This window comes from Goodfellowiella coeruleoviolacea, from assembly GCF_024171785.1.
GTDB lineage: Bacteria > Actinomycetota > Actinomycetes > Mycobacteriales > Pseudonocardiaceae > Goodfellowiella > Goodfellowiella coeruleoviolacea.
In genome coordinates this window covers 57,672-113,097 of sequence record NZ_JAMTCK010000020.1, presented here as the reverse complement: position 1 = coordinate 113,097, position 55,426 = coordinate 57,672, and the positions used below count along the sequence as shown (strand labels likewise).

Sequence of the window (55,426 nt, the reverse complement as noted above, 5' to 3'; positions counted from 1 at the left end):
GTCGGCACCGTTGTGCGGGACACCTCGCCGGTGGCGCTCGCCTACCAGCCGGCGGCTCCGGCCCGCACCTGGAGCGAGCAGCACGGAGCATCGGCCACCGATCGTGTGATGTCGAGCGGTCTGGAGCCGGCCGACGCCGAGATCGCTGAGCGGCTGTCCCTCGCGCCGGGCACCCAGGTCGTGCACCGGATCAGGCACCAGTCGGTGGGGTCCGGCGTCGTGCAGATCCACGACCAGTGGATTCCGGGAACCATCGCGGAAGCCATCAGGACCACCGGCGGCGGTGATGTCGCGAACGCGGCGAGCGAGCTGTCGTCCGACCTGTTCACGTTGCTGGCGCGGGCTGGCCACGCGCCGAGGGAAACGACCGAGACGATCAGCACGCGCATCGCCGACCCGGACGAGCGGGACATCATGGCACTGCCACCCGAGGTGCCCGTGCTGGTCACGGTGCGGGTCACCCGTGACGCTGCCGGGAACCCGGTTGAGACCAGCACGTTCGTCGGCGCCGGCGACCGGTTGAGCCAGAGCTTCACCGTCCAGCTCGACTACTGAAGCGCTGCGGTTCCCGGACGGCGGCCCCGCGCTGACCGCGCGGGTGGCGGGTTGACGACAATGCTGGTTGCGAGGCTGGCGGCGGCCGAGCCGCCAGCACCACGGACGGCACTGAGGAGCACGCCACTCATGAAGACCACCGCTCTCGGCGCGACCGGCTTACAGGTTTCGCGGATCGCCTACGGCACCTGGCAGCTGGGCGGCGGCTGGGGGTCGTTCGACGAGAACGCCGCCATCGACGCGATCCGGCACGCGCGGGATCTGGGCATCAACTTCTTCGACACCGCACAGGCCTACGGCTTCGGCGCGTCCGAGCGCATCCTGGGTCGCGCGCTGCGCAAGGAGATCACCGGCGACCGGGACAGCGTGGTGATCGCCACCAAGGGCGGGGTGCGGCCCAACGGCGGCGGCCGGGACGCGTCCGCGGCCTTCCTGCACCAGGGCGTGGAGGAGAGCCTGCGCGCCCTGGACGTCGACACCATCGACCTGTACCAGGTGCACTGGCCGGACGCGAAGGTGCCGGCCGAGGAGACCGCCACCGCGTTGCAGGAACTGGTGGACGCCGGCAAGATCCGGCACGTCGGTGTGTCCAACTACGACGTGGCGCAGATGGGCGCGTTCGCCGAGATCCGTCCGGTGGAGACGCTGCAACCGCCCTACCACCTGTTCCGCCGGGGCATCGAGGCCGAGATCCTGCCCTACACCCGGGCGCACAACATCGGCGTGCTCGCCTACAGCCCGCTGGCCAGCGGTCTGCTCACCGGCCACTTCGACGAGAACAGCACGTTCGAGGCGGACGACTGGCGCAGCCGCTCCAGCGCGTTCACCGGGGACGCGCTGCGCCGCAACCTGGCCGTGGTGCGGCGGCTGGCGGAGTTCGCCGAGCAGCGCGGCATCACCGTCAGCCAGCTGGCGATCGCCTGGGTGCTGGCCCAGCCCGGCGTGCACGTGGCCATCGTGGGTGCCCGCAGCAGCGCCAACATCGCGGCCAGCGCCGCCGCCGCGGACGTGCAGCTGACCGCCGAGGACCTGGCCCGCATCGACGAACTCACCGCGGACGCCGTGCCGATCCTCGGCGCCTCCCCGGAGGGCGTGGCCTGATCCGCGTGCGCGCGGCGGCCCCCGTCCACTTCGGACAGGGGCCGCCGGTGTGCCGTCACCTCAGCCGGCGCGTCAGCTGCGCAGCACCTCCAGCTCACTGAGCTGGCCGGCCGGCCAGCCGGTGTTGGCGGTGAAGGTCAACCGCACGTACCGGGGGCTGGTGGCGCCGAAGGACACCGACGCGGTGTTGCCGGTGGCCGGGTCGAAGGTGTAGCCGCGCGCGGCCACGATGGTCGAGTAGCCGCCGCCGTCGGTGCTGCCGGCGATGGTCACCGTCTGGGTGCGGGTGCCCCAGGACGAGGACGGCGGCAGCTTCAGGGTGATCTTGTTGACGCTGGTGGGCTCGCCCAGGTCGACGGTGAGCGTCTGCGGGAACGCGTTGTTCGTGCTCTCCCAGTAGGTGTCGGCGTTGCCGTCCACCGCGTTGCCCGGCGGGTAGCCGCCCTGCGAGCCGCTGGCGGTGACCGGCCGGCCCTTGGCCGCGTTGCTGCCCGTGCCGGGCTGGGTCGGCGGGCCCGAGTTGGGCGGCGGCCAGCTGGTGCAGTCGGTCCAGGTGGGCGTCAGCCCGGAGTTGCCGCTGCCGGTGAACACCATCGGCGCGCGGTCGGTCGGGAAGGGACAGTTGTAGGTGCCGACCACGCCGACCCTGGTCGCGGTCACGTTGTTGAGCGTGACCGTGCCGGTGGTCTGCGCCTGCACGGCGAACGTGCCGGTGCCCTCGATGCTGGCGCCGTTGACGGTCACGCCCTGCATGGGCTTGCCGGTGCCGCCGCCGTCGATGAACTGGATCGCCTCGTAGGGGCTGTCCACCGCGCGGAAGTTGGTCACCGTGATGCTGACCCCGCTGAACGCGGAGTCCCGCCCGTCGAACCACAGCGCGCCAACGCCGAACTTCCAGTTGGGGTCCAGCGCGCCGGCCCGCAGGGTCACGTTGTTGTCCAGCTTGACCGTCCCGGACAGCGGGGTGGCGTTGAACCGGTTGGCCACGTGGATGCCGCCGCCCAGCGCGTTGGTGTCCCGCACCAGGTTGCCGCTCACCGTGTTGTTGGTGCCGCCGTAGACGGCGATGCCGTTGGCCAGCGTCGAGGACACCACGGTGTTGTTCAGGATGGAGTTGCCGACGTTGGGGGAGCCGTTTGACCACAGCGCCAGCGCGTCGTCACCGGTGTTGCGCAGGTAGTTGTTGCGGATCACCGAGTCGCGCACGTTGCCGTCGAAGTTGATGCCGTCGGCCAGCACGTCCAGGATGCGGTTGTTCTCGACCACCAGGTTGCTGGTGGCGCCGTTCATCAGCCACAGCCCGCACTTGGTGTTCTGGATCCACAGGCCGGACACCACCGAGTTGGCGCCGAACGAGCCGTGGTAGGCGTTGTCCGGGCTGCCGTCGTTGCGCTCGGTCACGTCCCCGAACACCGCGAAGTCGTGCAGCCTGATGTTGCCGGTCACGCCGCTGTTCTGGAACACGTTGTTGCCGTGCAGCACCGTGTACCACTGGCCGGCGCCGCGCACGGTGACCTGGTCCAGTTGCAGCGAGGTGGGGATCTCGAACCGGCCCGGCGGCACCCACACCTCGCGGGACTGCGCCCGGGCCGCGCTGATGGCCTGGCGGAACGCGTTGCTGTCGTCGCCGCCGTCGTCGGGGGTGGCGCCGAAGTCGGTCACCGACACCGAGTTCGCCGGCCGGGTGCCGGCCGCGCCGACCTGCTCGAAGTCGGCGAGGTCGATGGTGTAGGGCGTGGCGGTGTCGCCGGAGTCCACCTGCAGCCGCACCCGGTCGCCGACACCGAGGTCGCGGCCGAGCAGCAGCCGGACGTCGCTGTAGAAGTTGTGCGTCTTGGCGCCGGTGATCCACGGCGTGTCGATGTAGCTGTGCCGCGAGGTCAGGGTGAGCCGGCTGGCCAGCCTGGTCCCGTTGACGTACACCGACAGCGTGCCGCTGCGCCCGTCCGGGACGCTGTAGTGCACGTTGATCGAGTTGGCCGGCGCGGCCAGGGTGAACTCGACGTGCTGGCCCGGCGCGGACAGCTGCACGGCCTGCCGGCCGGACGCCTCCGAGGCCAGGCTGGCCTGGGTGAAGTCCGGGCCGATGGCCGAGCCGGTGTGGCTGGCGCACTCGGCCTCGTAGGTGCGGAACGGCACGGTCGCGCCGCCGCTGACCGAGGTGGGGCACGCGGCGGCACTGGGACCGCCAGCCGCCTGACCGGTGGCCTGCTCGGCCGCGAGGGCCGTGGGGGCCGTGGGGCTGGCGAGGGCGAGCGCGGTGACGGCCGCGGCCGCGGTGGCCACCGCGGCGCGGGCGCCGGACCGGCGCGGTGGTGGTGGTTGTGTGCCGGTGCGGCGAGCGCGGATGGGGATCACGGGGACACCCACCTTTCTGGATTCGGTTGGCTGGCGGCGGATCGGGCTCCGTGGGGGATCGGGCTCCGTGGGGGATCGGGTTCGGTGGGGGAGCGGGCTCGGTGGCCACCCGGGTCGAGGGCGGCCGGGCCGAGTCGGGGATGTCCGGGCCGGGGATGTCCGGCACCGACACCCGCGGCCTGGACGTCCACAGTGGACGCGTGCGGTCGCGGGTGTCGGTGCGCGGGTGGCTCGACCGTCCGCAGTGGCCGGACGGGGTCAGCTGGCCTGACCGTCCACAGTGGTGTGCAGCCACGCGGTGGTGTTGGCCGGCAGCGCCCCGGCCACCAGCGGCGAGCTGGCCAGCAGCAGCCGCTGGCCGGCCGGCAACGGCACCGGCCGGTCGGAGAAGTTGACCAGGCAGGCGAAACCGGGGTCGCGGGTGAACGCCAGCACCCCGTCCGGCTGGTCCAGCCAGCGCAGCCGCCCGGTGCGCAGCGCGGGCTCGGTGCGGCGCAGCCGCAGCCCCGCCCGGTACAGCGCGAGCACCGAGTCCGGGTCCTGCTGCTGGGCCGCCACGGTGTACCCGGCCCACTCGGCCGGCTGCGGCAGCCACGGTGACCGGGTGGCCCCCTCCGGGCTGAACCCGAACGGCGGGGCAGTGCCCGACCAGGGCATGGGCACCCGGCAGCCGTCCCGGCCGGGGTCGGCACCCCGGGTGCGCGCCCACACCGGGTCCTGGCGCAGCTCGTCGGGGATGTCCTCGATCTCCCACAGCCCGAGTTCCTCGCCCTGGTACACGTACAGCCCGCCGGGCAGGGCCATGGCCAGCAGCGCCGCCGCCCTGGCCCGCCGGGTGCCCAGGTCGCGGTCCACCGGGGTGCCGTGCCGGCGGTCGGCGAAGGTGAAGCCGGTGTCGCCGGCGCGCCCGTAGCGGGTCACCGGCCGGGTCACGTCGTGGTTGGACAGCACCCACGCGGCCGGCGCGCCCACGGCCTCGTGCTCCCGCAGGGTCTTGTCGATCACCGCGCGGAACCGGTCCCCGTCCCACGGGCAGACCAGGAAGTCGAAGTTGAACGCCGAGTGCAGCTCGTCCTGGCGCAGGTAGCGGGTGGTGCGCCGGAGGTCGGGCAGCCACATCTCGCCGACCAGCACCCGGTCACCCGGGTAGCTGTCGGTGATCTTGCGCCAGGACCGGTAGATCTCGTGCAGCCCCTCCTGGTCGGAGTAGGGCAGGTCGGTCTCGTCCACCGGGTCGGGCACGTCGGGCAGGGCCGGGTCCTTGACCAGCCCGTCGGCCACGTCGATGCGCAGCCCGTCCACGCCCCGGTCCAGCCAGAACCGCAGCACGTCCTCGAACTCCGCGCGCACGTCCGGGTTGTCCCAGTTCAGGTCGGGCTGTTCCGCGCTGTACAGGTGCAGGTACCACTCGCCGGGGCTGCCGTCCGGCTCGGTCACCCGGGTCCAGGCCGGCCCGCCGAACCGGGACTGCCAGTTGTTCGGCGGCCGCTCGCCGTCCGGGCCGCGGCCGGGGCGGAACCAGAACCGCGACCGCTCGGGCGAGCCCGGCCCGGCGGCCAGTGCCGAGGTGAACCACGGGTGCTGGTGCGAACAGTGGTTGGGCACGATGTCCACGATCACCCGCAGGCCCAGCGCGTGGGCCGCGCCGATCAGCTGCTCGGCCTCGGCGCGGGTGCCGAAGCGCGGGTCGATGTCGCGGTAGTCGGCCACGTCGTAGCCGCCGTCGGCCTGCGGCGAGGGGTACCAGGGGGTGAACCAGACCGCGTCCACCCCCAGCTCGGCCAGGTGCGGCAGGCGGGCGCGGATGCCGGCCAGGTCGCCCTCGCCGTCGCCGTTGCCGTCGGCGAAACTGCGCGGATACACCTGGTAGATGGCGGCGGTGCGCCACCACGGCGTGGACGGGCCCTCGGAGGTGCTCACGGGTGTCCCTTCGGTCGGGGAGTCGGCGGGGATCAGCGCTCGTCGGGGGAGGGATCGTCGGGGAGGGATCGTCGGGGGAGCCGGCGTGGTCAGCCCTTGAGGCTGCCGGCGGCCAGGCCGGCCAGGATGTGCCGCTGGGCCACCACGAACAGCGCGATCATCGGCACGCTGGCCAGCACCATGCCGGCCACCAGCAGGTTGAGCGGCATGTCGATGGCCACCCGCTGGAGCAGCACGCTCAGCGTCTGCCTGGCCGGGTCGGGCAGCACCAGCAGCGGCCAGATGAAGTCCTTCCACGCGGCCACCACCGTGAAGATCGACACCACCGCCAGGATCGGCCGGGACATCGGCAGGATGATCCGCACCAGCACGCGCACGGTGCTGGCCCCGTCGATGCGCGCCGCCTCGACCAGCTCGGCCGGGATCTGGTCGAAGAACCGCTTGAGCAGGTAGATGTTCATGGCGTTGGCCGCGGCCGGCAGCCAGATCGCGGCCGGCGAGTTGAGCAGGTTGACGTGCACCAGCGGCACGTCGGTGACGGTGAGGTAGGTCGGCACCAGCAGCGCCGAGGCCGGCAGCATCAGCGTCAGCAGCATCAGGCCGAGCACCGCGTTGCCGAACACCGGGCGCAGCTTGGACAGCGCGAACGCGGCCGGGATCTGCACGGCCAGCTGCACCGCCCACGCGCCGCCGGCCACCACCAGCGTGTTGAGGAAGTAGCCGGCCAGGTCCATCTGGTCCCAGGCCTGCGCGTAGGACTCCGGGTGCCACTCGTCGGGCAGCAGCGTCGGTGGCACCCTGGCCAGCTCGCTGGGTGACTTCATCGCCCCGGTCACCGCCCAGTACAGCGGGAACAGGAACGCCAGGGTGAAGCCGACCAGCGCGAGCGCGAACACCGACCAGTAGGTGATCCGGCCGCGCCGGGTGCGCAGCTGCGCCGGTGACACGATGGTGCGCGCGGATGCCTCCGTCATGGGACGGACCTCCCTAGTCGGTCGACTTGGTGAGCCGGACGTAGCACGCGGAGAACACGCCGAGCGCGACGAACAGCAGCAGGCTCATCGCACTGGCCATGCCGAAGTCGTTGTAGACGAACGCGTACCGGTAGAGCAGCAGCAACACCGTGACGGTCGAGTCGTCCGGGCCGCCGCCGGTCATCACGTACGGCTCGGTGAACACCTGCATGGTCGCCACCACCTGCAACAGCAGCAGCACCAGCAGCACGAACCTGGTCTGCGGCACGGTCACGTGCCACAGCCGCCGCCACACGCCGGCGCCGTCCAGTTCGGCCGCCTCGTAGAGGTCACCCGGGATGGTCTGCAGCGCGGCCAGGTAGATCAGCGTGGTGCTGCCCATGTTCGCCCAGGTGGACACCAGCACCAGGGACAGCATGGCCGTGCTCGACGAGTCCAGCCACTGCCCGCCGGGCAGGCCGACCGCGCCCAGCACGCCATTGAACAGGCCCGGGCCCGGGTCGTAGAACCACTTCCACAGCAGCGCGGTGACCACCGGCGGCAGCATCACCGGCAGGTAGATCACCAGCCGGAAGTACGCGCGGGCGTGCCGCAGCTCGTTGAGCAGCACGGCCACCGCGAACGGCACGGCGAAGCCCAGCAGCAGGGCCAGCGCGGTGAACAGCAGGGTGTTGCGCCAGGCCACGCCGAACAGCGGGTCGTCGAAGAGCCGGACGAAGTTGTCCAGCCCCACCCAGGTGGCCGCGTTGACGAAGTCGACCTGCTGGAAGCTGAGCAGCAGCCCGCGCACGATCGGGTACCAGGAGAACAGCGCGAACACCACCAGCGCCGCGCACAGCAGCCCGTAGGCGGTCAGGTTCTCGGTGATCCGCCGCCGCAGCCGGGCCCGGCGGCGCAACCGGGCGCTGTCCACGGCGGCGGCTCCGGCCGGGCCCCCGGCGGGGTCGGGCACCGGGGCGCCGCCGGTCGTCGGGCGCACCCCGGTGTGCGCCAGCAGCTCACCTGATCTGGGCGAGGGCATTGTTGACCTTCGACTCGGCCTCGGTCAGCAGGGTGGTGATGTCCGCGCCCTGGTCGGTGAGCACGGCCTGCATCAGGCTGTCCAGCGCCGCGTAGACCTGCTGGGCGTTGGGCGGCTCGATGCTGCCCTTGACGGTGGTCGCGCTGGCCAGGTAGGGCGCGTAGTTCTGCGCCGGCACGTTGGCGTAGCTGGCCTTGACCCGCTCCTGCTGCTCGCGCACGGCGCCCTGCCAGATGTCCGGGGTGGGCTGGGCCGGCAGGCCGACCGGCTGGCCGCCGTCGGCGAACCGCTTGACGAACGAGTCGAACCGGTCCGGGTTGAGGTACTTCCACTGGAGGTAGGTCAGGCCCGCCTTGATCTTCGCCGGACTGGCCTTGGGGTTGATCATGTAGCCCTCGCCGCCGAGCAGCGTGCCCTTGCCGCCGGGCAGCCCGGCCAGGCCGTAGTCGGCGTAGTTGCCGCCGAACTGCTTGACCAGCACCGGCACGTTGTCCGGCGCGGCCAGGTACATGCCCAGCTGGCCGGCGCCCATCATCCGCTGCACGTCGGCCGCTTCCAGCAGCTGCTTGCTGCCCATGGAGTTGTCGTCCCAGCGCATCTGGCGCAGGTAGGTCAGGGCGGCGCGGCCCTTGTCGTTGTTGAAGTCGGCCTTCCAGGTCTCGCCGTCCCTGCGGGCGATCTGCCCGCCGAGCGAGTACATCCAGCTGGTGAAGTGCCAGCCGCCCTGGTTGTTCTTGCTGTAGTCGGCGTAGCCGACCACGCCGCCGCCCAGGTCGCTGATCTTCTTGGCCGCCGCGCGGACCTCCTCCCAGGTGGTGGGCGGGTGGTCCGGGTCGAGGCCGGCGCGCTGGAACAGCGGTCTGCTGTAGAGCAGGCCCATCGAGTAGTTCGCGGTGGGCAGGCCGTAGAGCTTGCCGTTGGCGTCGCGGAAGTTGTCCAGCAGCGCGGGCTGGATGTCGGTGACGTGCGGCAGGTCCTTGACCGCGTCGGTGATGTCCGCCGCCTGGCGGCGCGCGATGATCTGGGCCGGGTCGGTGAAGTAGACGTAGTAGACGTCCTCCAGCTGGCCGCCGGCGAGCTTGGCCGAGAACACCTTGGGATCCATGAATCCCTCGTGCGGCTCGACGTCGATGTCCGGGTGGGTGCGCTCGAACTCGGCGATGTCCTCGTCGAAGATCCTGCGCTCGAACTCCTGGGTCTGCGGCGGCTGGCCGTTGACCGTGATCCTGATCTTCCCGTCGGCGGTCTGGTCACCGGAGCTGCCGGTGCCGCAGGCCACCGTCGCGGTGGCGAGGCCCGCCACCGCGAGAGCGGCGATCCGTCGGGTCCACACAGTCTTCATCTGACCGCCTCTTCTCGCGCTCGCGACGCTGGGGCACGTGACGGCGGTCACGATAAGTTCGCCGGGCCGCTACCGCAAGAGTCCGACGAAAAATTGGAAATTGTGAACAGTCATTCGGGCGACTGGCGGCAGCGGTCAGCCGGTCCCGGTCGCGGGTGTCGCCGGGGCCCGCGTGGTCGAGCCGCGCACCACCAGTTCGGGCGCGAACAGCAGTTCCTCCACCGCCACCTGGCCGCCGTTGACCTGCTTGACCAGCAGTTCCACCACGGCCCGGCCCATCGCCTCGATGGGCTGGCGGACCGTGGTCAGCGGCGGGTCGACCGAGCGCATCAGCGCCGAGTCGTCGTAGCCGACCACGGACACGTCCCCGGGCACGGTCAGCCCCTGCCGGCGCACCGCCCGGATCGCGCCCAGCGCCAGCGGGTCGCTCGCGCACAGGATCGCGGTGACCCCGCGGGGCAGCAGCCGGGTGGCCGCGGCCTGGCCGCCCTCGATGGAGAACAGCCCGTGCTCGACCAGGTCGGCGGGCAGCCCGGTGCCGGCCAGCAGCGACCGGAACGCGGCCTGCTTGCGCTGCGACGGCACGTGGTCGGTGGGCCCGAGCAGCAGCCCGATCCGCTCGTGCCCCAGGGCCCGCAGGTGGCCGAGGCCCTGCTCGACGGCCAGCGCGTCATCGCAGGAGACCTGGGGAAAGCGCAGGTGGTCCACTGCCGCGTTGATCAGCACGGTGGGCAGGTTGCGCTCCAGCAGCCGCTGGTAGTGCGCGTGCCCGGCATCGCCCTGGGCGTAGGCGCCGCCGGCGAACACCACCCCGGACACCTGCTGCTGCAACAGCAGGTCGACGTAGTCGGCCTCGGACACCCCGCCGGGCGCGCGGGTGCACAGCACCGGGGTGAACCCCTCCCGGGCGAGGGCGTTGCCCAGGATCTCGGCCAGCGCGGGGAATATCGGGTTCTGCAGCTCCGGCAGCACCAGGCCGACCAGCCGGTTGCGCTCGCCGCGCAGCTGGGTCGGCCGCTCGTAGCCCAGCACGTCCAACGCGGTCAGCACGGCCGTGCGGGTGCTCTCCGAGACGCCGGGCCGGCCGTTGAGCACCCGGCTCACCGTGGCTTCGCTGACCCCGACCTTCTGGGCAACTTCAGCAAGACGACGTGTCATGACCGCAATTATGGGATGGTCTGGCGCAAGCCATTGGAAGAACTTCCAGCAGACGGTCATGATCACGACAACCGGCGGACAGCCGCGACCCCTCGACGAGAAATCCCCAAAAAAATTCCGCGCGGCGATGTCGAGAACGCGTCACCGGCTCCGTCCCCGAGCCGACCGTGACCACAATGGGTCGCACCAGCACCGAGGAGAACCACGATGGCCAAGTACCTGCTGCTCAAGCACTACCGCGGCGCTCCGGCTCCGGTCAACAACGTGCCCATGGACCAGTGGACGCCGGAGGAGGTCTCGGCCCACATGCAGTACATGCACGACTTCGCCGCCCGGCTGGAGGAAACCGGCGAGTTCGTCGAGGGGCAGGCGCTCGCCCCCGAGGGCACGTTCGTCCGGTACGACGGCGAGGGCCGCCCGCCGATCACCGACGGCCCGTTCGCCGAGACCAAGGACCTCATCGCCGGCTGGATGGTGATCGACGTCGACAGCTACGAGCGCGCCGTCGAACTGGCCGGGGAACTGTCGGCCGCCCCCGGCGCGGGCGGCAAGCCGATCCACGAGTGGCTGGAGGTGCGCCCGTTCCTGGCCGCGCCGCCCACCATCACGGAGTGACCCCTCCCGTGAACGAGGCCCTGCTCCGCAGCCTCACGCCGAGCGTGCTCGGGATCCTCGTCCGCCGCGGAGCTGACTTCGCGGCGGCCGAGGACGCCGTGCAGGACGCGCTGGTCCAGGCGATCAACGCCTGGCCGGCCGACCCGCCACGCGACCCGAAGGGCTGGCTGGTCACCGTGGCCTGGCACCGGTTCCTCGACGCGGCCAGGGCGGACGCCGCCCGCCGCCGGCGCGAGGACCTCGCCGGCGAGGAACCGGCACCCGGGCCGGCGCCCGCCGTGGACGACACGCTCCAGCTCTACTTCCTGTGCGCCCACCCCTCGCTGACGCCGGCGTCCGCGGTCGCGCTCACCCTGCGCGCCGTCGGCGGCCTGACCACCCGCCAGATCGCCCAGGCCTACCTGGTGCCCGAGGCGACGATGGCGCAGCGCATCAGCCGGGCCAAGCGCACCGTCGCCGGCGTGCGGTTCGACCAGCCCGGCGACGTCGCCACCGTGCTGCGCGTCCTCTACCTGGTCTTCAACGAGGGCTACTCCGGGGACGTCGACCTCGCCGCCGAGGCCATCCGGCTCACCCGGCAGCTCGCCGCCGCCATCGACCACCCCGAGGTGGCCGGGCTGCTCGCCCTCATGCTGCTCCACCACGCCAGGCGCGCCGCCCGGATCGCACCCGACGGCACCCTGGTGCCGCTCGCCGAGCAGGACCGGGGCCGGTGGGACACCGCGCTGATCGCCGAGGGCATCGGGATCCTGCAAGCGGCCCTGGCCCGCGACCGACTGGGGGAGTTCCAGGCCCAGGCGGCCATCGCGGCACTGCACGCCGACGCGCGCACCGCCGAGGAAACCGACTGGGTGCAGATCGTCGAGTGGTACGACGAACTCGCACGCCTGACCGACAGCCCGATCGTCCGACTCAACCGCGCGGTGGCCGTCGGCGAGGCCGACGGACCGCGCGCCGGCCTGGCGGCACTCGCGGCACTGGACAGCTCGCTGCCCCGCTACACCGCGGTGGCCGCCTACCTCCACGAGCGCGCCGGCGACCTGGCGACGGCGGCCCGGCTGTACGCCGAGGCCGCCCACCAGGCACCCAACCTCGCCGAGCGCGGCCACCTGACGCGCCAGGCCGCCCGGCTCAACGCCCTCGGCCCGCCCCGCTGACGCGCCCGGCCGGGGTGACCTCCGGGGCCGCGCCGGTCAGCCGCGCCCGGTTGCGGAACGTGCGGCGGTAGGCGGTGGGCGCGGTGTGCAGTGCCCGGGTGAAGTGGTGCCGGTAGGTGGCCGCGGTGTCGAAGCCCACGGCCGCGGCGATCTCCTCGATCGGCGTGTCCGTGGACTCCAGCAGCGCCAGGCTGGCCTGCACGCGCTGGCTGATCAGCCAGCGGCTGGGCGTGGTGCCGGTGGCGCGGGTGAAGTGCCGCAGGTAGGAGCGCTCCGACAGGGCCGCCCGCCGGGCCAGCTCCGGCACGGTGATCGGCGTGTTCAGGTGTTCGAGCGCCCACGCCATGCTGCGCGCGATCCGGTCGTCGCCGGGGCAGGCGGCCACCGGGCTGGCGATGTACTGCGCCTGCCCGCCGTCCCGGTGCGGCGGCACCACCATGTTGCGGGCCACCCGGTTGGCCACCTCCGCGCCGAAGTCCTTGCGCACCAGGTGCAGGCACAGGTCCAGCCCGGCCGCGCACCCGGCGCTGGTCAGCACGTCGCCGTCGTCCACGTACAGCGGGTTGGGGTCGACCCGCACGCGCGGGTGGCGGCGCTGCAACTCGGCGGCGTAGCGCCAGTGCGTGGTGGCCGGCCGGTCGTCCAGCAGGCCGGCCGCGGCCAGCGCGAACGCCCCCGAGCAGATGGACACCACGCGGGCGCCCCGCTCGTGGGCCCGGCGCAGTGCCGTCACCAGCTCGCGGGACGGTGGCACGGCCACGTCCTTGACGCTCGGGATCACCACGGTGTCGGCGCTGGCGAGCGTGTCCAGCCCGTAGCGGGTGTGCAGGGTGGCGCCGCCGGTGACCCGCACCGGCCGGGCCTGCTCCGCGCAGATCGTCAGCCGGTACCAGGGTCGCTCGCTGTCCGGCCAGAGCAGCCCGAACACCTCGGTGACGATGCCCATCTCGAACGCGGTCATGCCGTCGTAGGCGAGCACGGACACGGTCCGCCGCGAATCATCGGCCATGTGGCGGATTCTTGACGAACATCGTCGTTCACGCCACTGGCTCGTGATCCGGTGATCACCGAACCTTGACCCATGACCACACGGTTTCCCCTGTTCCGGGCCGTGCTGAGCAGTGTGGCGCGGGTGCTCGGCGACCTCGGCCACGGCGTGCACGCCGGGCACGCCATCCGGCACGGCCTGCCCGTGCCCGCCCGGCGGAGCCGGCGGTGACCCGCGCGCTGACCGCGGCCGGACTGGCCACCATCGGCGTGGCCTACGGGTTCGCCCGCTACCCGCTCGGGCTGTACCTGCCCGAGGTGCGCGCCGAGTTCGGGCTGTCCGTGGGGCAGGCCGGCGCCCTGTCCAGCGCCAGCTACCTCAGCTGCCTGGCCGCGCTGCTCGCGGTCGGTCCGCTGCTGGACCGGTTCGGGCCGCGCTGCCTGGTGCTCGCCTCCGGTGTGCTGGCGGCGGTGGGCATCGCGCTGGTCGCGTGCGCCGGCACGGTGCTCTGGCTGGTCACCGGAACGGTCCTGGCCGGCGCCAGCTCCGGGCTGGCCTGGCCGGCCTGCTCGGCCGTGGTGGACGCGGTGGTGCCGGCGCGCCGCGTCGAGCGGGTCATGGCGGTGATCCCCAACGGCACCGCGCTCGCCGTGCTGGTCGCCGGGCCGGTGGCGCTGCTGGTGCACGGGCCGGCCTGGCGGTGGGCCTGGTGGCTGTTCGCCGCGGCCGCCCTGGGTGTGGTGCTGTGGAACGCCCGGCTGCTGCCCCGGTCGCGCGGCCAGCGCGCCAGCGGCCGGCCAGGGCGGTGGCTGCGGTGCGCCCCGGCCGTCCCGCTGTTGGCGACCGCCCTGCTCTACGGCGTGTGCGGCGCGGTGTACTGGCTGTTCGCCGTGCCGGCGGTGGCCGAAGCGACCGGCGGCTCGACCGGCGCCCCGGCGCTGTTCTGGACGGTGCTGGGCGCGGCGGGCGTGCTGGGCACGGCAACCGGTTGGCTGATCGCCCGCCTGGGTCTGCGCCGCACGCACACCGTGCTGATCGCGGCGTTCGCCGTGGCCGCCGCCCTGCTCGGGCTCGCCCCGGCCAGCCTGCCGGCGGTCCTGGTGTCGGCCGCGCTGTACGGGGTGACCTTCATGGCCATCTCCGGGCTGCTCGCGGTGTGGAGCTACCGGGTGTTCCCCGCGCACCCGGCCGCGGCCCTGAGCGCGGTGCTGATCTGCATGGGCGTGGGCACCATCCTGGGGCCGTCCGCGCTCGGCTGGATCGCCGACCGCCACGGCCTGGCCGTCGCACTGCTGCTGGTCGCCGGTCTCGCCACGGCCACCCTGGCACTGCGCCCCGGCCGGGCCCACGACACCGAGCGCGCCGCACCGGGAGCCGGACCCCGTCCGGTGACGTCGGCTACCCGCACGACGTGATCACCCACAACGACCAGGCCGGTTGCCCGGAAAGCCCAGTGCGGCCGGCTGAACGGGCAGAACTCCTCCTGGAGACAACCCAGGAGGAACCGGGGCCGTTTGTTCACGTGCACGGGAACTACATTCGTGAGAATTCGGGAGAACACGTGAACGCGTTCCGGAAGACATTGACCGCCGCCGCGCTGACCAGCGCCGCTCTCCTCGCCGTCGCGGGTACGTCCGCGGCCGCTGCCACCGGAGCGCGGTCGGCGAACGCTGACGTCGCGTGGTGCACCAGCGCGGATCTGGACATCAACGCGCACGACGCCCACTCGCCGAACCAGGACACCAAGCTGTTCTGGATCACGATCGCCGCCAGGGACGGCGTGACCTGCAGGATTGGCGGTGCCCTCAGCAACGTGCGGTTCCTCAGCGCCAAGGGCAACAACCTCAACATCAGCGTCGCCGGTGGTCAGAGCGATGACGATGTCGAAATCTTGCTCGACGGTGGTATCCACGAGGCGGCGGTCTACGTGGGCACGCCGGTCGGGGGCCCGAGGTTGGCCCCCGCCTCGATGTCCTTCACCCTGCCGGGCGAGAACGGGCCGGGCGACACGATGCAGATCGCGTGGCCGTCCAACGTCGGCGGGTACGTGGTGATGAGCGCCATCCAGTACCCGGCCGGCTGACAACCCACCGGCTGACCTCCCGCGGCGGGTTCCGCGCGCTCCGGCGTCCGTAACCCACCGCGGGATGTCTGTGCGCCGCGGAAACCGCCGCACACGCTCCACAGTGGACAGCCCCCGGTAGAACTACCGGGGGCTGCTGCGTGGCAGTGGCCAGCCCTCAACCGGCCGCCCGCCGACGAGGGACGTGCTGAGGTTCGGAACCCCAAGCGTCGGGCGACACGCCGGGAGGTTCCGAACCGGGGCGTGGCGTGCCGTCCCGGGTTCTGGGATCATGCCGCTTGGTGCTCTGAGTGATCAGCACGTTGTCCCTGATCGCCCACGGCGGCCACCACCTCATCGGCCAACCGAGGTGTGTCCCGAGGGGAAACGCAACGATCTTGACCGCTCCTAGCGTCACCTCTGTACCTCGGAGGTGGCGCTTTCTCATTGGGCGTCGAGCGTGCACACCAGAACGCGTTTCGCCCGCCACCCGACCAGTTCGCACGGGAGGTGGTCGTGGTCGACGCACTCTTCGCCGGTGCCGCCGCTGGCCTGGCCCTGATCGGTCTGGGCCTGCTCGCCCAGATCATTCACGACGTCCGGACCGCCCCGCCTCGCCGCACACCCACACCAGCCCCGTCCCCCGACCGGTCGGCCGCGCTGTCTTCCCCGGCTGGGCGTGCCCGACCCGTGGCAGGGTCGGGTGCCCTCCTCGACCCCGGCCCTGCCACGACCCACCCGGAACCGGAGGCGGCACGGTGATCACCAGCACCAGCCGGCGGTTCCTGAGGTGGCGGACCGGAGCCACCGTCCACAGTGGGCTGTTCCTGCGGCAGGGTTGTGTGGTCAGGCCGGGGACACCCGCCTGGTCGGTTGGCCGGTGCCCGCCCAGTCCACTTCGGACAGGTCGGCCACCACGAGGTCGGCCGAGGCCAGCGCGCTGGCCGGCTGGGTGGTGGTGAGTGCCACGCAGAACGCGCCGGCGGCCTTGGCGGCGGCCACCCCGGCCGGCGCGTCCTCGAACACCACGGTGCGCCCGGGCGCGACACCCAGGGCGCGGCAGCCGGCCAGATAGCCCTCGGGGTCGGGCTTGCCGGCCGTCACGTCCTCGGCGGTGATCACCACGTCGAACAGCGGGCGCAGCCCGAGGGTGTCCAGTTCGGCGTGGGCGTAGTCCCTGGTGCCGGAGGTGACCACACCGATCGGCACGCCCCGCTCGTGCAGCGAGCGCACCAGCTCCACCGCACCGGCCACCGGCTCGGCCGGCGCGGTGGCGTAGGACAGGGCCTCGGTGAACAGTTCGGCCACGGTGTGGCCTGGGCCGAAGCGGTGCAGGTTCTCGGCGAGCACCACCTTGCCCGGCCGGCCGGCGAAGGAGGCCACCAGCCCGGGCTCGTGCGGCACGCCGTGCACGTCGAACAGCCGCTGCCACGCGGCCTGGCTGCGCGGCTCGGTGTCCACCAGCGTGCCGTCCAGATCGAACAGCGCCGCCTCGAACACGGCCGCCTCGGATGTGGTGGGCGCTGACGGGGATGGCTCGACCATGTCGGGTTGTCCTCTCACGGTTCGGTCACGCCTCGGGTGGCCCGACGCGCGGCGCCGGCCGAGACCAGGGCGAGCACGGCGAACGCGGCCAGCACCACGCCCAGGGCACCGGCCGGGCCCAGTCGGGGAAGTCCTTGCAGGGCAAGGTATCCCGTCCCGGCGACGGCCACCCCCAGCGCGCCGCTGAGCTGCGCGTTGGTGTTGATCACGCCGGACAGGTCGGCGGCGTGGCCGGTCGGCGGCGCCGAGGTGATCGTGCGGATCAGCGAGTTCGCGCTGATGCCCAGGCCGAACCCGCCGATGCCGAGCAGCGCGAACAACCCCAGCCCGGTCCGGCCCCCGGCCAGCAGCCAGACCAGCACCGACGCGTAGCCGACGGCCAGCACGACACAGCCGACCATCGGGAGGACCGGTCGGTGGCGGGCCGGCACCCGGGGCAGCAGTTGGCCGGCGACGCCGAACGCGGTCACCCAGACCACCAGCGCCAGCCCCGAGTGGGCCGGGCTGACGCCCATGCCCTGCTGGAGGTAGAGCGCGAGCACGAACAGCAGGGCGAAGTAGGTCGACGTGGTCAGGCCGTGCGCGAGCAGGCCGTGGCGCACCGCGCCGACCCGCAGCAGCGCCGGCGCCACCAGCGGGCGCCCGCCCCGGGCCGCCACCCGCCGCTCCACCAGCGCGAACCAGGCGAACGCCGGGCCGCTCGCGGCCAGGCACAGCCACGTCCACGCCGGCCAGCCCTGCCCCTGGCCCAGGGTCAGCGGCAGCACCAGCAGCAGGACCGCCGTGGACAGGGTGGCCACCCCGGCGAGGTCGTTCTGGCCTCGGGTGCGGGCCGGGTCGGCCGGCAGCAGCCGGCGCGCCGCCACCAGCAGGGCCACCCCGAGCGGAACGTTGATCAGGAACACCGACCGCCACCCGGACCCGAACAGGTTCGCCGAGATCAGCACGCCGCCGAGGACCTGGCCGGCCACCGCGCCACCGGACAGCGCGAGCGCGTAGTGGGCTAGCGCGCGGGTCCGGTCCTGGCCGGTGAAGTGCGTCTGGATGCCGCTGAGCACCTGCGGCACCATCAGCGCCGCGGCGGCGCCCTGCGCGAACCTGGCCGCCACCAGGCTGCCGACACCGGGGGCCAGGCCGCAGGCCAGCGACGCCGCGGTGAAACCGAGCAGGCCGAGCAGGAAGATCCGGCGGTGGCCGTGGGTCGAGCCCAGCCGCGCGCCGGTGACCAGCAGCACCGCGTAGGCGACGGTGTAGCCGGAGACGACCAGCGCCACCTGGCCCTCGGCCGCGTCGAAGCCGGCGCGGATGGCCGGGGCGGCCACGTTGGCGATCGCGGTGTCCACGTTGGCGATGAACTGACCGGCCAGCAGCACGGCCAGCAGCCAGCTCCGGTTCGCTGGTGCCGGCCGCGACGCCGTGGTGTCGGCGCCGGTGGCGTGGCCGGTGGCTGAGGTGGTCATGCCCCGGATCATGGCGACCGGCGCTGGCCCGTGCTGGCGGCTTTCGGCCCTGGTGATCCCGAAGCCGCTGGCCCGGGTTGGCGCGATCAGCGCCGACCGCGCGGCGCGGCCCGGCGCAGCAGGTGGCGCATGGTGGCGCGGTGCACCGGCAGCGCGAGGAACCACAGCGGGCGGGCCGGCCACCTGTCGAAGCGCACGAACGTGGTCCACCGCACCCGGGCGTCCCGCAGTTCGACGACGTTGCGCGCGGTCATCAGCCGGGACCGGGCATCCAACACGACCGCGTGCCTGGTCGCGGTGGTCACCGCCCAGCCGAGCACGTGCGTTGACGCGCCCGGCGGGCCCAGGCGCAGGCCCAGGCCGAACCGCCACCCGGCCCGCAGGAAACCGCGCACGGGTGGCGGGGCCTGCTCCCAGACGGCGCGCGCCCACTGCTCGGGTGAGCGGGTGTCGCCGGCCGGCGGGGTGAACTCGACCGTGCCGGCGAAGTCGGACCGGGGCAGCGCGCCGGGCGCGGTCGTCGGCTCGGTGGCGCTGCGCTGAACCCGCACGGACACCCCTCGCTCGCGTTGGTGGACACCGATCCTGCGACGCCGACCGTACGAGCGTAGTAGACACGTGTCAACTAAGCTGTCAGGATGCCCCCTCGCCGCCGGCTCGACCCCGCCCAGCGCCGCGCCCAACTCCTGGACGTCGCCGCCGAGGAGTTCGCCGCCAAGCCGTACGACGACGTGCAGATGGAGCGGATCGCCGCGCGCGCCGGCATCTCCCGAGCACTGCTCTACCGCCACTTCCCCGGCAAGCGCGACCTGTTCGCGGCCGTGTACCGGCAGGCGGCCGACCGGTTGCTCGCCCGGACCGAACTGGACCCCGCCGCCCCGGTGGTCGAGCAGATCGCCGCCGGCCTGGAGGCCCACCTCGACTACTTCCTGGCCAACCGCAACACGATCCTGGCGGCCAACCGCGTCCTGGCCGGTGATCCGGTGATCCAGGCCGTCATCACCGACGAGCTGGCCGTGCTGCGGCAGCGGCTGGTGGACGCCTTCGGCCTGACCAGCCACGCGCGGGAGCTGGCGTCCGCCGCGGTCGCGGGGTGGCTGCTGTTCGTCCGCGTGCTGTGCGTGGAATGGCTGGCGAGTGAGTCCTTCTCCCGCACCGAGTTGCGCGAGGTCTGCCTGCGCACGCTGCTGGGCGCGCTCGACGCGGTGACCGACCTCGCCCCGCCGCAGCCCTGACCACGGGCCACGCCCACGCCCGCCGCCGCGGAAAACTCGGTGTTGCCGGGTGACTCGTCCCGGCACAGTGGACGACGTGCGGAACGTGCTCGCGACCCTCAAACGCCGGCACCACCGGCAGGACTGGCACCCGATCACGCACGGGCACTCCGGTGCCGGTGTGTGGCGGCTGGGCGGCGACCCGGGCCACTACGTGAAGATCGCGCCGCGCTCGGTATCCCCGGACAGCGGGTTCGACCTGGTCGCCGAGGCCGACCGGACGGTGTGGCTGGGCGGCCAGGGCATTCCCACCGCCGAGGTGGTCGAGGTCGGGGCGGACGACACCGCCGCCTGGCTGGTCACCACGGCCGTGCCCGGACGGTCCGCCGCCGAGCCGTGGCCGGCCGAGCAGCGCGCCGACGTGGTGGACGCCCTCGCCGACATCGCCAGGGCGCTGCACGCGCTGCCGGTCGCCGACTGCCCGTTCGACCGAGGGCTGGCGGTGACCGTGCCGCACGCCAGACAGGCCGCGGCCGCCGGTCTGGTGGACCTGGCCGATCTGGACGTCGAGCGCCAGGGTTGGAGCGTGTCCCGGCTGCTGGCCGAACTGGACGCCACCCGCCCGGCGGTCGAGGAACCCGTGGTCTGCCACGGCGACCTGTGCCTGCCCAACGTGCTGCTCGACCCGGACACCCGCGCGGTCACCGGGGTGATCGACCTCGGCCGGCTGGGCACCGCCGACCGGTACGCCGACCTCGCCCTGGCCACCCGCAGCCTGTCAGCCGAATCCCTCAACCCGCAGTTCGGGCCGGCGTTCGCGGCCAGGTTCCTGGCCCGCTACGGCGAGTCGAGGGTGGACGCGCGGCGGCTGGAGTTCTACCGGCTGCTCGACGAGTTCTGCTGACCGCCGCGCTCACTCCGCCGGCGTGCCGATGCGCAGCCGGTTGCCGTCGGGGTCGCGCAGTTCGATCTCGCGCCCCCACGGCGCCCGCTCCGGCTGGACGCCGAACTCGGCGGCGATCGCGTCGACGTCGCTGACGCGCAGGTACACCAGGGTGTCCGGCCGGGCATCGCCGGTGTGCTCGGACAGGAACAGGCTCACCTGACCTCGGGCGACCTCGACGAACGCGGGAAGTCCCGGCTCGAAGCGGTGTTCCCACTGCTGGCTGAAGCCCAGCCGCTGGTACCAGCGCACCGCGGCGGCGGCGTCGGCGACCCGGAGGATCGGGATGACCTGCTCGTCCATGAACCCCATCCTGCCAGCGCGGCCCGACTGACTCATCCGTCCACACGCGACAGTCTGGTGTGGACGGACGTGCCCGGGGGAGTGGTCAGCTCTCCGGTTGGCGGTGCGAGAGCACCCTGGCGACCGCCCTGGCCAGCTCCTCCGGGTGCTGGCCGGTGCTCTGGTCGCGCACCGAGCCGGAGGACCACAGCGACGCGAAGCCGTGCACCAGTGACCAGGCGGCCAGCGCGGTCACCCTGGGGTCCTCGCCCGGCCTGGTCACCCCGGCCCTGGCCACGCTGGTGTGCAGCACCTCGCGGGCGCGCGCCTCGGCGGCGCACAGGTCCGGGTCGTCGGCGCGCAGCAGGTCGGTGCGGAACATGGTGGCGAAGTGGGCCGGGTGGCTGACGGCGAAGCGCACGTAGGCCACGCCCACCTCCACGAAGCTGCCGGTGTGCTCGGCCGTGGCGCGCAGTTCCGCGGTGAGCAGGTCGAAACCCTGGACGGCCACGGCGGTGAGCAGGCCGGTCTTGTCCCCGAAGTGGTGTGCCGGCGCCGCGTGCGAGACCTGGGTGCGTCTGGCCAGTTCGCGCAGGCTGGTCGCGGCCGGACCGACCTCGGCGATCAGGGTGACCGCCGCGTCGAGCAGGGCCCGGCGGAGGTCTCCGTGGTGGTAGCGCTGGGTGGCGGACACGGGCCCACCCTACCCGGCATCTAGTCATTGACAAGATTCCGGCCCCGCTGGCATCTTGTCACTGTCAAGACCGACCGGAGGAGGACGCATGGCACCGTTGATCTCGTTGCTGGTGGGCTGGCTGGGGGCGCGGCTGGCCGGCCTGCTCGGCGTGGTGCCGCTGGACAACTGGCAGGGCTCGCTGCGGGTGGGGGTGGCCCTGATGTTCGTGGTCACCGGGGTGGTCCACTTCGTCCACTACCGCGCCGACCTGGTGGCCATGGTGCCGCCCGCGCTGCCAAGGCCCGAGTTGCTGGTCACCGTCACCGGCGTGCTCGAACTGCTCGGGGCGGCGGGGCTGCTGGTACCGGCGACGGCCAGCGCGGCCGGGTACTGCCTGGCCGCGCTGCTGCTGGTGATGTTCCCGGCCAACGTCCACGCCGCGCGGCAGCGGCTGACCCTGGGTGGCCGTCAGGTCGAACCGCTGCCCCGGCGCACCGCGCTGCAGGTGGTGTTCCTGGCGGCGGCCGTGGCCAGCGCGATCTAGTGGCTCTGGGTGGCAGGAATATATAGACCGGTCTATTCTCGCGGCATGGGAGAAACGAAGGGCGCCAGGACCAGCGCGCGCCTGGTGGAGTCGATGCTCGACCTGATCCAGAGCCGCGGCTACAGCGGTACCGGTCTCAACACCGTGGTGGAGCACGCGCACGCGCCCAAGGGGTCGCTGTACTTCCACTTCCCCGAGGGCAAGGAGGCGCTCGGCGCGAAGGCGGTGGAACTGGCCGCCGAGCGGTTCCGCTCGCTCGTGGCCAGTTCCGCGCTGGAGTCGCGGACCCCGGGTGAGGTGGTGCGCCGGGTGATCGACGTGCTGGCCGGGATGCTGGTGGACAGCGACTTCTCGTTGGGCTGCCCGGTCTCGGTGGTCACGCTGGAGATGGGCGCGCAGAGCGAGCGGCTGCGCGACGCGTGCGCGGGCGCCTTCGACTCGTGGATCACCCCGCTCGCCGAGTACCTCGGCGCGCACGGCCAGCCGCGCGCCGCCGCCCGCGCCGTGGCGACCACCGTGGTCAGCGCCGTCGAGGGCGCGGTGATCGTGTCGCGGGCGCAGCGCTCGGTGGAGCCGTTGCGCAGCGCCGCCAGCGTGCTCGCCGTGCTCCTGGACCAGGGCGATGCCCGGACCGCCGAGGCGTCCTGGTGAGCGCGACCGATCGGCACGCCCTGGTGTTCGGGGCGACCGGCCTGATCGGACGGCACCTGGTGCTCGCGCTCGGCCAGGCCGGCGTGCGGGTGAGCACGGCCAACCGGAGCCGCCAGTCCCACCAGCGGCTCGTCCGCTGGCTGGCCGACCACGGCCACCACCAGGCACCCGCCGACCTGCGGGTCGACTTCACCCAGCCGGAGCCGCTGTCCGGCCGGGCGGCGGACTGGGCCGACGTCACCGAGATCCACAACTGCGCCGGCGCCTACCGGTTCGGGATGTCCGGGGCGGACGCCCGTCGCGCCAATGTGGACAGTGCGCGCGCGGTCGTCGCCCTTGCCGCGCGGCTGCCCCGGCTGCGCCGGGTGGTGCACGTGTCCGGGTACCGGGTCGGCGGGCAGGACCCGGCGCTGGTGCCGTGGAGCGACGAGCACCGCCGGCGCACCTACGCGGAACTGGGCGCCTACGAGGCGTCCAAGGCCGAGGCGGACGCGGTGTTCCAGGCCGCCGCCGACCAGGCGGGACTGCCGTGGACGATCGTCAACCCGGCCAGCGTGATCGGGGACAGCGCCACCGGCGAGTCCGACCAGCAACTGGGGCTCGCGGCCAGCCTGCGCGACCTCTGGCGCGGCGCGCTGCCCGCGCTGCCCGGTGACGAGCGGACCTTCGTGCCCGTGGTCGCGGTCGACCACCTCGCCCGGTTCATGGCCGTGCTCCCGCTGGACGAGGCGACCGAGCGCGCCGCGTACTGGGTGCTCGACGACGCCACCCCGGCCCTGCCCGAGCTGCTCACCCTCGTGGCACGGCACTACCAGGTGCGGGTGCCGAGGCTGCGGGTTCCGGTGTCCCTGGTGCGGCGCCTGCCCCAGTGGGTCACCAGGACCGACCCGGAGACCCTGACGTTCCTGTCCGCCGACCGGTATCCCACCGGGCCGGCCACCGCCGTCGCCACCCGGCACGGTCTCGCCATGCCGGACACCACCACGACCGTCCTGCGCTGGGCCGACCACCTGGCGGCCTACCGGTTCGGCGAGGTGCCCGCCGGCCGCCGCCGGTTCACCGCGCCCGCGGACGTGCGCACATTCGAACTCGGCGCGGCGGACGCGCCCACCGTGGTGCTGCCCGGGCCGCCAGGCAACGCCGACACCTGGGCGCCGGTCGCCGGGGCACTGGGGCAGGCGCGCGTGGTGGACCTGCCCGGGCTCGGCCTGAGCCGGGGCCGGCGCGCGGACTGGCCGGCCTGGTCGACCGCGCTGGTGACCGAGACCGGCGCGCGGCACCTGGTGGGGCACGGCGGTGCCGCCGCGCTCGCCGTGCGCGCCGCGCTCGCCCACCCCGACCTGGTGGACCAGCTCACGCTGGTGTCGCCGTTCGCCCCGGGTACCCGGGTGGGGCGCGCCGCGCGGTGGACGCCGCTGGTCCGGTGGCGCCTGGCCCGGGTCAGCGCCGAGGCACTGGCCAGGCAGCTCACCGGGGACCCGGCGCTGGCCGAGACCGTGGCGTCGAGCGCGGCGGATCTGCGCCGGGGGCGCGTGGCGGCCACCGCCGCCCGACTGGTGGCCGATGCCGGCGGCCGCCGGTGGCGCCACCAGCTGTGGGCCGGGTTGCAGCGCTACCCGGGGCGCGTGCACGTCATCGTGGGAGCCGACGACCCGCTCGGCCCGGCGGAGCGGCAACTGCTGGAGACGCTGCCGAGGGCCACCGTGACCGCCATCGCCGGCGCGGGCCACCACCCGCACCTGACACACCCGGCGGAGGTCGCCGCGGCGATTGGCGGCGCTCCGGTGGACACCCCCCACCCTCCCCGGGGGGCGAGCCCCGCTCCAGCCTATCGCCGCTGATCAGCCGGGCCCAGCCCCTGCGCGGTGCCTGTGGATAACTGACCGGCCTGTGGATAACCGGGCGGCCGGCAGGGCCTGCCACAACTCCGCCCACCACGTCCGCGACGCCGTGGCGGAACACGGGTGACGGCCGTGGTTGACACTGGTGACGGCCGTGGCCGACCAGAGAACAGCCGTGGCGGAACACGGGTGACGGCCGTGGCCGACAAGGGAAGACAGCCGTGGCCGACGGTGGTGGGTGTCGGACACGGGCGATCAGGTCGGCCACGGGCAATCAGGTCGGGCGCGGGCAGGCACGGCGGCGCGGGTCCCCGGCCGCCTGGCGCCTCACTCGTAGGTGACCGCCTCCAGGGCGGCGACGGCCAGTGCCTTGGCCTGGCTGAGCACCTGGTCGGCGGGCTCGCCGTCGTTCTGGTACAGCACGGTCACCGCGATGTTCGACTTGAACGTGTAGAGCTGGACCTTGCTGGTGATGGCCGGGCTGAGGTAGGCCAGGTCCGCCGGCGGGAGGTCGATCACGCCGCCGCCACCGCCGTCCTCGGACAGGCTCTTGTACGTCTCGCTGTACTCGGCCATCGCCTTGGCGCCCTTGGCGTTCAGCGCGACCGTCACGCTGAGTTCGAGCGCCCCGTACAGGTCGTCGTACAGCGCTTCATTGGACACGCTGCAGGTCTGGCCAGGACCGCCCTCGAAGCCCTGCGCCGTGCTGGGCTCGTACTCGGTGCCCTCGGGAAAGCCGAAGGTGTCCACCACGTTGCGCACGGCGTCGCAGACCGGCGGCAGCTGCTTGGCCTCGGGCACCGGGGTGTTCCTGGTCGCGGCGGTCCCGGTGCGCCCGCTGCCCGCGTCGCTGGTCCCCTTTGCCACGCCACCGGGCACGAAGGGAATGCCGGACGTGTAGCTCCCACAGCCGGTGGTGGCGAGTGCCACCGCGCCGGTCAGCGCGGCGAGGGCCAGTGTCCGCCGTACCCGCAACGACATTCCGCTACTCCCTGACTCCGTCCGGCCGCGACTGTCCCGGCCGGTTGACGCGAGTCAGACGTGTGCGGCGGGCACGCGGTTTCGCCTTCGCCGATCAGGAGTGGCCGCTCTCGTTTCCCGGCCGGGCGAGTGATGGCCCTTCGCCACCGCGTCCACACCAGACTGTCTATTTCGGACAAACGAGGTGGGGTCCGGGTCTCGGGGCGGTGGTGGTGACCCCGGCCGGCCGGGCCGCGGCCGAGCCAGCACGACGCCTCCCAAGTCGATTGTTCTTCCAAAAATCGATTATCTGGGCTAGGGTCGAGTGCGTGGCAGAGCACGGCAGGGGTGTGGCGCCGTCGGTGCGGGCCTACGAGTCGCTGCGGGCGGCGGTCCTGCACGGCGAGTTCCGCCCGGGGCAGGCGTTGAAACCGCAGGAGCTGGCCCTGGCGCACGGGGTGAGTCTCGCGGTGGTCCGGGAGTGCCTGCTGCGGCTGGTCGGGGAGGGCCTGGCCGAGCGCCTGCCGAACCGGGGGTTCGTGGTGCCGCAGGCGGGCGACGCGCGGTGGCAGGTGATCGCCGAGGCGCGGGCGGCGATCGAGCCGACCATGCTGCGCATGGCGATCAGCCGCGGCGACCTGGAGTGGGAAACGCGGGTGCGCGCCGCCCACCACCGGCTCGCCCGCACACCCCCGTTCGAGCGCGACGACGACGTCCACTTCTCCGACGCGTGGGCCGCCGCGCACCACGCGTTCCACCGCGCGCTGCTCGACGCGTGCGGCAACGACGTCCTGCTGGACACCTTCGAGCGGCTGTGGACCGCCAGCGAGCTGTCCCGCCGCTGGTCGGCCGCCAGCACCCCGACCCGCGACTACCTGGCCGAACACCGCCGGCTCGAACAGCTGGCGCTGAGCCGGCAGGGCGAGGCGGCGGCCGCCGCCCTGGCGGACCACCTCGCCGTCACCGCCGCCGCGCTCGCCGACCAGGCCACACCCGCCGGACACCCGCCCGAGGACGCCTGACGCGTCCCGCCGACCTCGTTGAGGGGACACCCACTCATGGACATGACCGCCGTTCGCGAGGTCAGCCTCGCCGTCAACGCCGCCCACCGGTTCATCTACCTGGTCCCGGAGAGCGAGGAGGAGGCCGCCACGCTCGGGGTCACCGCCTCCCGGCCGAGGTACTTCGCGTTCCGCGCGGCGGCGCTGGGCGCGGTGCCGTGGCAGGTCGTGCTCGCCACCTTCTACGGGTTCAGCCCCCGCTCGGTGCGGCAGATGGCGGGCGTGTGGGACGTCGCCCCGCCCGAGCGCTGGCAGGCCGCCCGCTTCGCCGCCGCCGGTCGGGCGATGCGCCGCGTCGGCGTGCCCCTCACCGCCGAGCAGATCGCGGCGGCGCGGTCGCTGATCGACCCGGTCGTCGCCGCCGCCGACCACGCCGGCAAGCCGCTGGCCGCCGCGAACGCGTCGGTCGCGCTCCCGGCCGATCCGCTCGTCGCGCTGTGGCAGCAGATCACGGTGCTGCGCGAGTGGCGCGGGGACGCGCACCTGGTCGTGCTCGCCGACAACCGGCTCGGGCCGTGCGACTGCAACGTCCTGCAGACCGCGACCGGCCGCCTCCCGCTCGGGCTGGTGCGCACGACCCGCCAGTGGAGCGACGAGGAGTGGGCCGGGGCGACGGCCCGGCTGGTCGCGCGCGGCTGGCTCAACGCCGACGGCACCGTGACCGAGGCCGGCGCCGCGGCGCGCGAGCGGATCGAGGTCGAGACCGACGAGCACTGCGCCGCGCTGTGGACACCGATCGGTGCCGAGGGCGCCCGTCGCCTGGCCTCGCTCATCGCGCCGATCGACCAGGCGTTCAGCTCGGCCGGGACCTACCGGCAGCTGCGCTGACCCCAACCGGTTCGCCGGACCGGGGCGCCATGCCTCGGGAGGTGCTGGCACTGTGTGGGGCGCACCGGTGGCCCGGCCCGGCAGCAGCGGTCCCGGACGACCCCGGGCCCCGGGCGTGACGCGGAGGGGGATGCCCACATGTTCGTTCTGGCCCACATCAGCGACGTGCACGTCGACGGGGGTGACCGGTCCGTCGAGCGGGCGCGGCGGGTGCTGCGCTTCATCGGTGACCTGGCCGCTCCGGTGGACGCCGTGCTGCTCACCGGGGACATCGCCGACCACGGCCGGCCCGACGAGTACGCGCGGGTGAACGAGATCCTGGCCGGCACGGCCCTGCCGGTGCTGACCTGCCCGGGCAACCACGACGTGCGCGGCGCCTACCGCGAGGTGCTGCTCGGCGAGCCCACCGGCGATGACCCCGCTGGCGACGAGCCGATCAACCAGGTGGTGCGGGTGGGCGCGGCCGTGTTCGCGCTGTGCGACTCCAGCATTCCCGGGCGTGACGACGGCTACCTGGCCGACGAGACCCTGACCTGGCTGGAGGAGGTGCTGACCGAACACCGCGACGGCGCACCGGTCTTCGTCTGCTTCCACCACCCGCCGGTGCCGCTGCACAACCCGGTCGGCGACACCATGCGCCAGTTCGGCGAGCAGCGGCTGGCCGCGGTGCTCGACCGCCACCCCCAGGTGGTGGCGGTCCTGTGTGGACACGCCCACCAGGCCGCGGCCACCACGTTCGCCGGTCGGCCGCTGCTGGTCGCGCCCGGTGTGGTGGCCACGGCCCGGTTGCTGCCGTGGGAGCGCGGCGACATCGTGGACCTGGACAGCCCGCCGATGATCGCCCTGCACGTCCTCGACGACGACGGCCGGCTCACCACGCACTACCGGGTGGTGCGCTGACCGCGCGCGCCGGCCGCGCCCGGAGGCGGGGTCAGCGGCCGGCGCAGTGCTCCGTCCACACCGGACTCTCGTGGAAGTGGTTGTCGAACCGCTCCTGGCTGTCCAGGATCTCCTGTGGACTGGCCAGGCCCTGCTGGACCCGGTTGAGCAACCGGAAGTAGTCGAACCGGTCCACCTCGGGCATCAGGAACAGGAAGTCCGCGCCGGTGTCGGCCGGGGTGCGGAAGGCGTGCGCCATGCCCGGTGGCACCAGCAGGAAGTCACCCGCCCGCGCGGTGACGACCCGGTCGCCGACCAGCACGTCCAGGCCGCCTTCGATGACGAAGAACATCTCCGCGGCGTTGCGGTGGTGGTGCGGGGAGGCACCCGCCGTGTCCCTGGGCATCCGGCTGCGCGCGGCGCTGATCACCCCGCCGGTGTCCGATCCGTCCGCCAGCAGGTGGACCGTGGTGGTGCCGTGCAGCACCTCGGCGTCGGCCGCGCGCACCAGCACGGCGTGGTCCGGGTTGAGCGCTGTCATGCGGGGCTCCTCGGTGTCGGGTCGGTGGGCGTGGTCCGCCCTGTCGCCCAACAGGACCGCACAGGGCCGGACTTTGTGACATCGGCGCGCGCGGCCGGTCAGCTGAGTGCCTCGATGGCGGTGACCGCGCCGCCGAGGAGCAGGCCGGCGACCACGATCAGCGGACTGCCCCTGAGCGCGGCGACCGCGTGGAACCGCAGGTCCCGGTACTCGGCCATGCCTTCGGTGCCCGGCAGGGTGAACACCCGTGGGCGCAGCCCGGCGAAGATGACCCAGTCGAGGATGACCAGGTCGAACACGGTGAGGGTGGCGAACATCACCGCGCCGGTGGCGGCCGCGTGCGCGAAGCCCACGTCGCCGCCGAGCGCCGAGGACAGGGTGAGCACGGCGCCGGCCGCCAGGGGCGGACAGCAGCCGCCCCAGAACAGCACCCCCACCCAGGTGGCGACCCGCCGGCCCCGCTCGCTGCGGGCTCGGCCGTAGCGGCGCTGGATCTCCGGCGGGTAGTCGGCCAGGAGGAAGTCCCGGCTGACCGCGGCGCCGGCGAACAGGGCCGCGGTGAACAGCACGCTCAGCACCAGCCCGAAGCCGACGCCACAACTGAGGACGAGGGACCACCGCATGACGACTCCCGGGGGTTCGGCGTGATCGGCCGACCGAGTGTGGCCGCTCCGACCCGTTGAAGTCAACGGTGTGTGAAGTTCAAGCCGACACTACGATGCCGTGGTGGCCAGTGACGAGCAGGCCGGACCGGACCCGGCGACCCCGGCCGCCACCCCCGGGGTGCGGCGGCGCCGGCGACCGGAGTTCCGCACCGGACGGCCCACGCTGACCAGGGAACGGATCGCCCGGGCCGCCCTGGCGGTGCTGGGCGAGGGCGGCCCGGCCGAGCTGAGCATGCGCAACGTGGCCGCCCGGCTCGGCGTGTCACCGCGCGCGCTGTACAACTACGTGGCCGACCGGGACGACCTGCTCCGCGAGCTGGTCGCCGTCTGCCAGGCCGACCTGCCCGAACCGCGCCTGGACCCGACCCGGTGGCGGGAGAGTCTGCGCGCGCACTGCCACGCGCTGCGCGCCTGGTACCGGGCCCACCCCGGGCTGCTGGCGCTGGCCCGCGCCGAGGACCTCACCCCGTTCGCCGCACCGCACGCGCTGCGCGCCGACGACGCGTTGCTGGGCTTCTTCCTCGACATCGGACTGTCCACCCAGAACGCGTACCGGGCCTGGATGATCACCGTGTTGCAGGTGGCCGGGTTCGCCGAGGTCTGGGACTCCTGGCGGGACCGGCCGCCGGCCGCCCAGCCCGCCGCGGTGTGGGCCGGGGTGGCGCCGGTCGAGCCGGACGACGACCTGCCCAACCTGCGGCTGATCAGCCGGGAGTCCACTGTGGAATCCCCGGACGTCCTGTTCGGATCGGTGCTGGACATGCTGATCAGCGGAATCGAGGCGATGCGGTGAGCGCGGTCGCGGCGGACGGCCGAGGCAGCGGGGCGGCGGTGCCGCGCAGCAGGCGCAGGGCGAGCGGGGCGAAGCCGGCGAGCAGGCACAGGGCGGCGACCGGGAGCAGGTCGAGGGAGACCAGCCCGAGGCACGGGCCGGCCAGCACGAGCACCGGGCCCCACCAGGGCAGTGCCTTGGCGCGCGCGAGCAGCACCGCCAGCACCAGCAGGCCGACGAACATCAGCTGCGGGCCGACCTGGTAGAAGACCGGCTGCACGCCGGGGAGGCTGGTGAACCCCCGGGAGATCGCGCTCATCTCCGCCCGGTCCGCGGCGAGCAGGCCGGCCACGATGTCCACGACGAACTGGACCACCGAGGTGGCCACCCCGACCAGGGTGAGCCCCACGGCCAGGCCGCGCCCACGCGTTCCGGCCAGCAGGCGGCCAAGGCCCAGCGCGAGCGGCACGCACAGCAGCAGGCCGATCAGGTTGCTGACGTGGGCGGCCTGCCAGTCCAGCCCGGGGCCGTACTGGCCGTCCAGCCGGCCGACCAGCCGGATGATGCCGTAGCAGAGGAAGAACAACGGTGCGGTGATCAGGCAGACGCCGGTGAGTTTCACGGTGTTACCTTCGCCGCGCCGCCCCACCGGCACGTCAGGGCTTTCCCGGATCCGCCCCCCGATCTTGGCGACCGCCGCCCGGTCAGGTGGCGGTCAGGGTAGGGCGACCGCGCCGGGGGTGACGCGACGCGGGTGGCGCGGTGGGGTGGCCACCGTTGGGTGGCCGGGGTGGCGCGACGCGGGAGGCGCGCTGGGGTGGCCGCCGTTGGGCGCGGCAGGCACTCGGTGGTCGTCCCGATCGTTGACCTGGTGGGGTCACGGGAAGTACCGGAGCGACGGATGGGTGCGAGGCGCGAGGTGGCGCGGTCCCGGCGCGTGGCACTGGCGGTGGGTGGCGCGCTGGCCGGCGGTGTGCTCACCACCGGTCTGCTGACCGGGCGGTCCGTGGCGGCCCGGTCCGTCGACCCGGCCGACCCCTGGCGGCGGCTGCCGGACGTCCTCGACCGGATCAGGCCGCCGGTGTTCCCCGACCGCGTCTTCCGGATCACCGACTTCGGCGCGGTCGGCGACGGGCGGACCGACTGCACGGCGGCGTTCCGCCGGGCGGTCAGCGCCTGCCACCACGCGGGCGGCGGCCGGGTGCTGGTGCCGCCCGGCCGGTTCGCCACCGGGGCCATCCACCTGCTCGACCGGGTGGACCTGCACGTGGCCGAGGGCGCCACCATCGCGTTCAGCCCGGACCCGGCCGCCTACCTGCCCGTGGTGCTGACCAGGTGGGAGGGCACCGAGTGCTACAACTACTCGCCGTTCGTGCACGCGGACGGCCGCACCGACGTGGCCGTGACCGGCGCCGGCGTGCTGGACGGGCAGGCCCGGCTCGGCCCGTGGGAGAGCTGGTACGCGGACGGCGGGCCGCAGCACGCCGACCAGCTGCGGCTGCGCCGGATGGGCGACGAGGGCGTGGCCGTGGCCGACCGGGTCTTCGGCGCCGGCCACCACCTGCGGCCCAGCATGGTCCAGTTCCACCGCTGCCACAACGTGCTCGTCGACGGCGTCACCCTGCTCGACCCTCCGATGTGGACGATCCACCCGGTGTTGTCGGACAACGTCACCGTGCGCGGCGTGACCGTCCACAGTGTCCTGTACAACACGGACGGCTGCGACCCCGAGGCCAGCTCGCACGTGCGCGTCACCGGCTGCCGGTTCGACACCAACGACGACTGCGTGGCCGTCAAGGCCGGGCGGGACGCCGACGGCCGCCGGGTCGGGGTGCCCAGCGAGCACATCGTCATCGACAACTGCCTGCTCGCCGGGCGGTGGGGTGGCGTGACCGTGGGCAGCGAGATGTCCGGCGGGGTGCACGACGTGTACGCCCAGCACTGCGTGGTCAACCCGGCCGGGTTCCCCGGGCGCTACCCGGTCAAGTACCCCCTGTACGTCAAGACCAACAAGCGGCGCGGCGGCGTGGTCGACGGCGTGCACCTGCGCGGGTTCACCGGCGGTGGCGTGGAACGCGACGCCGTCTTCGTCACCACCGACTACAACGGCGAGCCCGGCGATCAGCCGGTGCTCGTGCGCGACATCGACGTGCGCGACATGCGCCTCGACGGCGCCCGCGCCGTGCTCCACCTGGTCGGCCTGCCCACCGACCACGTGGTGGACGTGCGCCTGCGCGACTGCGCCTTCACCGGGGTGGTCAGCCCGAGCACCGTCGAGTTCGTCGACGACCTGTCCCTGACCGGGGTCACCGTCAACGGCCAGCCGCTCTGACCGGCGCGGTCGTGGCCGGACCGGTGATCGGTCAGCCGGCCGGCGGGTGCTGGCCGGTGGCGGTCCGCCGGCCGGCCGTGGCCAGGATGTCGGCGCCGGCCGGATCGGCGGCCAGCGCCCGGGTGAAGTCGTCACCGGGCAGCACGGTGTTGCCGGCGACGACCACGGTGTCGGGTGGGGTGTCGTGGCCCGAGGGCTCGGCGTCCCAGAAGTTGCCGAGGAACGCCACGTGCCGCAGCGGCGGCGACACCTGGAGCACGACCGGGGTGTCGCCGCGGTGGATCGCGTTGCCCAGCACGGTCACCCAGGCCGCGCCGTAGTCGGTGTAGAGGCCGAAGTTGTAGGACGTGACGGTGTCGTGGATGACGTTGCCCCGGATCACCGCGCCGCTGGCGAACGACGCCCCCTGCGGGGCCGAGACGTAGATGCCGCCGCCGTCGGCGAGCGCGGTCATGGTGTGGTGGATCAGGTTGGCCACGACCTGGGTGCCCCTGGCCCGCTCGCCACCGGTGACGACGATCCCGTTGTGCGGCACGTGGTGGATCTCGTTGTGCCGCACGATCGCGTCCCTGGTCTGGCTGAGCGCGATCGCGGGTGAGCCGCGGTACTCGCGGCCGATGTCGTGCACCAGGTTGTCCTCGATCACGCAGTCCGCGCTGTCCGCGACGGTGATGCCGCTGCCGGAGATGTCGGTGAACGTGTTGCCGCGCACCAGGACGTCCACACTGGACTCGCCGATGCTCAGCCCACCCGCGCCCAGGTGGGTGAAGTGGTTGTCCACCAGGGCCAGCCGCGCGACGTGGGTGAACTCGACGTTCGCCGGCAGCCGCGCGGTCTCGGTGGGCACGGTCACCCGGCCCATGCCCTCGGGCAGCGCGAACTGGGTGAGCCCGCCGCCCAGGTAGTGGTTGACGCCGTGGTAGTGCAGGTAGCCGCCGGTGCGCCGGATGCCGGACCAGCCGGCGTGGGCGAAGGTGAGCCCGCGCAGGGTCAGGCCGGTGAGCGGGTGCTGCTCGGTGCCGCTCCCGGCCACCAGGGTCTCCAGCACCGGCACGACCACCTCGGTGCGCTCCGGGTGTTCGCCGGGCAGCGGCAGGTAGTGCAGCACGTGCTGGCCGGGCGTGGACCGGTCGAGCACGAACGTGCCCGGCTCGGTGAGGAACGAGCGGCTGTTCTCGATCAGCGGTGGGTTGGCCAGCGGCACCCAGTCGACCTGGTCGCCGTCCTCGGACGTGGCACCGTGCCACTCGGCGTCGTAGAGCCTGCGCGCCCAGTCCCAGGCCGGCTGGGCCATCGTGATGGTGGTGCCGTGCTCGGTCGCGGTGATCCCGGCGACCGCGCACCGCGCCTCGGACCACGGGTAGACGCCCGGGTAGACGAACTCGATGCCGTCCGCGCCGTGCCAGGACAGGGGCACCGAGCTGTCCGTGACGTAACCCGTCTCGGTTTTCGTCACGTTCCCGGGGATGCCGGTGGTGTGCGCGGCGCGGCCGGCGCGGCGGCCGTCGACGTGCAGCTGTCGCACGTCGAGGTCGCCGACGGGGGCGGTCCAGACGCCGTCGGCACCGGGGGTCCACCCGGTGACCGCGCGCCCGCCGCTGAGCACGACGGTCTCCTGCTCGGCCGTGCCGAAGCGGTGCGGCTGGTAGCGCACGTGGTGCCCACCGGTGCCGGAGTCGCCCTGGTCGGCGCGGAACTCCAGGGTGCGGTCCAGGTGGTAGGTGCCGGCGCGCAGGTGCACCACGAGATCACCGGTCATGGTGGCGGTGCGGGCGCGGACGGCCCGCTGTGCGGCGAACACGGTGGCCAGCGGCCGCTCGACGGTGCCGGGCCAGGTGTCGTCGCCCCAGGGGGCGACGAAGATCGGGGGTTCGGCCATGACTGCTGGGCCTCCAGAAAGTGTTTATGCCGTAAACAGTGCGTACAGCATAAACACGAGTGGGTTATCGTTGGCAAGCCGTGGCGGCGACGGGAGGGAGACGAGGTGGCGACGGACGAGGACCGGCCGGTCGATCCGGAGCGGGCGGTCGAGCTGCTCTGGGACGACGGCCGGCGCGGCAACCCCCGGCTGACCCTGGCGCGGATCGTGGCGACCGCGGTCGAACTCGCCGACGCCGACGGCCTGGCCGCGCTGTCCATGCGCCGCATCGCCGAGCGGCTCGGCTACACCACCATGTCGCTGTACCGGCACGTGCCCGGCCGGGCCGAACTGGTCGAGCTGATGCGCGAGGCGGTGTTCGCCGAGGTCGGCCCGTCCGCCAAGGCAGAGTCAGCCGCGGCCGGGGGAGCGGCGGCGGCCGGGGGAGCGGCGGAGGTCGACTGGCGGGCGGGGCTGGCCGCGTGGGCGCGCGAGCACCGCGCGCTGCACCGGCGGCACCGGTGGCTGGTGGACAGCGTGGGCAGCCGGAACCTGCCCGGCCCCCACATCATGGCCGACTACGAGCGCGCCCTGGCGGTGGCCGAGCGCACCGGCCTTCCGCCGGCCGAGGTGCTCGCCGTGGTCGACCTGGTCGGTGGCTTCGTGCAGGTCAACGCCAGGCAGGAGGCGGAGCGGGCCGAGGCCGAACAGCGCACCGGGGAGAGCCACGAGCAGTGGTGGGGCGAGCGGGACTCGCTGTGGGAGCGCCTCGACGACTACCCGGTGCTGCGTCGGCTGTGGGTGGCCGGCGGGCACGACCGGCCGGTGGACGCGTTCGAGTTCGGTCTGGCCCGCGTGCTCGACGGCATCGAACTGCTGATCACCGCCCGCACCGGGGGAACCACCCACCCCGAGGGGACCGCCCACCCCGACGGGCGTGACGAAATTCGTGATGGAAATCGGGTCGCGCGGTGCCTCGTCTGCGGGGCGGCCATCGCCGAACCCGGGCGCGGCCGGCCCCGGTCCTACTGCTCCCGCGGCTGCCAGCAGCGCGCCTACCGGCAGCGCCGGGCACGCGGGTGACGGGCCCGGGGGTGACGGGCCCGGGGGTGACGGGCGGGCCGGCCCTCACCTGGTGGTGACCGGGATCCTCACCCCGGTGGCCTGGTTGATCGCCTGCGCGTAGTTCGCGGCGGTGCAGCCGGTCTGCTGCGCGCACTTCGCGATGTCGTCGTAGAGCCAGATGAAGCCGCCGGAGAGCGGGGCGGACTCGCTGATCCAGCCGCTCAGCGTGTCGTGCACGTCGGTGGGCGAGTCACCCGAGGCGCACGTGTCGCCGGTCTCCTCGGTGTGCCTGCACCACAGGCCGGGGTCGACGGACATGCCGTCCAGCTGGTTCGACCACTCGATCAGCGCTTCGGCGCTGGCGTTGATGTCACCGCCGGCGTAGCACTGCACGTAGGTGCGGTCCACGAACGAACCGAGCGACGCCTTCAGCGCCGCCCAGTAGTCCTGGTTGTCGAAGGGCACGAAGGTGGAGTTGGGGTATCCGAGGTCCTGGGTCATCCGCATGAAGGCCACGCCCGAGTCCACGTCGTAGTAGTCCTCGTTGTCGCTGTCGACCGCGTCCGCCCCGGTCGCCGCGAGCAGGGCCTGGAAGTTGCGGTACAGGACGCTCGTGCTCCCGGTGCCCTGCGCGTTGATCAGGTACGCGATGTTGTTCCAGTCGGAGACACCGCCCGAGCCGACCGAGACCTCCACGCGGTTGACCGACGTGCCGTCCCCGGTCTTGAGCTGTCCCACCAGATCCGGCCACGCGGGGTCGCCGACGTACTCTCCATTGTGGACGATCAGCTCGCCGTTGTAGTACAGGTCGCCGTTGTTGGGGTTCTGCTCGTCGGTCTGGTCGCACCAGACGTGGATGCTCCAGAGGATGACGGTGGTGAACCCCGACCCCCGCAGGTCCGCGACCACCTGCCCGGCGTTCGGGTTGGTGGGGTAGACCGGTCCGCCGACGAAGACGGCGGACCGGCTGCCGGTCGTGGGTGCTGGCGGTGCCATGGGACCTCCTCTGCTGCGGTTGGCGGTTGTCCTCCTGCGGCTACCCCTGGGCCGGGCCCGGGTACCACCGGGGCGGAGTCCGCCACCCCCGTGGGGGAGCGCCCGCACCGGAACCGGGTGCGCGGTTCAGCTCCCGCGGTTCAGCCGCCCCGCGGTTCGGCCCCCGGCTCAGCGCGCCCCGGCTCAGCAGCCCCGGTTCAGCCAGTCCCGGTTCAGTCCAGCGCCGCCAGCCGCGCGCGGATCTCGTCGGCGTCGCGGTCGCCCAGCTCGTCGAAGATGGCCAGGGCGCGCCGCCAGTGCTCGCGCGCGGCGGCGGTGTCGCCGATGGCGTGCAGGGTCGCGGCCACCTGGGCCAGCGCCCTGGCCGTGGTCCGCTGGTCGCCCAGGGCCTGGCTGATCGCCAGGGCCTGCCGGTAGCAGGACAGGGCCTGCTGGTGGCGGCCGGTGTCGTGGTGCACGTCGCCGAGGGTGCTCAGGGTGTAGCGCAACCCGCTCTGGTCGTCGCGCCGCCGTTGCAGGGCCAGCGCGCGCTCCAGGCAGTCGGTGGCCCGGTCGGGCTCGCCAAGCAGCCGGTGGGTGTCACCCAGGTTGTTCAGGCAGATCGCCTCACCCTGCTGGTCCCCGGTCTCCTGGAACATGGGCAGCGCGCGGGAGAAGCAGTCGGCCGCCTCGGCCAGCCGGTGCACGTCCACGTACACCACGCCGACGTTGTTCAGGTTCCACGCCTGGCCGTGCCGGTCGCCGACCTCGGCCAGCAGGGCCTCGGCGCGCCGGTGGCAGTCGATGGCGGTGTCGAACTGGCGCAGGTCGCTGTGGGCCACGCCGAGGTTGCGCCAGGTGATGCCCTCGGCGCGGCGGTCGCCCAGCGCGCGGGCCGCGTCCAGGGCGACGCGGTGCGTGGTGAGCCAGTCGTCCCAGTGGCTGCGCCGGTAGTAGAAGCTGAGCAGCACCCACGGCAGCTGCCAGGCCACCGGGAGCAGGTCGTGCTCGGCCGCGGCGCGGACCGCGGCCAGCAGGGCGGCCCGGTTGGCCTCGAACCAGCGCAGGGCGGCGGCGTGGTCGGCGAACCCGGGCAGCACGCAGCCGGCGGGCAGCGGGTGCAGCGAGATGATCCGGGTGCGCTGCGGGTCGAGCACGGCGCGGGCGGCCTCGGCGGCGTGCAGGTACCAGGTGAGCAGCCGGTGCACGCTGGCCCGCCGGTCGGCCGGGTCCTCGTCCAGCCGTGCGCGCTCGCGTGCGTAGGAGCGCATCAGGTCGTGGAAGCGGTAGCGGCCGGCCGTGGCCTGGTGCAGCACGTGCTCGTCGAGCAGGGCCTCCAGCAGCAGGTCGGCGTGCTGCGGGGTGGTGCCGACCAGCGCCGAGGTGGACTCGGCGGTGAAGTCCTCGCCCGGGTGCAGGCCGAGCAGCCGGAACGTCCGCTGCTGGCGGGGCGGCAGCGCCCGGTAGGACAGGTCGAACACGGCGGGCAGGCCGCGGGTGCGCGGTGGGGCCAGGTCGTCCAGCCGGTTCTCGCCGTGTTCCAGGCGGTCCACCAGGTCGGTCACGCTCCACGCGGGCCGGCTGCGCAGCCGCCGGGCGGCCAGGGAGACCGCGATGGGCAGGTGCCCGCACAGCTCGGCCACCCGCCGGGCCGCGTGGGGCGCGGCGGCCACCCGGTGGTCCTGGGTGAGCTGCGCCAGCAGCACCACGGACTCGTCCGGCGCGAACACGTCCAGCGGCAGGCAGCGCGCGCCGTCCAGGCCGGCCAGGCTGCGCCGGCTGGTGACCAGCACCAGGGCGTGCTCGGCCGCGCCCGGCAGCAGCGGCCGCACCTGTTCCTCGCTGGCCGCGTTGTCCAGCAGGATCAGCGCGTCGCGGCCGGCCAGCCGGTCCCGGTAGAGCGCGGCCCTCGGCTCCAGGCCCTGCGGGATCCGCTCCCCGGGCACGCCGAGCAGCCGCAGGAAGCCCTCCAGCACGGTGGCCGCCCCGGCCGGCGGGTGCTGCGGGTCGAAGCCGCGCAGGTCGGCCCACAGCTGCACGTCGGCGAACCGTCCTTCGTGGACGAACTGGTGGGCGGCGTGCACGGCCAGCCGGGTCTTGCCCACCCCGGCCATGCCCTCGACCACCACCACCGCGACCGCCCCCGGCCGGCCCGCGCACGCCTCGTCCACCAGCGCGCGCAGCCGGCGCAGCTCGGCCCGCCGGCCGGTGAACTCGCTGATGTCCATGGGCAGCTGCTGCCACGCGGCCACCTCGTCGTCCACAGTGGACGGTTCGGGGGCGGGTTCCGGCGCACCGGCCAGGATCTCCCGCTGCACCTGCCGCAGCCGGGGGCCCGGCTCGATCCCGGCCTGCTCGATCAGGTGGCGCCGGGCCTGGCCGAACACCTCCAGCGCGTCGGCCTGCCGGCCGGCGCGGTGCAGCGCGAGCATCAGCCGCGCCCACAGTTCCTCGCGCAGCGGGTGCTCGGCCAGCAGCGCCCGCAGCCCGCCGATGACCGCCTCGGGCCGACCGAGTTCGGTGTGCGCCCGCGCGTGCTGCTCGGCGATGCCCAGCCGCAGTTCCTCCAGCCGCGTCACCTCGGCCTGCAACAGCGAGGTGGGTGACAGCTCCGCCAGCGGCGTGCCCCGCCACAGCCGCAGCGCCCGGTCCAGGCGGTCCGCCGCGGTCGCGTGGTCGCCGTGGCGCAGCGCGCGCTCGCCCTGGCCGGCCAGGTCCTGGAAGGTGTCCAGGTCGAGTTCGCCCGGGTGCACCACCAGCAGGTAGCCGCCGGGCCGGGTGAGCAGGCGGACCGGGGCCGCGCCCTCGTCGCGCAGCCGGCGCCGCAGCCCGGCCACGAAGGTGCGCAGGTTCGACTCGGGGGCCACCGGCGGGGTCTCCCACACGGCCGAGGCGAGGTAGCCGGTGCTGGCCGTGGTGTTGGCGCGCAGCAGCAGGGCCGCGAGCACCGCCCGCTGTCGGCGCCCACCCAGCGGCACCAGCTCGCCGGCCCGACGCACCTCCAGCGGCCCCAGGAGCCGGAACTCCATGACCGCGCTCCCCACCAGATCCAGTGCCGCGCCAGGTGCCGTCGCCGCCATCCTGGCCGACCCGGCCGGCCCGGTTCTAGCGCCACTCGGCGCATCCTGTGGGCGGAAGCTGTGCGACATCTGTGCGCACCCGGTGCCACAATCCCGCGCCCACCTGCGTGTTCCCCGCCCGGGCCGGCACGCGTCGGCCCGGGGCGCGAAGACGATCAGTTCTTGTGCGGGATCTGTGCGCGGTGCGGTCCATCCTGGGCCCACAGCACAACCGGGGCCGGGGGGACGCGGTCCGCTCCCGGGGGGTGGGGAAGTGATCGCGCTGGTTGCGATGGGGGTGGCAACCAGCGCGATCAGAACGCGCGCTGGCCGGGCGCCGAACGGGTCGGGTCAGCCCGGCACGGGGCGCCGGGTCGCGGGCGCCGGCGCCCGGGGCGGATCAGGAGAAGACGATCCGCTGCGTCTCGATCCTGCTCTCGTCCAGGTCCATGCCCAGCCCCGGCTCGTCGTTGGGCACCAGCAGGCCGTCCACCGGGTGCACCGGGTGGCGCAGGAAGTGCTGGTGCACCGCGTTCCACTTGACCAGGTGCTCCTGCAGCGGCGTGGACATCGGCGACTGGGTCAGCGAGAAGTGCAGGGTGGCCGCGGCCGAGTGGCCGTGCGGGATGGTCACCAGGTCGTGCACGCTGGCGTAGGCGGCGATCTTGAGCGTCTCGGACAGGCCGCCGCACCAGTAGATGTCCGGCTGGAGCACGTCCAGCGCGCCCGCGTCCACGAACCGCTTGAACCCCCAGCGGGTGTACTCGTGTTCCGCGCCGGCCAGCGGGATGTCCAGGCGGTCGCGCAGCCGCCGGTAGCTGTCCACCCGGTCGGGCATGGCGACCTCCTCCAGCCACCGGGGCCGGTACTCGGCGATCCGCGCGGCGAGGTCGGTGACGTAGCCGACGTCCATGGACTGCCAGCAGTCGAACATGATGTCGTAGTCCTCGCCCACGGCCTCGCGCACGGTCCGCACCAGCTCGACGTTCTTGCGCAGCCCGGCCGCGCCGCTGGCCGGCCCGTGCCGGAAGAACCACTTCTGCGCCGGGTAGCCGAGTCGCTTGTACTCGATCGCGCGCGCCCGCACCCGCTCCGGGTCCTGCACGGAGAAGCCCAGCATGGACGCGTACGCGGGCACCGCCTCCCGGGTCGGCCCGCCGAGCAGCCGGTACACCGGCTGGCCCAGCCAGCGCCCGCGCAGGTCCCACAGGGCGCAGTCCACCGCGCTGATCGCGAGCATGGCGTCACCCTGGCGGCCGTGCACCATGCGCCGGTGCATCTGGTCCCACAGCCGCTCGCCCGCGATCGGGTCCCGGCCGACCAGCAGCTCCCGCAGGCTCCTGGCCACGATGAAGGCCACCTGCTCCGGCACCGGGCCGGCCCGCCCGACCAGCCCCTCGTCGGTCTCGATCTCCACGAAGTGGGTCTGGATGTGGAAGCCGGCCGCGGTCTGCGTCCCACCCTCGTGGTCGTCGCGGTCGCGGTACTCCGGGTAGACGTCGATCGGCCGGACCAGGCGTTCCTCCCACAGGTCCCCGTCCGGGGTGGGCAGGACACCGCTCAGCTGGCGGAGCCGGACCTCGGTGATGCGCATGCTCAGTGACCTCCCGCGGTCGAGGTGCTGGTGGCGGACGGGGTCGGGGTGCGCCCGCCCCACAGCCGGTAGATCACGGCGAGCGCGACGACGGCCACCACGGCCATGCCGGCCAGCCAGAACAGGCCGCCGTTGAAGTCGCCGGTGCTCTCCCTGATCGCGCCGATCACCGCCGGGTTGACCACGCTGGAGATGTTGCCCAGCGAGTTGATCAGGGCGATGCCGCCGGCGGCCGCCGCGCTGGACAGCAGCGCGGTGGGCAGCCCCCAGAAGATCGGCAGCACGCCGAACACGCCGAACGCGGCCACGCACAGGGCGATCAGCTTGACCACGGGCACGTCGACCGCGCCGGCCCCGACCAGGCCCACCACGGCCACGGCCAGCGCCAGGTAGGTGGCGAACCAGCGGCGGCCGGGCCGGTCGGCGATCCGGCCCAGCACGATCATGCCGACCACGCCCACCGCGTAGGGCACGGCCGCGACGAACGTGGTCGCGGTGTTGCCCAGCCCGAACGGCTGCAGGATCTGCGGCAGGAAGGTCGAGACCGCGCCGTTGAGGTTGGTCAGGCCGTAGTAGGCCACGCAGAACAGCAGCACCCGGGGGCTGAGCAGCGCTTTGAGCACCGAGTGCCCGCCGGCGCCGGCCTGCGCGTCGCGCGCGGCGCGCTCCGCGGCCAGCGTGCCGACCAGCCAGTCCCGCTCCTGCTCGGTGAGGAACGTGGCGCCCTCCGGCTTGCTGGGCAGCAGGAACGGGATGGCCACCGCCAGCACCACCGCGGGCAGCGCCTCGATCAGGTACACCCACTGCCAGCCGTGCAGCCCCAGCCAGTCGTCCATGGTCAGGATCAGCCCGGAGATCGGCGTGCCGATGACCAGCGCGATCGGGATGCCGGTGGTGAACATGGCGATGATCCGGCCCCGGTAGGCGGCCGGGAACCAGGTGGTCAGGTACAGGATGACGCCGGGGAAGAAGCCGGCCTCGGCCGCGCCGAGCAGCGCGCGCAGCACGTAGAGGCTCTCGGCGTTCCAGATGATCGCGTGCAGGCCGGAGATGACGCCCCAGGTGAACATGATCCGGGCGATCCAGAACCGCGCGCCGAACCGGGCCAGCGCCAGGTTGGACGGCACCTCCAGGATCACGTAGGGCACGAAGAAGATCCCGGCGGCCAGGCCGAAGGCGGCGGCGCTGAGACCGATGTCGGCGTTCATCGTCAACGCGGCCACGCCGACGTTGGCGCGATCCAGGATCGCGATGAAGTAGCCGAAGATGAGTATGGGCAGCAGCCGCACGGTCAGCTTCCTGACCACCCGGTCCTCGATCGTCATTGATCCTCCACAGTGGAACGTTCCGGGCACGCTACCGGAAACGTTTCCGGAAAAACAAGGGTCGTGCCGAGGTCGGCTAGGATTTCGACCCCGATCGAAGGGACGTGGTGGTGAGAAGGCAGGCGGTCGGCATCCGCGACCTCGCCAGGGAACTCGGCATGTCGATCAGCACGGTCTCCAGGGCGATGAACGCGCGACCGGACGTCAGCCCGGAGACCCAGCGCCTGGTCCGGGAGACGGCCGAGCGGCTGGGCTACACCCCCAACCAGTCCGGCCGCAGCCTCCGCCAGGGCACCACCGACACGGTCGCGCTGGTCATGCCCACGCACACCGCCCGCACCGAGTCCGGTGAGACGTTCTTCCTCAACGTCAGCGACGGACTCCAGGAGGTGCTCTCCCCGCGCGGGCTGAACCTGGTGATCCTGCCCTGCGGGTCCGCCGAGCAGCCGGACGAGTTCCTGTTCAAGGCCGTGGACCGGCACCTGGCCGACGCCATCGTGCTGGCCGACACCCAGCGGGTGGACCGGCGGATCGACTACCTGATCGAGAAGAAGGTGCCGTTCGTCGGCCTCGGCCGCACCGAGGCGGGCGGCTACTCCTGGCTGGACCTGGACTTCGAGGGCGTGGCCGCGCAGTCCGTGGACCGGCTGGTCGGCCTCGGCCACCGGCGCATCGCCCTGGGCACCACCGACCGCACCGTCAACAACACCTTCCTGTTCCTGGACAGCTACCGGGCGTCGCTGGAGCGGCACGGCATCGGCTACGACCCCGAGCTGGTGATCCGCGTGCCCGACACCCGCCAGGGCGGCTACCACCTGGCGGCGCGGCTGCTGGCCGCCCCGCACCGGCCCACCGCCGTGATCCTGGAGCAGGAAACCCTCGCGATCGGCCTCTACCGCGCCCTCGCCGACGCCGGCCTGACCCCCGGCCGCGACCTGGCCGTCATCGGCTTCCGGGAGAACCCCGTGCTGGACCTGCTCACCCCGAGCCTGACCTGCTTCCGGGTGTCGCTGACCAACTACGGCCGCCGCCTCGGCCACCTGGTGCTGGCCGAGATGGCCCGCGCCGGCTCGGCCGGTCCGCTCACCCAGGAGGTCTGGCCGATGGAACTGGTCAGCGGCGACAGCGACGGCGCCCCGCTCGGCTGACCCGGCGGCGACGCGGTCGGCACAACCAGCCCAGGGCACCCCTGACTGACGGCCCGCGTACTCCATTCAGCCGCCAAAATGGAGGACTACACTTCTAAGGACTGTAGTCCTGCATTCTGGGAGTGACTGAGTGTCACGTGCATCCGGGCCAGCCAAACCGGCGGGGACCTTTGACCGGGACGCGGAATGGCGCGCCCTGGCCGCCTTCGCCGCCCGAACAGCGCCCAGGGCGATGCTGGGGGTGGTCAGCGGCCGACGCAGGATGGGCAAGACCCACCTGCTGCGGGCACTGGCGAACGCGGCTTCCGGGTTCTACTTCGGGGCCACCGAGGCCACCGCCGCCGAAACACTGCGGCAGTTCGGTGCCGCACTGGCCGAGCACGTGGCCTCGCCCGTCCCGTTCACCTTCGCCACTTGGGACGACGCCATCACCTACCTGTTCACCCTCGGCACCAGCGGTGACCAGCCGGTGCTCGCGGTGATCGACGAGTTCCCGTACCTGGTGCGGGTGGTGCCCGAGTTGCCGTCGCTGATCCAGCGGGAGATCGACAAGTACCAGTCCCAGGCCAACCGACTGCGGCTGCTGCTGTGCGGGTCGGCCATGGCGATGATGGGTGGCCTGCTCGCCGGCAACGCGCCCCTGCGCGGGCGGGCCGGACTGGAGCTGGTGGTGCGGCCGTTCACCTACCAGGACGCGGCGCGGTTCTGGGCGGTGGACCACGATCCCCGGCTGGCCGTGCGGCTGCACGCGGTGGTCGGCGGCACGCCCGCCTACCGCACCCAGTTCCTCGACGACGACACACCAGCCGACCTGGACGACTTCGGGCCGTGGGTGTGCCGCACGGTGCTCTCGCCGCTGACGCCGTTGTTCCGGGAGGCCCGCTACCTGCTGGCCGAGGAAGCCGAGATCCGCGATCCCGCGCTCTACCACTCGGTGCTGGCCGCCGTGGCGGAGGGCAACACCACCCGGGGCGGCATCGCCGGCTACATCGGGCGCAAGTCGGTGGACATCGCGCACCCGTTGACCGTGCTGGAGGACTGCCACCTGCTGGTGCGCGAGGACGACGTGTTCCGGACGGGTCGCACCCTGTACCGGATCGCCGAGCCGCTGGTCACCTTCTACGAGGCGGTGGCAAGGCCGGCGTGGGCGCGACTGGAGGCTGGCGAGGCCGAGGCGGTGTGGCAGCGGTCGGCCGAGCGGTTCGCCGCGCAGGTCGTCGGGCCGCACTTCGAGACCATCTGTCGGGAGTACCTGCTGAGGGCCGGACCGGAGGTGTTCGGGGACCGACCGGTCGGCGAGGTCGGAGTTGGCGTGGTGACCGATCCCGCGCGTCGGGAGCAGATCCAGGTCGACGCGGTTGTGCTGGCGCCGGGCAGTGGTGGCCGCCGGCGGCGGGTGGTCGCGCTGGGCGAGGTGAAGTGGGGCACGGTGATCGGTGCCCGGCACATCGAGCGGCTCGCGCGGGCGCGGGATGTGCTGGTGGGGCGCGGGTTCGACGCCGAGGACTGCCTGCTGCTGGGGTTCAGCGCCGCCGGTTTCGACCCGGGGCTGCGGGACGGGACCGGCGGCGGGTCAGCGGTGCGGCTGATCGGTCTGGGGGAGCTGTACGGGCAGCGGCCGACGGCGGCCCGGAGCTGAGCCGCGCCGGAGCTGAGCCCGCCGGGGGCGAGCAGCGGGCTGGCCGCGCGCCCGCGATCGGCAGGGGTTTTCCGTTGCCGCGCTGAGCGGGCCGGTCGGTAGGATCCGGTGCGTGAAGTGCTGACCGCCAGCGAACAACTGGTTCGACGCCGTCCGAGCCCCGCTCCGGCGTCGCTGTTCGCTGTGCCCACACCAGCCGTCAGCCACTTCGCGTGATCGGATTTCCCATGACTGATGATGTGTTCCTCGACCACGTCGCCGACCGGCTCGCCACGCTGCCCTCGGTGCGCGCCGTCTCCCTGGGCGGCTCGCGCGCCCAGGGCACGCACACCCCGGACAGCGACTGGGACCTGGCCGTGTACTACCGGGGCGCGTTCGACCCGGCCGACCTGCGCGCGCTCGGCTGGCCGGGCGAGGTCTCCGCGGTCGGCGGCTGGGGCGGCGTGTTCAACGGCGGCGCCTGGCTCACCATCGACGGCCGGCACGTCGATGTCCACTACCGCGACCTCGACGTGGTCGAGCACGAGTTGGCCGAGGCGCGGCAGGGGCGCTTCCACTGGGAGCCGCTGATGTTCCACCTCGCCGGCATCCCCAGCTACCTGGTGGTCGCCGAACTCGCCAGCAACCGCGTGCTGCGCGGTCACCTGCCCCGGCCCGAGTACCCGGCGGCACTGCGCGCGTCGGCCCCGCCGGTGTGGCGGGAGCGGGCCGGCCTCACCCTCCGGTACGCCGAGGGCGCCCACGTGCCCCGCGGCCAGGCCACCGAGGTGGCGGGCGCGCTGGCCACCGCGGCCGGGTGCACGGCGCACGCGGTGCTGGCGGCGCGCGGCGAGTGGGTCACCAACGAGAAGCGGCTGCTGCACCGCGCCGGCCTGCGCGGCGTCGACGCGATCACGGCGGCACTGCGCCCGGACCCCGACGCACTGGCCCGGGCCGTCGCTGACGCGCGGCGCCTGTTCGACGCCGCCCGCTGAGCGACGCCCACTGAGTGACGCCCGCTGAGTGACGCCCGCTGAGTGACGCCCGCTGAGTGACGCCCACTGAGTGTCGCACCGCGTGTGCCGCCACTACTCCAAGTGAGCGACGGCGGTAACGGTCGGTCACCACCTCTCGATGGGGCACGGGAGAGCCGGATGCGAGGGGGAATCGTGAAACCGTGTCTACTGGTGATCGGCATCGCCGGCGTGCTGCTGGCGGCGTGCTCGGCCCAACCGACGCCGCCGGCGGCACCAGCCGCGTCAGCCAAGCCCGCCGGGGGCACGGCGGTCACGGCCGGGGAGATCGCCTCGGCCTTCACCGAGTTCTCCGCGGAACTGGCCGAGGGATGCCCCGGCGGTGCGACCGGATCGGCCTGCCAGGACCACATCGGCGCGCTGCTCGTGCGGGTCGACGCGATCAGGCTGCTGATGCAGGGCACCGGAAACCCGGAGTTCTACGGGGACGGCATCACGCTGGCGGAACAGGCCGAGACGGCCGGGGCGCGGGGAACGGAGTCGCCGGACAACCAGGCCGCCATCCTGTCCGCCGTGAACGAGCTGCACAGCTGGATGCTCAAGCACGTGCCCGGGGCGTCGGTGCCCGCGACCAGGGTGACCACCACCCGTCCACCCACACCCGCGGAGCAGCTCGACGCGCTGGCCCGGGAGAAGGGGTTGACGGGGGGCAGCAGGGCGGAGGCGTCGGACGACGTGCGGCGCACCTGCCAGGCGTTGACCGAGCCGTCGACGCGGGCGGGGGACCAGTCGGAGAAGTCACCGGCACAGTGGCTCGCCGACGACGTGCTCACCGATGACCGCCGCCGCCAGTGGACCGAGCTGGGCATCCCCATGCTGTGCCCGGAGCACGCGCCGGTGCTGGCGGCCGCGAAGTCCGGCAACTACGAGCGCTTCTACGGCAACGGCAAGTACGTGGTCGGGGTGGACATCCCGCCCGGCGTCTACCAGATCACCGGCCGGGTCGAGGACTGCTACTGGGAGCGGTCGGCGAAGGACGGCGACATCATCGACAACAACTTCGTGAACCTCGCGACCGACATCAGGGTGACCATCAAGCCGAGCGACGGCGGGTTCACCTCGCAGCGGTGTGGCGTGTGGAAGAAGGTCGGCTGACCAGTCCGCGACGGGGACGGCCGGTGGGGGCGTGCCGGCGTGGCGCGAACGGCCCCACCGGGCGATGTTGCTCTACTGTGGACAGTCCAGTGTGGAGTGTGCAAGTGGGGCTCGCCGGTCGGCTGAACGCTGCCTGAACCGCGCAGGGCAAGGACTTGCGGCGCGGTGGGTCCGGACGAGCTGGCCGTGGCCACCGGGCCGTGCCGTCCTCCCGACCAGGGGCCGCGGTGTCGCGGCGAAGGCTGTCGGACCGGTCAGGAATCGAGAAGCGCGGACCGGTGGGCCGCGCCTAGCGTGATCTCAGTGGCCGCCCCACCCGGCAGATCGCCCGGGCCAGGGGCCTCGTCTGGCAGAGGAGATCCCCATGAAGTGGAACAAGCGGGTTCGGCAGCTCCACCGCTGGCTGTCCATCGCCTTCACGGTGACCGTCATCGTCACGGTCATCGCCCTGGCACAGGAGGAACCGCTCGTCTGGGTGTCCTACACCCCGCTGCTCCCGCTCGCCCTGCTCCTGTTCTCCGGCCTGTACCTGTTCGCGCTGCCCTACCTCGCCAGGCGGCGCGCCCGGCGCGGTGCCGCCCGCGCGGAATGACCCGCGGCGACCCGGGTGAACACGCCCTGCCTCGGCCGGTCGTCGGTGCCGCTCGGCCCGTTCGGCGGTTTCCGCCCTGGGCCGAACACCGGACAACCCCAGGAACGCGGACCGGGGTGGGTGATCCGCGTGTGAGCATGGCCGGGTCATCGCCCCGGTGCGTGGAACAGGTCCAGGAGCGCCAGATGAATGACCCGGACAGCTGGTTGCGCGCGTCGCTCGCGGAGAACCAGCGCCGCCAGGCGCAGGCCGGCGAGTTGCAGCACGCCATCGCCACCGCCAGGGGAACCGCGCGCAGCCCGGACGGATCGGTCACCGCCGTGGTCGCCCCCGGCGGCGCCCTGGTGTCCCTGCACCTGGAGGAGCGCTCGGTCCAGCTGGGCGCGCGCCGGCTCCAGGCGGTGATCACCGAGACGATCCACCGGGCCAACGCCGACGTCGCCGCCAAGCTGGAAGCCGCCGTGCGCCCGGTGATCGGTGACCGCTACGGCGAGGCGCTCGCGGCGGTCGGGTCGCCGATCCCCAACCCGCCCGGGGCGGCGGCCACCCCGCCCGCGCCCCCGCCCCCGCCCCCACCACCGCCCGGGCCGCCGTCGGCCCAGCCGTCCGGACACCCGGCAGCGGCACCGGCCCCGGAACCGAGCCCGCGGGCTCCGCAGCCGGCGCGACCGGCACCGCGCGACGACTACGACGACGAGGACATGAGCCAGCACACCCTGTTGAGCTGAGGGAGCGCCCATGCCGGACTTCGAGGTCGCCCCGGGGGCGCTGCGGGCCGAGGCGAGCAACGAGACCGACCGCGCCCAGGTGATCGAGCAGCTGTCCCAGCAGATCCAGCAGGCCAGGGCCACCGAGGACTGCTTCGGGCTGATCGGCCAGCAGGCCGGGTTCTTCACCGGCTACGACGACATGGTCAGCGCGGTCGAGGAGCACGTGCGCGACGCCGCCGCGTTCCTGCACTCGGTGGCCGAGCGGCTGACCGCCAGCGCCGACCACTACCAGGACGTGGACCAGGCGCACCAGAAGCTGTTCCAGCAGGGGGCGGAGGCGTTGTGATGGCGGGGGAGACCGAGCAGCGGTTCTTCGAGCGGACCAGCCCGTGGCAGGCGGCCACACCCGAGGTCGACATCGTCACGAGCGCCGAGGACGTGCGGACCGGCGTCACCGACTTCCAGAACGCCTCGTCGCTGCCGCAGCTGTTCGTCGCCGGCGTCGGCCTGAAACGCGATGTGGACCAGCTGCTGGCCAACCCCATGCAGTCGTTCTGGGACAACGGGCTCGGCTTCCTGGTCGAGTGGTGCATGGTGCCGTTCCGGCCGCTGTTCGAGCAGGTCACCGGCGACCCCGAGCAGATGCGCGCGACCGCGGCCGGCTGGGGCCGGATGGCGGAGTTCGTCAGGCAGGTGGCCGACCAGGACGCCGGCGAACAGCAGGCACTGGCCCAGCAGTGGCGTGGACCGGCCTCGGACGCCTACCAGCAGCAGATGACCGAGTTCCAGGACGGCCTCCGCTCGCTGGCCGACTGCTGCGCCCAGCTCAAGGGCCACCTCGAACAGGTCGCCGACTTCTTCGAGGGCCTGTGGGACATCCTGGTCGACATCGTCCGGGAGTTCGTCGAGGGACTGATCATCACCTGGCTGGCCGCCCTGGCCACCAGCGTGATCTCCGCCGGGGCCTCGGTCGCCGCCGCATGGGCCACCTCGGCCGCGCGGATCAGCATCACCCTGTCCCGCATCCTCACGCAGATCAGCAAGGCGTTGCAGTGGCTGGTCCGGGCGCTGCGCGCGGTCAAGCAGCTGTCCGAGACCATCCAGCAGCTGATCAAGTCGCAGAAGCTGTGGGTCAGGGTGGCGCTGCGGGCGACCGGCGTGACCGGTGCGGTCACCAAGTGGGGTAATCCGATGGCGGTGGGTGTGCGCGCGGTTACCGGTCTCACCGGCACCAAGTGGTACAAGCAGGCTGGCCAGAGCGCTGGCGACCTGGCGGTTGACCAGGGCCTCACCGAGGCGGGCGAGGCCGCCACCGGTGAGTCGCAACGCAACCGGCGCGACAACGACAACATGGAACGTGGGTTCACGTTGTGAGTGAGACCAAGCAGCTCGCGTTCGGCCGGCTCGGCCAGTGGACGCGGGGCGAACAGGTGCTGGTGTTCGCCGAGTGCACGCAGAACCTCGCCGCCGGCAGGTACAAGGTCGGGGGACTGGACGAGAACGGAACCGCCAAGGAGACCAACGCCGTGCTGCGGGCCGCGGAGCTGCTCAGCGACGACCCCGTGGCCGGCCAGTGGGTGGCGGTGCGCGGAGAGCACCCCGCGTGCACGGCGGTGCGCCTGTACCGGGCGCTGGCCGGCGCGGACACCTTCCTGGTGCTCACCCCGTCCCGGCTCGCCGTGGTCCGGCTGCGGGACGCGCGGCGCCAGGGCGAGAACGCGCTGGACGGGTTCACCGCGGACCTGGCCGAGGACAGGTCGGTGGGTGGCCTGCTGCGCGGCGTGGGCAAGCTGGTCCGCGGCGCGGCCACGGACATGGTGCGCGCCGCGCGCCGACCGCCGCTGACCGAACGCCCCGAGGACGCCGTGCTGACCGTCGAGTTCGAGGGGCCGCACCAGGAGCTGGCCGGGGTGCGGCGCTGGAAGCAGCCCATGGTGCCCAACCTCAGGCACGGCCCGCGCATGGTCGAGCTGCACTTCGCCGACGGCTCGTGGTGCCGCGTGCAGACCACCGTCGCGGACGCCCAGACCCTGACCGGCACACCCGACTGACCACCTCGCGCCATCACAGCCGCTGAGCCAGCCGAGGGCGAAAAGCGGGTGGCGGGGGCTCGGCACGCGCCTACGCTCAGCGGCGTGTTGACTGCTGATCGGGTGCTCGCGTTCGCGGCCGTGTCGTTCCTGCTGATCGTCATCCCCGGGCCCAGTGTGCTGTTCGTGGTCGGCCGGGCGCTGGCGCAGGGGCGGCGGGCCGCGCTGACCACGGTGCTGGGCAACACGCTCGGCGCGTACGTGCTCGTGGTGGCCGTGGCACTGGGCGTCGGGTCCGTGGTGGAGCGCTCGGTCGTGGTGTTCACCGCGCTGAAGCTGGTCGGCGCCGCCTACCTGGTCTACCTGGGCGTCAAGGCGATCCGGCAGCGCGGCGCGCTGCCCGGCGCGGTCACCGGCGACGGCCCGGCGCGAGGTGGCCTGCGCACGCTGTGGGAGGGCTTCACCGTGGGCGTGGCCAACCCCAAGACCATCGTGTTCTTCGCCGCGGTGCTCCCGCAGTTCGTCGACCCCGCCCAGGGGTACGTGATCGGGCAGATGCTGCTGCTCGGCGTGGTCTTCAACGTCATCGCGCTGGCCTCGGACAGCGTGTGGGGGCTGGCCGCGGCCACCGCGCGCGGCTGGTTCGTCCGCTCGCCCCGGCGGCTGGCCGTGGTCGGCGGCGTGGGCGGACTCAGCATGATCGGCCTGGGCGTGACCGTGGCGGTGACCGGCCGCAACGACTGACGTCGACGACCGGCCCCCGCGCCGGCTCACCAGCCTCGCCGCTGCCAGTCGTCGAGGTGGGGCCGTTGCCTGCCCACGGTGGTGCTGGGGCCGTGGCCGGGGTGCACGGCCGTGTCCGGGCTGTGCCCGAGCAGCCGCCGCACCGACAGCATGATGGTGGCGAAGTCCGACAGGGGCCAGCCGGTCAGGCCGGGCCCACCGGGGAACAGGGTGTCGCCGGTGAGCAGGTGACCGGGCAGCGCCAGGGTGAGCCCGCCCGGCGTGTGGCCGGGGGTGTGCAGCACCGTCGCGGTCAGGCTGCCCACCCGCAGCCGCAGCCCCTCCAGCACGGGCTGGGTCCGTCCGTCCCACAGCGGTGCGTCTGGTGGCGGCGTCAGCGACCCGCTGTCGGCGGCGAGCAGTTCGGCGGTGCTGGTGCCCGCGTCGAAGTGCCCGTGGCGGCGCAGGTGGTCGAGTTCGTGCGGCCAGACCGGGGCATCGTCCGGATGCGCCAGCACCGGCACGTCCAGCGCGCGGGTGATCTCCGGCAGGGCCAGCACGTGGTCGAAGTGCGCGTGGGTCAGCACGACCGCGACGATGTCGAGGTCGCGCACGGCGTCGAGCACCCGCCCGGCGTCGGCGCCGGGGTCGACGAGCAGTGCCTGGCGCTCGCCGGGCGGGTGCACGGCCCAGCAGTTCGTGCGCAGCGGGCCGACGACGATCCTGCGCAGCGCGACGTTGTGCCGCCAGTCCAGCAGCACGTCGTCGCCCACCGGTTCACTCACTTCAGTGCGCGGCGCAGCAGGTCGACGACCTCCTCCGGGCGGTGCTCGTCGACCACGGGATAGCCGGCGGCCCAGGGGCCCTCCCAGTGCACGGTCACGCCCGGGTTGGCCACCGCGGTGCCGTCGGGCAGCACGAAGGTGGGGCTGGTCGGGATGGCGTCGGTGCTGGCGACGGCGTGGTCCCGGGTCAACTCGGCGCGGTGCCGGCCGCTGTCCAGCGCCTCGGCCAGCCGGGCCGGGTCCAGACCCGACTCGGGTGCGGCGGCGGCGGCCTCGGCGGCCACCTCCAGGATGACCTGCCGGTGGGCGATGGAGCGGCTGTCGGTCCAGAACGCGGTGCGCAGGGCCGCGTCCAGGGCTTCCCCCGCGGCCAGGCTCTGCGCGGACGCCGCGAGCACCGCTTCGGCGGCCAGCAGCACGGTGTGCGGGTAGCGGTCGTCGGCGTCGCCCCACACCCGGAACCCCGCCTCGGGAGCGACCTGCCCCAGGCCGACCGCCTCGGTGTCGGTGCCCCGCCGGGGATGCGGCCCGTTGAACAGTTCCAGCGCGAACACGTGGTGCTCCACCCGGACACCCGAGGCGGGGTCGTCGGCGGGCAGGGCCGCCCGCGCGGCGCGCAGCGTGTGCAGGGCGAGGTGGGCGAACGGGCACAGCAGGTCGGACCAGACCTGCAGGACGCCGGGTGGCGGCGGGGGGACGGTGCTCACGGGTGCTCCTCGTGCTCGGTGCCAGGGGGGTTGGTGGTGAAGCGGGTCGGGGTGACCAGCACGGCGGTGCGGCGTTCGGCGGCCATCACCTCGTCGTAGACGGTGAGGTCGTGGTGGTGCCCGCCGGCCGAGGTGTAGATGTCGCGCAGCAGCGTGCGCAGGTCGTCGTCGTGCCCCAGGCCGGGCAGCGGGTCGTCGGGCCCGGCGAGTTCGGCCCGGCCGTGCACGGCGACCCACTCCCAGCCCGCGCGGAAGACCAGTGACACGCGCGGGTTGGTGCGCAGGTTGGCCAGTTTCGCGGTGGCGCCTCGGGCGACGAACGCGACGACGTCGCGTCCGCTGACCGGGTGCGCCAGCACACCGGCGTTCACCACGCTGGTGCTCGGTTGGCCGTCCGGCCGCAGGGTGACGAGCACGGCCAGGTGGTGGTCGCGCGCGCCGAGTTCGCGCGCCAGCGCCAAACCCTCCACAAAGGACAGTGACATGGCGGCCGCGCTCAGAACGACGCGGCGAGGTCGCGGGCCGCGGCGTGGGCGGCGTCGCGCTCGGTGTCGGCGTCCCCGGTGAGCGTGGGGTGGAAGCGGATCTCGCTGATGTCGGTGATCCCGGTCCAGCGCAGCCAGTCCGTGAAGTAGGTGGACTGGAAGTCGTTGCCGAACTCCGACCCGAGGCCGGGCCCCCAGACGGCGCTGGTGTAGATCACGGTGGCCCGGATGCCGCGCCCGGCGAGCAGCGGGATGTAGCCGGTGTGCGGGTCGACGCCGAACACGGCGCCCGGCTGGGACACCACGTCGATGAACTGCTTGAGCACGTAGGGAATGCCCGCGTTCCACATGGGAACGCTGAACAGCAGCCGGTCGGCGGCGGTGAACCGGCTGACCGCCTGCTGGACCTCCGCCCAGGCCGCACCCTGCTCACCTTCGGGGGTCTGGCCACCGAAGACGGTCATCTTGGCGCCCGTGGCGGCGGGCCCGAACGCGGGCAGCGAGCCGTCCCACAGGTTCCAGGTCCGCACGGTCGCGTCGGGGTGGGCCTGCCGGTAGGCCGCCACGAACGTGTCGGCGATGCGCAGCGACTCCGAGGCGTCGCCGCGCGGACTGGCGGCGATGTGCAACAGATCAGACATTGGTGTGAACTCCCACCGGACAAGTAATCGGACTACGGTCCGTTTGATGGTCGGGAACCATACGGACTGTGGTCCGGTTGAGTCAAGCGGGTGGATCCTGCTTCTCCTCCGGTTCAGGTGGTGAGGGCGTCCGCGAGCCGGAGCGCGGCCTGGCGCACCCGCGCCTCGCCGAGGTCCGCCACGACCGCGTGCAGGTGGTCGGCGGCGAGCGCCGCCAGCAGCGCGTGCGCGTCGGCCTCGGGGTCGGACCGGCCGGCGAGCAGCAGGGACACGTGCCGGTGCCAGAACCGGTACGCGCCGATCCGGTAGCGCGCGCCGGGACTGGCGGTTTCGGACATCCGCACCAGGTCGAGGTGGGTGAGGACGTAGTCGAGGTAGGCGTTGGTGAACGCGCGGAGCCGTTCGGCCGGAGTGGGCGCGGCATCCGGCTCGCCGGGGCCGAGCGGGGCGGCGCCGAACAGGATCGCCTCCTGCAGGGCCCGCTCCTGCTGGTCGAGCAGTGCGGTGGCCAGTCCCGCCTTGTCGCCGAACCGGCGGAACAGGGTGCCCTTGCCAACGCCAGCCGCGGCGGCGATCGCGTCCATCGACACCGACTCGACCCCGTGCTCCCGGAACAGGGCGGCCGCCGCCGCCAGCACGACGGCGCGGTTGCGGGCCGCGTCGGCCCGCTCCTTCGGGGGTGACGTGCGCAGCGTCAGCAACTCGTCGGTCCCGCTGGTGACACCGGCCTGTGGTTCGCTACTCCCGTGACGAGGCATAACCGGACTGTAGTCCAATTAGCGCGGGGTGGCGCTGCGCGATGATGGTCCGATGACCGACACCTACTCGCCCGTGCCAGAGCTGAACCTGCTCAAGGAGTTGCAGGACCGCATCGGCGGGGAGAACATCTCGACCGGGTTCGACCTCGCGGAGTTCGGCGCCACAACCGGGATCGACACCTGGTCGAAGGACCCGGAGTTCCTCGACAGCTTCCGCTCCTTCGCCTACGCCAACGCGAGCGGGTCGAAGTACGCGCTCTGGCGGATCGACGACCGCGCGGACCTGGCGGACCTGCCCGTCGTGGTGTTCGGCGACGAAGGCGGAATCGGACTCGTCGCCCGCAACCTGCGAGAGCTGTTCCAGCAGCTCGCGTGTGACAAGGCGCTGTACGTGGGGGACTACGACGCCGGATTTGACGACGAGGACGATGACGACTCGGACGACGAGGCCGAGCTGAGCGAGTACGACCGCCACGCGGAGTACCTCGACTGGTTGGCGCGGCACTTCGGCCTGGCACCGGCAGCGGACCCCAACGACCTGGTGGTGGCCGCGGAGAAGGAGTTCGCGGTCCGGTTCGCGAACTGGGTCGGGCGGTTCGTCGCTGACGAGTCCTTTGTGAAGGACTTCGTGCGGGAGATCAACCGCCTGCACAGCGAGTTGACCGACCTGCACGAAGACTGAGCCGCGGCGTGGAGGTCAGCTCTTCACGGGAACTGACGGCAGGAGGACGCCCCGCGCCCCTCACCGGTGTGTGTGGACAGTGAGCACCGGGTCGGAA

56 protein-coding genes (1 of these 56 running past the window's edge) are annotated in these 55,426 nt (G+C 73.1%); 29 read left to right on the top strand and 27 right to left on the bottom strand.

Going from position 1 to position 55,426, the window contains the following annotated elements; translation table 11 throughout:
• Both LX83_RS33740 and LX83_RS33735 read left to right on the top strand, forming a co-directional pair.
• Window positions 1–555: the 3' portion of a GntR family transcriptional regulator gene (locus LX83_RS33740; protein ID WP_253779030.1), read on the top strand. The gene continues 186 nt to the left of window position 1, outside the view; only the last 555 of its 741 coding nucleotides appear in the window; its start codon lies beyond the left edge, outside the window; its stop codon occupies window positions 553–555.
• Window positions 556–684: 129 nt separating this feature from the next.
• A complete protein-coding gene (locus LX83_RS33735) occupies window positions 685–1,656 on the top strand; it encodes an aldo/keto reductase (protein WP_253779028.1) in 972 nt (323 codons plus the stop codon).
• Window positions 1,657–1,728: 72 nt separating this feature from the next.
• On the opposite strand, the gene LX83_RS33730 is transcribed toward LX83_RS33735, so the two are convergent.
• The 6 genes from LX83_RS33730 to LX83_RS33705 all read right to left on the bottom strand — a co-directional run bounded on the left by LX83_RS33730 (window position 1,729) and on the right by LX83_RS33705 (window position 10,429).
• Window positions 1,729–4,014, bottom strand: coding sequence for a discoidin domain-containing protein (locus LX83_RS33730; RefSeq protein ID WP_253779027.1), 2,286 nt, complete (start codon window positions 4,012–4,014; stop codon window positions 1,729–1,731).
• Between the two features lie 258 nt (window positions 4,015–4,272).
• On the bottom strand, window positions 4,273–5,934 hold the full coding sequence (locus LX83_RS33725) for a glycoside hydrolase family 13 protein (protein WP_253779025.1): 1,662 nt from the start codon (window positions 5,932–5,934) through the stop codon (window positions 4,273–4,275).
• A gap of 89 nt (window positions 5,935–6,023) precedes the next feature.
• Window positions 6,024–6,908 (bottom strand): carbohydrate ABC transporter permease, encoded by an 885-nt coding sequence (locus LX83_RS33720; RefSeq protein WP_253779023.1) that lies wholly within the window; start codon window positions 6,906–6,908, stop codon window positions 6,024–6,026.
• Window positions 6,909–6,921: 13 nt separating this feature from the next.
• On the bottom strand, window positions 6,922–7,929 hold the full coding sequence (locus LX83_RS33715) for a carbohydrate ABC transporter permease (protein ID WP_253779021.1): 1,008 nt from the start codon (window positions 7,927–7,929) through the stop codon (window positions 6,922–6,924).
• Window positions 7,907–9,271 (bottom strand): ABC transporter substrate-binding protein, encoded by a 1,365-nt coding sequence (locus tag LX83_RS33710; protein ID WP_253779020.1) that lies wholly within the window; start codon window positions 9,269–9,271, stop codon window positions 7,907–7,909. The genes LX83_RS33715 and LX83_RS33710 overlap by 23 nt, the downstream gene beginning before the upstream one ends.
• A 135-nt stretch (window positions 9,272–9,406) precedes the next feature.
• Window positions 9,407–10,429, bottom strand: a complete 1,023-nt coding sequence (locus LX83_RS33705) for a LacI family DNA-binding transcriptional regulator (RefSeq protein WP_253779016.1) — start codon at window positions 10,427–10,429, stop codon at window positions 9,407–9,409.
• A gap of 207 nt (window positions 10,430–10,636) precedes the next feature.
• Here LX83_RS33705 and LX83_RS33700 point away from each other — a divergent pair, with 207 nt between their 5' ends.
• Both LX83_RS33700 and LX83_RS33695 read left to right on the top strand, forming a co-directional pair.
• Window positions 10,637–11,044, top strand: coding sequence for a YciI family protein (locus LX83_RS33700; RefSeq protein ID WP_253779013.1), 408 nt, complete (start codon window positions 10,637–10,639; stop codon window positions 11,042–11,044).
• 8 nt (window positions 11,045–11,052) lie between these two features.
• On the top strand, window positions 11,053–12,201 hold the full coding sequence (locus LX83_RS33695) for an RNA polymerase sigma factor (RefSeq protein WP_253779098.1): 1,149 nt from the start codon (window positions 11,053–11,055) through the stop codon (window positions 12,199–12,201).
• On the opposite strand, the gene LX83_RS33690 is transcribed toward LX83_RS33695, so the two are convergent.
• Window positions 12,176–13,210 (bottom strand): helix-turn-helix domain-containing protein, encoded by a 1,035-nt coding sequence (locus LX83_RS33690; RefSeq protein ID WP_253779010.1) that lies wholly within the window; start codon window positions 13,208–13,210, stop codon window positions 12,176–12,178. The two genes, LX83_RS33695 and LX83_RS33690, sit on opposite strands and share 26 nt — an antisense overlap.
• A 72-nt stretch (window positions 13,211–13,282) precedes the next feature.
• On the opposite strand from LX83_RS33690, the gene LX83_RS33685 reads away from it, so the two are divergent.
• From LX83_RS33685 to LX83_RS33675, 3 genes are read left to right on the top strand one after another with little or no spacing between them, the layout of a single operon-like run.
• Entirely contained in the window at window positions 13,283–13,420 is a 138-nt protein-coding gene (locus LX83_RS33685) for a hypothetical protein (protein WP_253779007.1), read from the top strand.
• The gene (locus tag LX83_RS33680) at window positions 13,417–14,604 is read left to right on the top strand and encodes an MFS transporter (RefSeq protein ID WP_253779003.1); all 1,188 of its coding nucleotides are present in this window, start codon (window positions 13,417–13,419) and stop codon (window positions 14,602–14,604) included. Before LX83_RS33685 ends, LX83_RS33680 begins: the two co-directional genes overlap by 4 nt.
• Complete coding sequence (locus LX83_RS33675) at window positions 14,601–15,272, top strand: hypothetical protein (protein WP_253779000.1); 672 nt, start codon at window positions 14,601–14,603, stop codon at window positions 15,270–15,272. The genes LX83_RS33680 and LX83_RS33675 overlap by 4 nt, the downstream gene beginning before the upstream one ends.
• Before the next feature lie 423 nt (window positions 15,273–15,695).
• Here the strand turns inward: LX83_RS33675 and LX83_RS33670 are convergent, their stop codons facing one another.
• From LX83_RS33670 to LX83_RS33655, 4 genes are all read right to left on the bottom strand, one after another.
• Complete coding sequence (locus tag LX83_RS33670) at window positions 15,696–15,845, bottom strand: hypothetical protein (RefSeq protein WP_253778997.1); 150 nt, start codon at window positions 15,843–15,845, stop codon at window positions 15,696–15,698.
• A 252-nt stretch (window positions 15,846–16,097) separates the two neighbouring features.
• Entirely contained in the window at window positions 16,098–16,796 is a 699-nt protein-coding gene (locus LX83_RS33665) for an HAD family hydrolase (RefSeq protein ID WP_253778995.1), read from the bottom strand.
• 14 nt (window positions 16,797–16,810) lie between these two features.
• On the bottom strand, window positions 16,811–18,256 hold the full coding sequence (locus tag LX83_RS33660; RefSeq protein ID WP_253778993.1) for an MFS transporter: 1,446 nt from the start codon (window positions 18,254–18,256) through the stop codon (window positions 16,811–16,813).
• Window positions 18,257–18,342: 86 nt separating this feature from the next.
• Window positions 18,343–18,807 (bottom strand): hypothetical protein, encoded by a 465-nt coding sequence (locus tag LX83_RS33655; protein WP_253778992.1) that lies wholly within the window; start codon window positions 18,805–18,807, stop codon window positions 18,343–18,345.
• A gap of 87 nt (window positions 18,808–18,894) precedes the next feature.
• On the opposite strand from LX83_RS33655, the gene LX83_RS33650 reads away from it, so the two are divergent.
• Entirely contained in the window at window positions 18,895–19,491 is a 597-nt protein-coding gene (locus tag LX83_RS33650; protein ID WP_253778990.1) for a TetR/AcrR family transcriptional regulator, read from the top strand.
• 76 nt (window positions 19,492–19,567) lie between these two features.
• Window positions 19,568–20,374, top strand: coding sequence for an APH(3') family aminoglycoside O-phosphotransferase (locus tag LX83_RS33645; protein WP_253778988.1), 807 nt, complete (start codon window positions 19,568–19,570; stop codon window positions 20,372–20,374).
• A 9-nt stretch (window positions 20,375–20,383) separates the two neighbouring features.
• Here LX83_RS33645 and LX83_RS33640 read toward each other — a convergent pair whose 3' ends face one another.
• Both LX83_RS33640 and LX83_RS33635 read right to left on the bottom strand, forming a co-directional pair.
• Complete coding sequence (locus LX83_RS33640; protein ID WP_253778986.1) at window positions 20,384–20,716, bottom strand: glyoxalase superfamily protein; 333 nt, start codon at window positions 20,714–20,716, stop codon at window positions 20,384–20,386.
• An 85-nt stretch (window positions 20,717–20,801) separates the two neighbouring features.
• Window positions 20,802–21,389 (bottom strand): TetR/AcrR family transcriptional regulator, encoded by a 588-nt coding sequence (locus tag LX83_RS33635; RefSeq protein WP_253778984.1) that lies wholly within the window; start codon window positions 21,387–21,389, stop codon window positions 20,802–20,804.
• An 88-nt stretch (window positions 21,390–21,477) separates the two neighbouring features.
• On the opposite strand from LX83_RS33635, the gene LX83_RS33630 reads away from it, so the two are divergent.
• From LX83_RS33630 to LX83_RS33620, 3 genes are read left to right on the top strand one after another with little or no spacing between them, the layout of a single operon-like run.
• On the top strand, window positions 21,478–21,915 hold the full coding sequence (locus LX83_RS33630) for a DoxX family protein (protein WP_253778981.1): 438 nt from the start codon (window positions 21,478–21,480) through the stop codon (window positions 21,913–21,915).
• A 45-nt stretch (window positions 21,916–21,960) separates the two neighbouring features.
• Window positions 21,961–22,566: a TetR/AcrR family transcriptional regulator gene (locus LX83_RS33625; RefSeq protein ID WP_253778978.1), complete on the top strand. Its 606-nt coding sequence runs from the start codon at window positions 21,961–21,963 to the stop codon at window positions 22,564–22,566.
• Window positions 22,563–24,407: an alpha/beta fold hydrolase gene (locus tag LX83_RS33620; protein WP_253778975.1), complete on the top strand. Its 1,845-nt coding sequence runs from the start codon at window positions 22,563–22,565 to the stop codon at window positions 24,405–24,407. Before LX83_RS33625 ends, LX83_RS33620 begins: the two co-directional genes overlap by 4 nt.
• A gap of 327 nt (window positions 24,408–24,734) precedes the next feature.
• Here the strand turns inward: LX83_RS33620 and LX83_RS33615 are convergent, their stop codons facing one another.
• Window positions 24,735–25,388 carry a hypothetical protein gene (locus tag LX83_RS33615; protein WP_253778973.1) on the bottom strand — a complete coding sequence of 218 codons (654 nt, stop codon included), beginning with the start codon at window positions 25,386–25,388 and terminating at the stop codon, window positions 24,735–24,737.
• 308 nt (window positions 25,389–25,696) lie between these two features.
• Here LX83_RS33615 and LX83_RS33610 point away from each other — a divergent pair, with 308 nt between their 5' ends.
• The 3 genes from LX83_RS33610 (at window position 25,697) to LX83_RS33600 (ending at window position 28,156) form a co-directional block, all read left to right on the top strand.
• Window positions 25,697–26,389, top strand: coding sequence for a GntR family transcriptional regulator (locus tag LX83_RS33610; RefSeq protein WP_253778971.1), 693 nt, complete (start codon window positions 25,697–25,699; stop codon window positions 26,387–26,389).
• 42 nt (window positions 26,390–26,431) lie between these two features.
• On the top strand, window positions 26,432–27,256 hold the full coding sequence (locus tag LX83_RS33605; RefSeq protein WP_253778969.1) for an SCO6745 family protein: 825 nt from the start codon (window positions 26,432–26,434) through the stop codon (window positions 27,254–27,256).
• Between the two features lie 138 nt (window positions 27,257–27,394).
• Window positions 27,395–28,156: a metallophosphoesterase gene (locus LX83_RS33600; protein ID WP_253778967.1), complete on the top strand. Its 762-nt coding sequence runs from the start codon at window positions 27,395–27,397 to the stop codon at window positions 28,154–28,156.
• Window positions 28,157–28,187: 31 nt separating this feature from the next.
• Here the strand turns inward: LX83_RS33600 and LX83_RS33595 are convergent, their stop codons facing one another.
• Both LX83_RS33595 and LX83_RS33590 read right to left on the bottom strand, forming a co-directional pair.
• Window positions 28,188–28,676 carry a cupin domain-containing protein gene (locus tag LX83_RS33595; protein WP_253778965.1) on the bottom strand — a complete coding sequence of 163 codons (489 nt, stop codon included), beginning with the start codon at window positions 28,674–28,676 and terminating at the stop codon, window positions 28,188–28,190.
• A gap of 98 nt (window positions 28,677–28,774) precedes the next feature.
• Window positions 28,775–29,299, bottom strand: a complete 525-nt coding sequence (locus tag LX83_RS33590) for a hypothetical protein (protein ID WP_253778963.1) — start codon at window positions 29,297–29,299, stop codon at window positions 28,775–28,777.
• A 103-nt stretch (window positions 29,300–29,402) separates the two neighbouring features.
• On the opposite strand from LX83_RS33590, the gene LX83_RS33585 reads away from it, so the two are divergent.
• On the top strand, window positions 29,403–30,134 hold the full coding sequence (locus tag LX83_RS33585) for a TetR/AcrR family transcriptional regulator (protein WP_253778961.1): 732 nt from the start codon (window positions 29,403–29,405) through the stop codon (window positions 30,132–30,134).
• Here the strand turns inward: LX83_RS33585 and LX83_RS33580 are convergent.
• Window positions 30,109–30,735, bottom strand: coding sequence for a hypothetical protein (locus LX83_RS33580; RefSeq protein ID WP_253778958.1), 627 nt, complete (start codon window positions 30,733–30,735; stop codon window positions 30,109–30,111). The genes LX83_RS33585 and LX83_RS33580 overlap by 26 nt on opposite strands.
• A gap of 279 nt (window positions 30,736–31,014) precedes the next feature.
• Between LX83_RS33580 and LX83_RS33575 the strand changes: the two genes are divergently transcribed.
• Window positions 31,015–32,445, top strand: coding sequence for a glycoside hydrolase family 28 protein (locus LX83_RS33575; RefSeq protein ID WP_253778956.1), 1,431 nt, complete (start codon window positions 31,015–31,017; stop codon window positions 32,443–32,445).
• Window positions 32,446–32,476: 31 nt separating this feature from the next.
• Here the strand turns inward: LX83_RS33575 and LX83_RS33570 are convergent, their stop codons facing one another.
• The gene (locus LX83_RS33570) at window positions 32,477–34,324 is read right to left on the bottom strand and encodes a right-handed parallel beta-helix repeat-containing protein (protein WP_253778954.1); all 1,848 of its coding nucleotides are present in this window, start codon (window positions 34,322–34,324) and stop codon (window positions 32,477–32,479) included.
• Window positions 34,325–34,429: 105 nt separating this feature from the next.
• Between LX83_RS33570 and LX83_RS33565 the strand changes: the two genes are divergently transcribed.
• Window positions 34,430–35,386: a TetR/AcrR family transcriptional regulator gene (locus tag LX83_RS33565; protein WP_253778952.1), complete on the top strand. Its 957-nt coding sequence runs from the start codon at window positions 34,430–34,432 to the stop codon at window positions 35,384–35,386.
• Window positions 35,387–35,431: 45 nt separating this feature from the next.
• Here the strand turns inward: LX83_RS33565 and LX83_RS33560 are convergent, their stop codons facing one another.
• The 4 genes from LX83_RS33560 to LX83_RS33545 form a co-directional block, all read right to left on the bottom strand.
• A complete protein-coding gene (locus tag LX83_RS33560) occupies window positions 35,432–36,364 on the bottom strand; it encodes a lysyl endopeptidase (RefSeq protein ID WP_253778950.1) in 933 nt (310 codons plus the stop codon).
• 212 nt (window positions 36,365–36,576) lie between these two features.
• Window positions 36,577–39,372, bottom strand: a complete 2,796-nt coding sequence (locus LX83_RS33555; RefSeq protein WP_253778948.1) for an AfsR/SARP family transcriptional regulator — start codon at window positions 39,370–39,372, stop codon at window positions 36,577–36,579.
• 430 nt (window positions 39,373–39,802) lie between these two features.
• Entirely contained in the window at window positions 39,803–40,996 is a 1,194-nt protein-coding gene (locus tag LX83_RS33550) for an enolase C-terminal domain-like protein (RefSeq protein ID WP_253778947.1), read from the bottom strand.
• A 2-nt stretch (window positions 40,997–40,998) separates the two neighbouring features.
• The gene (locus LX83_RS33545) at window positions 40,999–42,321 is read right to left on the bottom strand and encodes an MFS transporter (protein ID WP_253778945.1); all 1,323 of its coding nucleotides are present in this window, start codon (window positions 42,319–42,321) and stop codon (window positions 40,999–41,001) included.
• Window positions 42,322–42,431: 110 nt separating this feature from the next.
• Between LX83_RS33545 and LX83_RS33540 the strand changes: the two genes are divergently transcribed.
• From LX83_RS33540 to LX83_RS33495, 10 genes are all read left to right on the top strand, one after another.
• Window positions 42,432–43,469: a substrate-binding domain-containing protein gene (locus LX83_RS33540; RefSeq protein WP_253778942.1), complete on the top strand. Its 1,038-nt coding sequence runs from the start codon at window positions 42,432–42,434 to the stop codon at window positions 43,467–43,469.
• Window positions 43,470–43,599: 130 nt separating this feature from the next.
• Entirely contained in the window at window positions 43,600–45,108 is a 1,509-nt protein-coding gene (locus tag LX83_RS33535; RefSeq protein WP_253778939.1) for an ATP-binding protein, read from the top strand.
• 227 nt (window positions 45,109–45,335) lie between these two features.
• Window positions 45,336–46,082 (top strand): nucleotidyltransferase domain-containing protein, encoded by a 747-nt coding sequence (locus tag LX83_RS33530; protein ID WP_253778937.1) that lies wholly within the window; start codon window positions 45,336–45,338, stop codon window positions 46,080–46,082.
• A 174-nt stretch (window positions 46,083–46,256) separates the two neighbouring features.
• Window positions 46,257–47,216 carry a hypothetical protein gene (locus LX83_RS33525; RefSeq protein ID WP_253778935.1) on the top strand — a complete coding sequence of 320 codons (960 nt, stop codon included), beginning with the start codon at window positions 46,257–46,259 and terminating at the stop codon, window positions 47,214–47,216.
• Between the two features lie 364 nt (window positions 47,217–47,580).
• Entirely contained in the window at window positions 47,581–47,808 is a 228-nt protein-coding gene (locus LX83_RS33520; RefSeq protein WP_253778933.1) for a hypothetical protein, read from the top strand.
• A 185-nt stretch (window positions 47,809–47,993) separates the two neighbouring features.
• On the top strand, window positions 47,994–48,536 hold the full coding sequence (locus LX83_RS33515) for a YbaB/EbfC family nucleoid-associated protein (protein ID WP_253778931.1): 543 nt from the start codon (window positions 47,994–47,996) through the stop codon (window positions 48,534–48,536).
• Window positions 48,537–48,546: 10 nt separating this feature from the next.
• Complete coding sequence (locus tag LX83_RS33510) at window positions 48,547–48,864, top strand: type VII secretion target (RefSeq protein WP_253778929.1); 318 nt, start codon at window positions 48,547–48,549, stop codon at window positions 48,862–48,864.
• Entirely contained in the window at window positions 48,864–49,892 is a 1,029-nt protein-coding gene (locus LX83_RS33505) for a WXG100 family type VII secretion target (protein WP_253778927.1), read from the top strand. Before LX83_RS33510 ends, LX83_RS33505 begins: the two co-directional genes overlap by 1 nt.
• Entirely contained in the window at window positions 49,889–50,569 is a 681-nt protein-coding gene (locus LX83_RS33500) for a hypothetical protein (protein WP_253778926.1), read from the top strand. The genes LX83_RS33505 and LX83_RS33500 overlap by 4 nt, the downstream gene beginning before the upstream one ends.
• A gap of 84 nt (window positions 50,570–50,653) precedes the next feature.
• Window positions 50,654–51,292, top strand: a complete 639-nt coding sequence (locus LX83_RS33495) for a LysE family translocator (RefSeq protein ID WP_253778922.1) — start codon at window positions 50,654–50,656, stop codon at window positions 51,290–51,292.
• A gap of 26 nt (window positions 51,293–51,318) precedes the next feature.
• Here LX83_RS33495 and LX83_RS33490 read toward each other — a convergent pair whose 3' ends face one another.
• The 5 genes from LX83_RS33490 to LX83_RS33470 all read right to left on the bottom strand — a co-directional run bounded on the left by LX83_RS33490 (window position 51,319) and on the right by LX83_RS33470 (window position 54,647).
• On the bottom strand, window positions 51,319–52,044 hold the full coding sequence (locus LX83_RS33490) for an MBL fold metallo-hydrolase (protein WP_253778919.1): 726 nt from the start codon (window positions 52,042–52,044) through the stop codon (window positions 51,319–51,321).
• Window positions 52,045–52,052: 8 nt separating this feature from the next.
• Complete coding sequence (locus LX83_RS33485; protein ID WP_253778915.1) at window positions 52,053–52,763, bottom strand: DsbA family oxidoreductase; 711 nt, start codon at window positions 52,761–52,763, stop codon at window positions 52,053–52,055.
• Window positions 52,760–53,248: a TIGR03618 family F420-dependent PPOX class oxidoreductase gene (locus tag LX83_RS33480; protein WP_253778914.1), complete on the bottom strand. Its 489-nt coding sequence runs from the start codon at window positions 53,246–53,248 to the stop codon at window positions 52,760–52,762. The genes LX83_RS33485 and LX83_RS33480 overlap by 4 nt, the downstream gene beginning before the upstream one ends.
• Before the next feature lie 11 nt (window positions 53,249–53,259).
• Window positions 53,260–53,889, bottom strand: coding sequence for an FMN-dependent NADH-azoreductase (locus tag LX83_RS33475; protein WP_253778912.1), 630 nt, complete (start codon window positions 53,887–53,889; stop codon window positions 53,260–53,262).
• Between the two features lie 113 nt (window positions 53,890–54,002).
• Window positions 54,003–54,647: a TetR/AcrR family transcriptional regulator gene (locus LX83_RS33470; RefSeq protein WP_407649724.1), complete on the bottom strand. Its 645-nt coding sequence runs from the start codon at window positions 54,645–54,647 to the stop codon at window positions 54,003–54,005.
• Between the two features lie 52 nt (window positions 54,648–54,699).
• Here LX83_RS33470 and LX83_RS33465 point away from each other — a divergent pair, with 52 nt between their 5' ends.
• Complete coding sequence (locus LX83_RS33465) at window positions 54,700–55,329, top strand: hypothetical protein (protein ID WP_253778911.1); 630 nt, start codon at window positions 54,700–54,702, stop codon at window positions 55,327–55,329.
• The last annotated feature ends 97 nt before the right edge of the window (window positions 55,330–55,426 follow it).

Coding starts and splice junctions, on each gene's coding strand:
- LX83_RS33650 (WP_253778990.1), top strand. CDS start 18,895: ATGCCCCCTCGCCGCCGGCTCGACCCCGCCCAGCGCCGCGCCCAACTC.
- LX83_RS33530 (WP_253778937.1), top strand. CDS start 45,336: ATGACTGATGATGTGTTCCTCGACCACGTCGCCGACCGGCTCGCCACG.
- LX83_RS33550 (WP_253778947.1), bottom strand. CDS start 40,996: ATGCGCATCACCGAGGTCCGGCTCCGCCAGCTGAGCGGTGTCCTGCCC.
- LX83_RS33570 (WP_253778954.1), bottom strand. CDS start 34,324: ATGGCCGAACCCCCGATCTTCGTCGCCCCCTGGGGCGACGACACCTGG.
- LX83_RS33720 (WP_253779023.1), bottom strand. CDS start 6,908: ATGACGGAGGCATCCGCGCGCACCATCGTGTCACCGGCGCAGCTGCGC.
- LX83_RS33515 (WP_253778931.1), top strand. CDS start 47,994: ATGAATGACCCGGACAGCTGGTTGCGCGCGTCGCTCGCGGAGAACCAG.
- LX83_RS33685 (WP_253779007.1), top strand. CDS start 13,283: ATGACCACACGGTTTCCCCTGTTCCGGGCCGTGCTGAGCAGTGTGGCG.
- LX83_RS33690 (WP_253779010.1), bottom strand. CDS start 13,210: ATGGCCGATGATTCGCGGCGGACCGTGTCCGTGCTCGCCTACGACGGC.
- LX83_RS33605 (WP_253778969.1), top strand. CDS start 26,432: ATGACCGCCGTTCGCGAGGTCAGCCTCGCCGTCAACGCCGCCCACCGG.
- LX83_RS33545 (WP_253778945.1), bottom strand. CDS start 42,321: ATGACGATCGAGGACCGGGTGGTCAGGAAGCTGACCGTGCGGCTGCTG.
- LX83_RS33735 (WP_253779028.1), top strand. CDS start 685: ATGAAGACCACCGCTCTCGGCGCGACCGGCTTACAGGTTTCGCGGATC.
- LX83_RS33465 (WP_253778911.1), top strand. CDS start 54,700: ATGACCGACACCTACTCGCCCGTGCCAGAGCTGAACCTGCTCAAGGAG.
- LX83_RS33560 (WP_253778950.1), bottom strand. CDS start 36,364: ATGGCACCGCCAGCACCCACGACCGGCAGCCGGTCCGCCGTCTTCGTC.
- LX83_RS33660 (WP_253778993.1), bottom strand. CDS start 18,256: ATGACCACCTCAGCCACCGGCCACGCCACCGGCGCCGACACCACGGCG.
- LX83_RS33715 (WP_253779021.1), bottom strand. CDS start 7,929: ATGCCCTCGCCCAGATCAGGTGAGCTGCTGGCGCACACCGGGGTGCGC.
- LX83_RS33705 (WP_253779016.1), bottom strand. CDS start 10,429: ATGACACGTCGTCTTGCTGAAGTTGCCCAGAAGGTCGGGGTCAGCGAA.
- LX83_RS33595 (WP_253778965.1), bottom strand. CDS start 28,676: ATGACAGCGCTCAACCCGGACCACGCCGTGCTGGTGCGCGCGGCCGAC.
- LX83_RS33600 (WP_253778967.1), top strand. CDS start 27,395: ATGTTCGTTCTGGCCCACATCAGCGACGTGCACGTCGACGGGGGTGAC.
- LX83_RS33665 (WP_253778995.1), bottom strand. CDS start 16,796: ATGGTCGAGCCATCCCCGTCAGCGCCCACCACATCCGAGGCGGCCGTG.
- LX83_RS33470 (WP_407649724.1), bottom strand. CDS start 54,647: ATGCCTCGTCACGGGAGTAGCGAACCACAGGCCGGTGTCACCAGCGGG.
- LX83_RS33710 (WP_253779020.1), bottom strand. CDS start 9,271: ATGAAGACTGTGTGGACCCGACGGATCGCCGCTCTCGCGGTGGCGGGC.
- LX83_RS33480 (WP_253778914.1), bottom strand. CDS start 53,248: ATGTCACTGTCCTTTGTGGAGGGTTTGGCGCTGGCGCGCGAACTCGGC.
- LX83_RS33510 (WP_253778929.1), top strand. CDS start 48,547: ATGCCGGACTTCGAGGTCGCCCCGGGGGCGCTGCGGGCCGAGGCGAGC.
- LX83_RS33640 (WP_253778986.1), bottom strand. CDS start 20,716: ATGGACGAGCAGGTCATCCCGATCCTCCGGGTCGCCGACGCCGCCGCC.
- LX83_RS33575 (WP_253778956.1), top strand. CDS start 31,015: ATGGGTGCGAGGCGCGAGGTGGCGCGGTCCCGGCGCGTGGCACTGGCG.
- LX83_RS33520 (WP_253778933.1), top strand. CDS start 47,581: ATGAAGTGGAACAAGCGGGTTCGGCAGCTCCACCGCTGGCTGTCCATC.
- LX83_RS33505 (WP_253778927.1), top strand. CDS start 48,864: ATGGCGGGGGAGACCGAGCAGCGGTTCTTCGAGCGGACCAGCCCGTGG.
- LX83_RS33625 (WP_253778978.1), top strand. CDS start 21,961: ATGGGAGAAACGAAGGGCGCCAGGACCAGCGCGCGCCTGGTGGAGTCG.
- LX83_RS33700 (WP_253779013.1), top strand. CDS start 10,637: ATGGCCAAGTACCTGCTGCTCAAGCACTACCGCGGCGCTCCGGCTCCG.
- LX83_RS33615 (WP_253778973.1), bottom strand. CDS start 25,388: ATGTCGTTGCGGGTACGGCGGACACTGGCCCTCGCCGCGCTGACCGGC.
- LX83_RS33475 (WP_253778912.1), bottom strand. CDS start 53,889: ATGTCTGATCTGTTGCACATCGCCGCCAGTCCGCGCGGCGACGCCTCG.
- LX83_RS33590 (WP_253778963.1), bottom strand. CDS start 29,299: ATGCGGTGGTCCCTCGTCCTCAGTTGTGGCGTCGGCTTCGGGCTGGTG.
- LX83_RS33555 (WP_253778948.1), bottom strand. CDS start 39,372: ATGGAGTTCCGGCTCCTGGGGCCGCTGGAGGTGCGTCGGGCCGGCGAG.
- LX83_RS33630 (WP_253778981.1), top strand. CDS start 21,478: ATGGCACCGTTGATCTCGTTGCTGGTGGGCTGGCTGGGGGCGCGGCTG.